Genomic DNA, 57,100 nt, shown 5'->3' on the forward strand with positions numbered 1-57,100 from the left:
GCGACGGTCACGACGACGGCGGGGTCCCGCTGCTGCGCGACCGCCCGACGGTCGACGGCCAGCCGACCGCGTACGTCTGCGAGCGGTTCAGCTGCCAGGCCCCACTGACCGATCCGGACGCGCTCCGCGCCGCCCTCGACAACGCCTGACCCCGCCCCGTCCCACACCACCGTCCCAGCGCCATGAGCCAGTTCCTCACCTTCGCCGCCCACCGCCGCCGCCGGATCGTGGTGCTCGTCGCCTGGGCGCTGTTCGTGGTCCTCGCCACCGGCCCGCTCGACCTGATGGGCAAGTTCTCCGACGCCGAGGTCAACGAGGCGTCGAGCTTCCTCCCCGGCGACGCCGAGTCGACCCGCGCGCTGGCCGTCAGCGAGCGGCTCCAGGGCGGGGAGATGGCGCCGGTGGTGATCGTCTACCACCGCGACGGAGGCCTGACGGCCGCCGACCGGGCCCAGGTCGCCGCCGACCGGCTGGAGCTGAACGCGCTGCGCCTCGGGCGGGGGCTGACCGCGGACGAGCGCAGTGGCCAACCGTCGGCCGGCCAGATCCTCCGCGAGCGCACGACCCCGTTCGGCCCGCCCGTCGTCTCCCCCAACCGGACGACCGCGATCCTGACCGCGCAGATCGACGGCAACGGCGAGAGCGAGACGATCCTCGATCCGGTCCAGGCCTGGCGCGACCGCGTCTCGACCCCGCAGGATCAGACGACCGGCCTACGGGTCCAGATCGGCGGCGCCGCCGGCAGCTCGGCCGACGCGGTCAAGGTCTTCGACTCGATCAACGGGACCCTGCTCGGGGCCGCGATGGCACTCGTGATCACGCTGCTGATCCTGATCTACCGCAGCCCGATCTTCTGGCTCGTCCCGATCGCCGCCGTGATCGGTGCCGAGGTCGCCTCGCGCTCCGCCGGCTACGGCCTCAGCGAGCTCGGCGTGACCGTCAACGGCCAGTCCTCGTCGATCCTCTCGGTGCTCGTGATCGGCGCCGGCACCGACTACGCGCTGCTGCTGGTGTCCCGCTACCGCGAGGAGCTGCACCGCTTCGACGACCGACTCGAGGCGCTGCAGCACGCGTTGCGGTCGTCGGGGCCGGCGATCGTCGCCTCGGGGGCGACGGTGGTCGCCGCCCTGCTCACGCTGACCCTGGCCAAGGTCAACGCGACCTCCGGTCTCGGGCCGATCGGGGCGATGGGCGTCTTCATCGCGATGGTCTCGATGCTGACCCTCTTGCCGGCGCTGCTCGCCGTCTGCGGCCGCCGGATCTTCTGGCCGTTCGTGCCGCGGACCGCCGCTCACCCCGTCTCCGATCTGCGGCTGTCGGAGCGTGGACAGCGGCTCGCCGACGGCTCGCGGACGCGGATCATCTGCGTCGCGATCGTGGTCGGCGTCCTGGCCCCGCTGGTCGCGATGATCGTCGCCGGGATCGTGGTCGGCTCGCTGCTGAGCGGCGTCGGCCTCGGTGGGTTCGGGGTCCTGCTCGGCGTCGTCGCCGCGATCGCGACCGTGGTCGCCGTCGTCCGGGCGCTCGCTCCGCACGTCCACAACCCGATCGAGGTGCGGCTCGCGGATCGTGCGGCCCGGACCGCGGAGACCGGCGCCTGGCACCGACTCGGCGTCCGCCTGGCCGCCAGCCCCCGCCGGATCTGGGTCGGCACGACGGCCCTGCTGCTCGTCTTCTGCCTCGGCCTGACCCAGCTCGACACGAACCTGACCCAGAACGACTCCTACCGCAACGAGGTCGAGTCCCAGGTCGCGGCCAAGCTGCTGGCCAAGGGCTTCCCGGCCGGCGGCGACGCGCCGACCGACGTGATCGTGCCCGATCCGGCGCGGGTGCCGGCGGTGATCGCCGCCGCCAAGCGAGCCCCGGGCGTCGCCAGCGTCCGGCCGGCGATCGACGACCGCGGTCGCCCCATCCGCGGCGAGGAGGGCGCGCTGCTGAGCCTGCAGCTGCGCGACAACCCCTACACGGTGGCGGCCCAGCAGCAGATCCCGGGGATCCGGAGCGCCGTGCGCGCCGCCGGCGGGCCAGACGTGCTCGTCGGCGGGCAGACCGCGATCGCCTACGACCAGAAGGACGCCGCCTCGCGCGACACGCTGGTGATCGTGCCGGTCGCGCTGGCCGTGGTGCTGCTGATCCTGATGCTGCTGCTGCGGGCGCTGGTGGCGCCGCTGCTGCTGATCGCGACCGTCGTGCTCTCGTTCGCCGCCGCGCTCGGCGTCAGCGTGCTCGTGTGGGAGCACGTCTTCGGCTTCGAGGGGACCGATCCGTCGATCCCGCTCTACGCGTTCGTCTTCCTCGTCGCCCTGGGCATCGACTACAACATCTTCCTGATGGCGCGCGTTCGCGAGGAGGCGCTCGTGCACGGCACCCGACCGGGGATGGTCCGGGGCCTGGCGGCGACCGGCGGGGTCATCACCTCGGCCGGGATCGTGCTCGCCGGCACCTTCGCGGTGCTCGGGATCCTCCCGCTCGTGTTCCTGACCGAGATCGGCTTCGCGGTCGCCTTCGGCGTGCTGCTGGACACCTTCCTCGTCCGCTCGATCCTGGTCCCGACGCTGACCCTCGACGCCGGTCGTCGGGTCTGGTGGCCGTCGGCGCTGACCCGTCGCCGGGACGAGCCCGCGGACCACCAGGAGCGTGAGCTGGGGCCGGAGCCGGTGCGGGGCGGGCTCGCCGTCGATCCGGCACCCGACGGCCGGAGCAGGGGCTAGAGTCGGTCGGGTCCGTCCGCGGGCCGCAACCCGATCCCTCGACGTTCCTCCTCCCCCCGGAGAATCCCCGATGTCCCGTCGTACGTGGGCCCTCGCCGCCCCTGCCGTCGCCCTCGCCGCGCTCACTGCCGCCGCGCCGGCGTCCGCTTCCGTCATCCACCTCGAGCGTCCGTGCGTGGCCCGCGATCCGGTCAGCGGCTACCAGCCGATCACGGGCACCATCAGCGGCGGCACGCCGGGTGGCCGCTTCCAGATCGTCGGCGTCGCCGGCAAGGCCGGCAGCTTCGACGGCAGCTTCGACGGTGAGGGCAACGCCGCGTTCGCGATCACCAGCTACGGCGTGCGCGGAACCGCCGCGAGCAGGGGCCAGATCGTCCCGCTGGTGGTCAGCGAGCTCCCCGCCGGCGCCAGCGGGCGCGTCATCACCGGCACCGGCAGGGTCAAGGTCACGACGCTGGCGTTCGACGTGGCCGACCGCCCGCTGTCGGCCTACGCCAAGCGGATCTGGCAGATCTCGGGTCTGGCCCCGGTGACGGGGGACCGAACGGTCTGGGCGTCGTGGTACCGCGGTCGGACGCTCGTCGCGCGGATCAAGCTCGGCGTCGCCAACGACTGCGGCTACCTCCGAGTCCAGCGCTCGCTCTTCCCCGCCCGCCGCTACCGCTCGCTCACGCTCCGCGTCCACAGCCAGAAGACGTGGAGCGCGAAGCTCCTGTCCCTCAACATCCCCGTCACGGTCGTCCGCCTGCCCGCCTAGCGGCCCGCCGCTACAGGACGGGGAGGTAGCGGTCCAGCTCCCACTGCGTGACCTGCACGCGGTAGTCCTCCCACTCCTCGCGCTTGATCTCCACGAAGCGATCGAGGGTGTGCTCGCCGAGCGCTCGCAGCACCAGCTCCGACTCCGCCGCCAGCTCGACGGCCTCGCCGAGCGTCTCCGGCAGATGCTCGATCCCGAGCCGCCGCCGGTCGTCCGGCGACAGGTGGTAGAGGTTGCGCTCCATCGGCTCGGGCAGCTCGTAGCCCTTCTCGATCCCGTCGAGACCGGCGTGCAGCAGCAGCGCGAAGGTCAGGTAGGGATTGCAGCCGGGGTCGGGGCAGCGCAGCTCCATCCGCGTGGCCTGCTCCTTGCCGGGGTGGTACATCGGCACCCGCACGAGCGCGGAGCGGTTGCGGCGCGACCAGGCGACGTAGACCGGCGCCTCGTAGCCCGGCGCCAGCCGCTTGTAGCTGTTGACCCACTGGGCGTAGACGGCCGACATCTCCCGCGCGTGGCGCAGCTGGCCGGCGATGAACGCCTTGCCGACGTCGGAGAGGAAGTAGCGGTCGTTGGCGTCGTAGAACGCGTTCTTGCCGTCGCGGAAGAGCGACAGGTGGGTGTGCATCCCCGAGCCGTTCTCGCCGGTCAGCGGCTTGGGCATGAAGGTCGCGTGCCAGCCGTGCTGCATCGCGATCTCCTTGACCGTCAGCCGGTAGGTCATGCAGTCGTCGGCCATCTTGAGCGCATCCGTGTAGCGGATGTCGATCTCGTGCTGCGAGGGCCCGCCCTCGTGGTGGCTGTACTCGACCTTCATGCCGAGCGCCTCGAGCGCGACCGAGGTGTCGCGGCGGACGTCGGAGCCGGCGTCGAGCGCCGTCAGGTCGAAGTAGCCGCCCTCGTCGAGGACCTCGGTCCCCTGGCTGTCCTTGAAGAGGTAGTACTCCAGCTCGGGTCCGACGTTGAAGGTGTCGAAGCCCATGTCGGTCATCCGCTTCAGCGCGCGCCGGAGGATGTACCGCGGGTCGCCCTCGTACGGGGTCTTCTCCGGCGTCTGGACGTCGCAGAAGACGCGGGCGACGCCCTCGCCCTTCGGCGTCCACGGCAGGACCGCGAACGTCGTCGGATCGGGCATCGCGATCATGTCCGACTCCTCGACGGCGTTGAAGCCGGTGATCGAGGAGCCGTCGAAGCCCATCCCGCCCTCGAAGGCGTCGTCGAGCTCGGAGGCGCTGACGGAGAACGACTTGAGCTGGCCGAGGATGTCGGTGAACCACATCCGCACGAACCGGATGTCCTGCTCGGCCACCAGGCGCTTGATGTCCTCGGGGGTGCGCGGCGTCTCGGGCACGTTCTCGTTCGCTCCTGCGGGGTCGTATACGGGGATCCCAGCGGGACCCGGCGGTCGTGCGGCGACGCACTCCCCCGTGGAGGCTAGCCGAGCGCGGCGTCATGAGCCGAAGGATCGGCTCCACGGGCGGCGGGATCAGGCCCCGGCGGTCGTCTCGGTCGTGGGCTCGAGGCCCTCGTGGGCCGGCCCGCACGGCGACGCGGCGTCGGGGTGCTCGGCGCTGCCGCTGTCGGTGGCGCACATCCAGCGTCGCCCCCAGCTCTCGAGCGCACGCACGACCGGCTCGAGGTCGTGCCCCTTGGGCGTCAGCGTGTACTCGACCCGCAGCGGCGGACCGGGGTGCACCGTCCGCACGACGACGTCCTCGGCCTCCAGCTCCCGCATGCGCTGCGAGAGCACCCGGTCGGAGAGACCGGGCACGCTCGCCCGTAGCTCACTGAAGCGGCGCGGGCTGTCGGCCAGCAGGACGGCGACGATCGCCCCCGTCCAGCGCCGACCGATCAGCTCGACCGCGACGTGGTAGTCGGGGCAGCAGCAGCGGGTGTCCGGCTCGTTGCTCACGCCGCTCGAAGCTGACGCGATTCCTCCATCGAGCCGTCGACGGGCACGTCTCCGGCGATGTTCACCAGCGCGGAGAAGACCTCGACCGACGCGTAGGCAATCGCCTCGAGCAACGCTTCCTCGCTCCAGCCGAACTCCAGCGCCTCCTCCTGGAGGGCCGCCGGCGGCTGGCTGCGCTTGCGCAGCAGGTGGCCGACGTAGCGGAGCAGGACGTCCTGCCGCTCGTCGCCGGACGCGAAGTTGCGCGCCAGCTTGACCTCGTCGATCCCGAGCCCGGCCACCCGTGCCGTGCGGGTGTGCATCTTGACCCCGGGCGTCGAGCGGAAGTGCTCGGCGACCGCCAGCGAGATCCGCTCCTTCGTCGCCGGGCCGAGCGTGCCGTGACGCAGCTCACCGGCGAAGCGGGCGTAGCCCCGCAGGGCGGCGGGCGATCCGGCCAGGACGCCGACGAGGTTCGGGAGCTGCCCAGCCGACGCCAGCGCGCCCTTCAGGACCGGCAGCGATCCCTCGGGTGCGGAGAGATCGTCGTGAATGGTGAAGCGGCTCATGGCAGTCGGCATCGCGAACCTTCCGGGGGTTTAGCTGTGCTTCAAGATCTGAAGCGACTAACGGAATGTAAGTGTACTCATCCCGGCGGCGAACGCAAGCCCCCGTCACCACTTCTTCACGAGTGGTCGCGCCCGCGCCGGAAGGCACCGGGCCGCCCCTCGGAGGCCGCGGTCGAGGCGGCCGCGAAGCGCGTGCGCGGGAACGACGAAACGACCGCGGCTGCGGTCGAGGGGCCCTTCCGGCCCGCGAACGGGCGACGATGACGAGGAGGCCGACGCCTAGGAGCCCGTCTCCTAGCGCGTCAGCGAGGCCGCGTGCTGGACGACCACGGCGGCGTCCGAGTTGGTCGCTGCGGCGAGGACCAGGAACAGGCCGAGGATGGCGACGTAGAGCAGCAGCTTCTCGGGCCGCGCGAGCACGCCGGCGCGGCGACGGCGGGCGGGGCGACCGCCGGGGCGCCGGCGGGTGGCGGGGGCACCGGAGCGCCGAGCGACGCTGGTGCCGGGCTCACGCGTGCGGTCGCGGACGCGGCGGGAGCGATCGCGCTCGGCGCCGCTGTCCTCGTCCTGACCACCGAAGGGCGACTCGTCGACCCACGGGAACTCGACTGGCTCGGGGCGACGTTGACGGGCCCGGCGCTGCTGGGCGGCCGCACGAGCGGCGGCGGCGCGGCGACGGCGCGCGGCGTTGGCCGTGAACTCGTTGTCGGACCGGGAGGAATCGACGTCGTCCAGGCTCCGGCGTCGCGTCTCGCGATGCCGGTACTCCTGAGCGTCAGCCCACCACGGTTGGTCGCGATCAGTCGCCATGCAGGTACAGGGTTCGAATGACGCTGCGAAAGCGGTAGCGAATCCCCGTCAGCGGACGCCACGGCGTGAAACCGAGCCATCCCCCTTCGTGAATCCCCGCTTCCCCGGACGCCGGCGGCATGGCGCTCTTCCCGGAAATCAGCGTTGCGGAGCAGAATAGCAGCGTTCCCGGCGGTAGCGAGGCTCACGGCAGCAGGAAGCGACTGCAAGATTCCCTGCAGATGCGGGTGATTCTTGCGCCGGTGGCGTTTTGGTGCGAAGACGCGCGCGGGTCTCGGATGACCCCTGCGGACGGCGTCCCGGACGGGGTTATGAACCCGGATCCGCCCTCATGGCGGCCGATCCCCGTCCTTCGCCGGCGGCCCCCGCCGACGCACGCCCGGGCTCCCGGCGGCCGCCGAACCCCGTTCCTCCGGCCCACCGGACCCGCGCCAGACGGGCCCGGGCAACGCGACGACGGATCCCGGCAACGAGGCCCTCATCGCCCCCGCCCCCGCCCGAAGTTCATCGCCTCGGGGGCCACCGCCCGGAACCCGCCGCCTTCGGCCGCCCCGCGGTCGCCCGCCCCGGGGCGCGTGGCCCCGCGACCACCGCCTCCTCGGGAAGGCCCTCCGCCCGTCCCGGGTCGTCCCGGTCCGTTGCCGCCTGCCCCCTGGCCGCCGCCCGTCCTCGGACCGCCCCCGCCGGGCGCCCCGCCCCCGACCGCCACCAGGCCGATCGCCGCCTGCTCCTGCCGCCACCGCTCCAGCTCCTCGGGAGCCAGTCGCTGCAACCGCCGGACCTCGGCGTGGCTCGGGCGGTCGACGTACTCGTCGAGCGGCGACAGGCGCCGCACCACCACGTTGATCTGCCCGCCCGCGGCGGCGTGCCGCTCGAGCCGCCCCTCCGCCACCACCAGCGGCTCGGTCCGCACGGCCAGGCGGTGCTGCGCGTAGACGTTCGGCGGAACGATCAGGTTGATCGTGCCGCGCTCGTCCTCCAGCAGCAGGAAGACGATCCCCTTCGCGCTGCCGGGCCGCTGCCGGGCGAGCACCATCCCGCCGACCGCGACCGTGCTGCCGTGACGCAGCCGCGGGAGGTCGTCGCTGGTCACCGCCCCCTGCGGCCGCAGCTGCGGGCGCAACAGCTCCAGGGGGTGCGGACCGGCGGTCATCGCGGTGCTGTCGTAGTCGGCGATCAGCCGCTCCCAGGGCGTCATCTCCGCCAGCGTGGGCTCGGCCCCGGCCTCCAGCCCCAGCGCCAACTGGGTCCCCGACGCCACCCGCCGGCCCGGGGAGACCGCCCCGACCCGCCACATCGCCGCCCGCCGCCGCCGGGCCTCCGGAATCTGCTCCTCCGCCGCCAACCCGTCGCAGGCCCCGGACCAGGCCAACGCCTCGAGCGACGTGAGCGAGGTGCCCAGCCGCGCCGGCAGGTCCCCCAGCGACCGCCAGCGACCGTGCTGCTCGCGCTCGGCGACCAGCGCCTCGATCTCCTCCCTGCGGATCCCCTTGACGTAGCCGAGGCCGACGAGGATCGCTCCTCCCTCGGTGATCGTGCAACGCACGTCGCTCGTCCGCACGTCCGGCGGCAGGACGACGATCTCCCGCCGTTGGGCCTCGTGGATCAGCGCGTCGGGCGGGTAGAAGCCCATCGGCTGCTCGTCGAGCAGCGAGCAGAGGAACTCCGGCCCGTAGTGGACCCGCAGCCAGGTCGACTGGTAGGCGAGCAGCCCGAAGGCGACCGCGTGAGCCTTGGGGAAGCCGAAGCCGGAGAAGCCGGAGACCATCGCCCAGATCTGCTCGGCCAGGGCTCGGTCGACCGGGTGGCGGCTGCCGGCGTGGCGAGCGATCGCGCCCGTGATGAAGTCCTCGCGGGACTGCTCCATCGCCTCGGCCGAGCGCTTGCGGCTCATCGCCCGCCGCAGGTTCTCGGCCTGCGACGGCCCGAAGCCGGCGAAGGCCTGGGAGACCTCGATCACCTGGTCCTGGAAGAGGATCGCGCCGAGTGTCGGCTTCAGCGCCTCCTCCAGCGACGGGTGCGGGTACGGAACGCGGTAGCTCGGGTTCTCGCGGAGCCGCTGACGGCGCTCGATGTAGGGGTTGACCGCGCCGCCCTGGATCGGCCCGGGGCGGACGATCGCGACCTGGATCGTGATGTCCTCCAGCGTCTCGGGCCGGGTCCGCAGCAGCGAGCCCATCTGCGCCCGGCTCTCGATCTGGAAGACGCCAGTGGTCTCGGCCCGCTGGATCGCCTCGAACGTCTTCTGGTCGTCGAGCGGGATCCGCGAGAGGTCGACCGTCTCTCCCCGCCGCTCGGAGATCAGGTCGACGGTGCGGGCGACGCAGGAGAGCATCCCCAGACCGAGCAGGTCGATCTTCGCGAAGCCGGCGTCGGAGCAGGAGTCCTTGTCCCACATCACCATCTGCCGGCCCTCCATCGCCGAGGGCACGACCGGGCAGCAGTCGATCAGCGGCCGGGTCGCGATGATCATCCCGCCGGGGTGCTGCGAGAGATGCCGGGGCAGACCGTGGGCCATCACCGACAGCCGCGCCAGCCACGCCCAGCGCCCGGGCAGGCCGGCGCCGGGGTCGTCCGGGTCGTTCTCGACCGCCCGCATCGCGGCGTCCCGCTCGGCGCGGGTGCGTTGGCCCTCGTGGCCGCCGGTGGCGTGCTCGGCGCGGATCCGGAGCGCCGAGGCGATGTCCTCGGCGACGCCCGATCCCGACCAGCCCTCCGACCCGCGCGCAACCCGCTCCAGCTCGGCGGCGGGCAGGCCGAGCGCGCCCCCCAGCTCCCGAATCGCGCCCCGCGCACGGTAGGTCGGGAAGGTCGCCACCAGCGCCGCTCGCTCGTCCCCGTACCTCTCGTGAACGCGCGGGATCAGGATCTCGCGCACGTCGCGCGGGAAGTCGAGGTCGATGTCCGGCAGGGTCGCGCTCGTGTCGATCTCCTCGTGCAGGAAGCGACCGATCGAGAGCTCGTTCGCAATCGGGTCGACGTGCGAGAGCCCGGTCAGATAGCAGACGATCGAGGAGACGGACGAGCCACGGCCGCGACCGGGCGGCATCAGCGCGCTGGCCGTCCCCCGCCCCCGGACCTCGAAGGCGACCTCGCGGGCCAGCTCGAGGATCTCGTAGTGGAGGTGGAAGAAGCCGGAGAGTCCGAGCTTGTCGATCAGGCGCAGCTCCTCGTCGAGGCGCGTCTGAGCCTCGCGCCGGAGCGTCGTTCGGCGCCCGTGGCGAACGAGCGGCGCGTCGCCGGCGTCGTCCTCGTAGCGCTCGACGAACCGCCGACGGCAGACCTCGGCCAGGATCCGCGGTGCGTCGTCGTCCTCCTGCCCCGGGTAGCTGTAGCCGAGGTCCTTGGTCAGGTCGAACCGCAGCCGGTCGGCGAGGCGGACCGACTCCGCGACCGCGTCGGGATCGTCAGCGAAGCGCGCGACCATCGCCTTCGGGGGCACCAGCACGTGACTGTGGTTGCCGCGCCGCAACGGCTCGGAGGCGTCGAGCGTGCTGTGCCGGCGGATCGCCACCAACGCGTCCTGCAGCCGCGCTCGCTCGTAGGAGTGGGCGTGGACGTTGCCGGTCGCCACCGACCGCAGCCCCAGCCGCCGGGCCAGCTCGGCGCGCCGCCGGCCCTGCTCGCGATCGCCGCGGAGGTAGCGGCGCTGCCGCTCGACGTAGAGGTCCTCGGTGCCGAAGGCCTCGCGCAGCGTCTTCAGCGTCACCTCCTCCTCGACCCCGTGGTCGGCGCAGCCGCTGAGGCAGACGAGCCCTTCGTGGAGGTCGCAGACGTCGGCGATCGTCACCCACGGTGCCGTCCGGACCCGCCGGGGATGGTCGCGGGTGTGGCGGTGGGCTCGGGTCAGCAGGCGGCAGAGGCTCCGCCAGCCGCGCGCGTCCTGCACGAGCAGGGTCAGGTGGCGGCGGGTCTCCGGATCCGGCTGGGCGTCCGCCGACGGCAGCTCCGGCCCCCGCGGATCGACCCGGACGGTGATCTCGGCGCCGTGGATCGCGCGGAAGTCCGGGACCGCCGCCGCGGCCTGGGCGAGCTCCATCGCCCCGAAGACCCCGTCGTGTTCGGTCAGCGCCAGCGCCCCGTGCCCCTGCGCGGCCGCGGCCTGCACCAGCTCCTCCGGCAGCGAGGCGCCGTCGAGGAACGAGTAGGCCGAGTGGCAGTGGAGCTCGACGTAACCGGGCACGAACGTATGTTCGCATCAGCCCCGGACGACTGCCTCCTCGGCCGCAACCGCGAGCCCGGCCCGCTGGAGCGCCCGGTCGCCGCTGACGAGGAGCAGGCCCCGCCGCTGGGCGACCGCCGCGTAGGACGCGTCGTAGACCGTCAGGCCGTGTCGCTCGGCCAGATCGGCGGCCTGCCGCCGCTCACCTCCGTCGGGCGCGATCGCCGGCGCGCTGGCCAGCGCGCGGCAGGCCTCGACCAGTCCCTCGGCATCCCCCGCCGACCGGCCCCAGCCCCGCAACACCACGTTGGCGACCTCGTAGAGCGTGAGGTCCAGCAGGTACAGGCGAAGATCATGGCGAGCCCGTCGCTCCACGAGCGCACGCGCGTGCGGATGATCAGGCTCCCCATCCGGCCGGGCCCACGCCAGCCACACCGAGCTGTCCAGCAGCAGGGCGCTCATCACCGGTCGCGATCCCGACGCACCAGCGCCGCCGCCGGAGCCGCATCGATCCCCGCGAAGCGCCCGTCGACCCAGGCCATCGCCCGTCGCACCGCCGGCTCGTCGTCACCCAGCGCGGCGGCGGCCGCCTGCTGCAGGAAGGCGCTGCGGGAGACACGACGCTCCGCCGCCGCGGCATCGATCCGCGCGAGCAGCTCGTCCGGCACCGAGATCATGACCTTCATGGACAGATTATATCCGGCAATACCCATAGCTTCCAGTCCCCTTCGCCCGCTTGCCCCTCAGCCCGCCGCGCCCCGCACCCCGCCGCGAACGCAATCACCACGGGACTCCCAGATCCCCCCGGGCGGGCGACTCCGCGCCGCGACCAGCGTCGCCCGCGACCGCTGGTCGCGGTCGTGGAAGCCCAGCCGCAACCCGAGCGCCAACTCCCCCTCTCGGCCCGTCCGCTTCGTCTCCACGCGGTACTCCCGCTCGTCGATCCAGCCCTCCGTCGCCGCCCAGCGACCGAGTCGCCCCGCCGCGCCACCGGCCGCCGCCGGATCGCCACCCCCGAGCCCCCGGAGCAGCGCCCCGACCTCGCGTCCGAGCTCGGGCCGGGTCAGGTCGAGCCGCAGCTGGACCTCGCGCTCGCGCGCCTCTCCCGCGGTCGTCACCCGTCCGAGCAGGCGCAGCTCCTCCGGCCGCAGCTCCCGGTCGAGGACCAGCGTGACCGAGGACTCGACCCGCAGGTCGCCCTCGAGCCCCAGCCCGAGCGGGCCGGCCAGCTCCCCCGCGATCGACGCCGGAACCGCCACCCCGACGGTCGTCCGTCCCGTCCGCCGGTCCCGCACCCCGGCGCCCCGCAGGCCCGCCATCGCCCGCGCCGTGCCCTCGAGCCCCAGCGGACCGGAGACCTCGCCCGAGACGCTGCCGTCGGCCCCGAAGCGGACCCGCTCGACGTCGGGCGGGCGCACCTGCCCCACGTCCCGACCGCCACCGCCGGGCAGCGCCGCCCGCCGGATCGCCACGTAGCGCCGCAGGAAGTCGTCGGCGGCCGGCTCGTCCGGGAACTCCCAACGTTGCCCCCAACCGCCCCGCAGGCGGGCCTCGACCCCGACCGAGGCCTCGAACGAGGCCCGCCCACCGCCGTCGGCCGACACCAACTCGCCGTCGCCGTCGGCAGTCCGCCCGAGCCCGAAGCTGACCCCAACGGAGAGCCCGACCCCCGACTCGAGGTCGCGGTAGGCGACGACCGCCACCGACCCGTCCGACCGTCGCTCGACCGTCAGCCCCTCGCTGCCCCCGATCCGGAAGGCGAGGAAGCTCGCCCCCGAGGACTGCTGCCGATCGTCCCGCGCGACGAGGCACGGCTGCTGCACGTGGAACGGCGCGCAACGCTCGCCCCCGGCGACGCAGATCGCGCGCCGAAGGCCGGAGTGCACGGCGTTGACGATCGACGCCCCGCCCGCGACCGCTGTCCCACCGGCCAGGACCAGGAGCACGACGAGGACGATCGCCGCGTGCTCGACGCTCGCCTGCCCCGCGCTCCCGCCGCCCCGCCGCCGACGAGCGGCATCCGGCCGAACGGGACCCGCGCTCCGCGAGCCACCACACGACCCGCGACGGGACGAAGAAGGACACATACCGGGAGCCTGACGTCGGCCCCGGTGACGAAACCAGTCCCAATCGGTGCCGACTTCGTGCCGATCCGGCGCGAATTCAGCGCCGAGATCTCGTGGACGTTCGACCCCTCGTCCGGCCCTCCCCGACGCCGCCGCCGAGACCCGCTCGAGACCCGCTCCGCGACCCCCGGGCAACGCCTCCGCGACCGCCCCCGAATCCGGCTCAGCGCGAGCGCCACCAGCCGCCGCCGACCAGGTCGCGATAGACGACCAGCGCCCGTCCGCGGACGGTGACCACCTCCCACATCCGCCGTCGCAGCGGCGTTTCCGTCCACCAGCGGTCCTCCAGCAGCCAGGTCTCCACGACCGCCTCGACCCGCTCTCCGTCGACGCTCAGCGGCCGCCCACCGCGGCCCATCCGGACCTGCGTCGGCCACGGTTCACCGAGCCGCCGGACCGTCCCGGCGACGTGGCCTCGACGACCCCCAGAGACAGACGACACGAACACATGTTCCCATGTCTTCAGGACGTCTTCCGCGTTGCGGGACGCGTGACGCGTTCACCGGCTGATTACATGGCGGTTCGCATGGCTCGCCTGACCCAGGTCTTCACCGGACGCGATACGCGCTACTTCGAGCTCTTCGAGGAATCCGCGGACAACGCCGTGCGAGCCGCCGAGCTGCTCGGCCGGTTCCTGCACGGACTCCCCGATCACCCCGAGATCGCTCGCGAGATCAACGTCGTCGAGAGCGACACCGATCGGATCACGCACGACATCATCAGCCACCTCAACCAGACGTTCGTCACGCCGATCGAGCGTGAGGACATCCTGGAGCTGGCGTCGGCCCTGGACGACGTCGTCGATCTGATCGACGAGACCGCCGACCTGATCCTGCTCTACAAGGTCGAGGCGCCGATGGAGCAGGCCCACGGCCTCTGCGACATCCTGATCGACGCCACCAAGGCGTTGGCTGCCGGGATGCCGCGCCTGCGCAACTTCGGCGACATCCGCCACTACACCGTCGAGGTCAACCGGCTCGAGAACGACGGCGACCGGCTCTCCCGGTCGGCGATCGCCGGGCTCTTCGACGGGGGCATCGACCCGATGGTCGTCATCCGCTGGAAGGACATCTTCGAGCGGCTCGAGGACGGGATCGACTCGTGCGAGCGAGTCGCGAACATCCTCGAAGGCATCGTCATCAAGAACCGCTAGCCCACCGGCGACCCCCTCTCTCCCATGGCCTCCGACCTGCTGCTGGCATTGGTCATCGGCGCTGCGCTCGCGTTCGACTTCACCAACGGCTTCCACGACACGGCAAACGTCGTCGCGACGTCGATCTCGACCCGCGCACTGCCCCCCAAGCTGGCGATCCTGATCGCCGCGATCCTCAACTTCATCGGCGCGTTCCTCTCGCTCAAGGTCGCCGCCACGATCGCCAGCGGGATCGTCGATTCCGGCTCGATCACCCTCCAGGTGGTGTTCGCCGGCCTGATCGGCGCGATCGCCTGGAACATGCTCACCTGGTGGTTCGGCCTGCCGTCGAGCTCCTCGCACGCCCTGATCGGCGGCGTCGTCGGCGCGATGCTCGTGGCCGCCGGCCCGAGCGCGATCATCGGCGAGGGCCTGCTCGGCAAGGTCGTCGTCCCCGCCCTCGTCGCGCCCGTCCTGGCCTTCGGCGTCGCCGGGGTCTCGATCCTGTTCGTCTACCGGATCGTCGGCCGCCTCCGCCCCGGACCGGTGACCCGCGGATTCCGCCTCGGCCAGATCGCCTCCGGCTCGCTGCTGGCCCTGGCCCACGGCACCAACGACGCCCAGAAGACGATGGGCATCATCACCCTCGCGCTCGTCGCCCACGGCTCGCTCGGCGCGGTCAACCCCGAGGTCCCGTTCTGGGTCGTCGTGGCGTCCGCCAGCGCGATCGCGCTCGGAACGTACTCCGGCGGCTGGCGGATCATCCGCACGATGGGCTCGAAGATCATCAAGATGGACGCCGCCCAGGGCTTCGCCGCCCAGGGGTCGGGCGCCGCGGTGATCCTCGCCGCGACCCACGTCGGCTTCCCGCTCTCGACCACCCACGTGATCTCCGGCGGCGTCGTCGGTGCCGGTGCCGCCAAGCGGCTCTCGGCCGTCAAGTGGGGCGTCGCCGGCAACATGGCCGTCGCCTGGGTCCTGACGATCCCCGCCGCCGGCCTGACCGGCGCGGCCGCCTACGGGCTCTCCGCCCTCTTCGGCGGCGGCACGATCGGCCCGATCGCCGTCTGCGTCGTGATCGCCGTCTTCACCGGATACCTGCTGCGGCGCCGCCAGACACCGCCGCCGCTGGCGGAGGAGCCTGCATGACCGTCTGGGAGGACCTGCTCGAGGTCATCATCGTCGGCGGCCTCGCCGGCGTCGGGCTGAGCATCGCCTTCGCCTTCGCGATCCGGGGTGTCGTCCACGCCGGCACGGCCCGCCGCGAGGGCCGCGCCCGCGCGACCGCGGGCTACGTCGCGCTCGCCACGGTCGCGGGCGCGGTCTGCGTCGCCGCGGTCGTGTTCGCGATCGTCACGATGATCCACAAGTAGCTCCGAACCTGCTTCGGAATCAGTGGCCGCCTGGCGCGGCCGGTCATTCCGGAACAGGTTCCTACGGCTCGAACGGGGTCAGCGCCATCTGGCGCTCCGCGACCCGCGAGCCGGGATCGATCGCCACCACCCGCAGTGCCCCGTCCGGCCCGGCGACCTCACGGACCTGCCGGACCGCCTCGCGCAGACGGGCGTGACGGATCGCCGCCGCCTCCTCCAGCAGCGGACGGTCGGCAGGTACCGGGGTGCCGAATCCGTCGACCCGCAGGGCCAGCCGCTCGGCCGGAGAGGGCAGCAGCGCCAGCCGCAGGCCGAGCGCCAGCCGGATCCGCTGGGGGTCGCTCATCGCCTCCCGCAGGACGACCCGCTCCTGCCAGGTGCCTCGCTCGACCAGCTTCGCCTGGAGCAGGAACGAGCGCAGCGGACGGTGGCGCCGCTGCGGGTGGGCCAGGATCCGGTCGATCAGCAACCCGAGCGCGTGCCCGAGCTGCTCGCCCGAGACCGCCTCCGGGAGCACCAGGTCAGCCTCGATCCTGGAGGTCGGGTCGCGCGGGCGCAACGGCTCCTCCTCCCCACGGACCAACGCGTGCGCACGGAGGCCGGGACGACCGAACCGCTCCCCGACCGTCCCCGCCGGCAGCTCCGCCAGCTCCCCGAGCGTGGCGACGCCGAGTCGCTCGAAGGCCGCGACCAGCGGGACCAGCTCGGGACGCAGGCCGAGCGCGGCGATCGGCTCGTCGCGGAGGAACCCCAGCCCGTCGGCCTCACCCAGCACGACCGGCCGTCGCGTCCGCGCTCGACCGGCCGCGACGCGGGCCAGGAAGCGCGTCGGCGCCGCCCCGATCCGGACCGGCAGCCCCAGCGCCTCGCGCACCGCCAGCACGATCCCGTCGAGCGAGCCGCCGTGGAGGCGGCGGATCCCCGTGGCCGCGAACCAGGCCGTCCCCGGCCGCCCGTCACGCCCCGCGGCACCGTCCTCGACCGCCGCCCCGATCCCTTCGAGGCGCCCGACGAGATCGTCCCAGCGCGCCTGCGCCACGACCGGATCCGGGGGCAGCAGCTGGAGCTGCGGACAGCGCGAGAGCGCCTCCCCGAGCGACAGCCCGCGGTGCACGCCGGCCGCCTCCGCGGCCGGCGAGACCTCGCCGATCAGCGCCGTCCGCCCGACCTCGGGCGCCAGCGCCACGGGCCGGGTCAACAGCTCCCGGCGCCCGTCCGCCGCCACCACCAGCGGGAACCGCGCGAGGTGGATGCAGATCACCGATGACACGAACACATGTTCGCATGCCCGCCGGCGGCCCCGGCCCGCCGGGAACAACCCCTGCAATCGGCCGCCTTCCCCGAGCACCCCCGTCGCATCCGGGCCCGATCGGCCCACGACAGCCCAAGGCACCGCACAACCCCCGTGCCGCCCCGCAACCCCCGCAACGGCACTCCGCGACCGGCGCCACCACTACCCGGCGCCCGACCCCGCGCCCGCCTCTGACCCCGCGCCCGACTCTGACCCCGCGACCGCCTCCGACCCCGCGACCGCCCCCGGCCTCACCTCCCCCCGCACCCGGCGACGAGCCTTCCGCCGCGCGGCGCTGTTCGCGGCCAGCGCCTTCCCGGACTCGACCACCAGCGTGAGCATCGCGTCGACCGCCGGCGACTGCCAGGCGTCGGCGTCGACCGCGGCCACCACGCGCCGGTACGGCGGGCGCTCGAGGTCCCGCACGACGACGTCGTTGCGCACGCTGACCAGCGCCATGTCCGGCACCAGCGCGACCCCGACGCCGGCCGCGACGAAGCCCTGGATCGCGAGGTAGTCGTCGCTCTCGAAGGCCATCTGCGGCTCGAAGCCCGCCCGCCGACAGGCCCGGTAGAAGACCACCTCGTCCGGCACGTAGTCGCGACGCCCGAGGATCCACGGGTCCTCACGCAGCTCCTCCAACCGGATCCGCCGACGTGCCGCCAGCGGATGGTCGGCCGGCAGCATCACGTTCATCCGGTCGTCGAGCAGGTGCGTGCGGGCGAACGAGTCACCGTCGGAGGGACTCCCGGCCCAGCCACCCTCCACCCCCTCCTCGGGGTCCTCGACGAGCAGGGCCAGGTCGCAGTCGCCGGCCTCGAGTGCGTCGCGACCGTCGGGCACCTCCATCGGGGCGAGCGTCAGCTCGACGTCGGGATGGAGCGCCCGGAAGCGGGCGATCGCCGGCGGCAGCAACGTCGCCCCGGCACTGGGGAAGGCGACCATCCGCAGCGGCCCGGCCTCCCCGCCCCGGAGCGCCGCGATCTCGGCCTCGGCGTCCGCGATCCGGGCCAGGATCACGTCCGCGTGCCGCAGCAGCACCTCGCCTGCCCCCGTCGGCCGGACGCCGCGGTGCCGGTCCAGCAACGGCACACCGAGCTCGCGCTCGAGCGCCGCGACCTGCTGCGAGACCGCCGACTGGGTGTAGCCGATCGCCTCCGCCGCGGCCGAGAACGAGCCGCGACGGGCGACTTCCCGCAGGACCTGGAGGCGACGGGGATCCAGCATTAGAACAACTTATCGTACCGATCTCAAGCTGTCATTTTACTAATTGACCGGCGCGCGCAACCATGAATCCGTGGTCCGTTCACGTCTTCCCCTCCCCTTCTTCAACGGCAAGCTCATCCTCGCGATCGCGCTCGTCTGGATCGTCTGGGGCTCGACCTTCCTCGGCATCCGGGTGATGGTCGAGACGATCCCGCCACTCCTCGGGACCGGCTTCCGGTTCCTGATCGGCGGACTCGCGCTGGCTGCGCTCGCGCTCCACGGCAGCGGCCGGCGCGCCTTCCGCCTGACCGCCGAGCAGTGGCGCGGCAGCGCGGCGATGGGCATGCTGCTGGTCGCCGGCGGCGTCGGCCTGTTCGCGATCGCCGAGGCCAACCACCTGCCCTCCTCGCTCGCGGCCCTGATCGCCTCGTCCGAGGCGATGCTCGTGCTCGGCCTGCGGGTGTTGGTCGGCCGCGAGCGGATCTCCCGCGCGGTCGCCGTCAGCGTCGCGATCGGCGCGCTCGGGCTCGTCCTGCTGCTGCTCCCCGGCAGCCGCCCCGCCGGCATCCCGATCTGGGCGATGGTGCTGGGCGTCGCCGGCGCGATCACCTGGGCCACGGGCACCTACGTCGGCTCCCGGATCACGACCGCCCCGAGCCTGCTCGCCAACGTCTCGATCCAGATGCTGACCGGTGGCACGGCCCTGACCGCGGTCGGGATCGTCGCCGGCGAGAGCGTCGACCTGGCCGCCGTCTCGACCGCCTCCGCGCTCGCCCTGGTCGGCCTGGTGCTCGCCTCGACCACCGTCTACGTCGCCTACGGCTGGCTGCTGCGGAACGTGTCGCTGTCGCTGGTGACGACCCAGTCCTACGTCAACCCGGTCGTCGCCGTCGCGCTCGGCGTGCTCGTCGCCGGCGAGACCTTCGGCGGCTTGGCCGCCGTCGGGATGGGGATCACGCTGCTGGCGGTCTTCCTCGTCCTGCGGGCCGAGCGGCGGATGCCCCCGCCCGAGCTGCCCACCCCGAGCACGACGGCGCCGTCTCCCGAGTCGGTCGTCGAGCGCCGTTCGACCGGGTCCCAGCCGGCCGTCCCGCCGGCCCAGGTCGCCTAGGCGCCTGCCGAAGAGCCCGGCGGCCCGCCTACGGGCCGCTCGCGGCTCCGGATCTCCGCCCGAAATAGGAGAGCCCCGCCGAAGCGGGGCTCTCCCTTAGCAGGCCGGTAAGCCGGATTCTGTCGTGCGCAGCCATCCATCTCGTGCGACCTACCTGGACCTTGACGGGCCGCCTACGAACGGTCCTGCTCGGTCTTGCACCGGGTGGGGTTTACCTGGCCGCCGCGTCGCCGCGACGCCGGTGCGCTCTTACCGCACCTTTTCAACCTTGCCTGTGCGGCCGGATCGAGACCCGTCCGCCATCGGCGGTGTATTTCTGTGGCACTTTCCCGCGGGTTTCCCCGGGTCGGCTCCCCGACCACCCTGCCCTACGGTGTCCGGACTTTCCTCGAACGGGTCAAGCCCGTCCGCGGCTGCGTAGCCTGCCGCACCAACGATAGTCGACCGCCCCCGTCCGAGGACGGTGCCTCGGCCCCGACGAACCGCCGATCGCGAGCGCCACGGACGACGGACCACGGCAGCGCCCTCCCGACGCTGCCGAGCCCCTACGCCCCGCCGGGCGCGACGTGCGCCCGGGGCGAGCATCCCCACCCGGCGTCCGCGCCCACGAAGGTCGCGTCGTCCGGGCGGGGAACCTCAACCAACCTTCCGCAACACCCCCACGACCTTGCCGAGTACGCGCGCCTCCCGCGAGCGAATCGGCTCCATGTCGGGGTTCTCCGGCTGCAGCCGGATGTGGTCGCTTTCGCGGAAGTATCGCTTGACCGTGGCGTCCTCGCCGACCAGGGCGACGACGATCTCACCGTCCCGGGCGGTCTCCTGGCGGCGGACGACGACCAGGTCGCCCTCGAGGATGCCGGCGCCGATCATCGACTCGCCACGGATCCGCAGCAGGTACTCGCCCTCCTCGCCGCCGGCCAGGTCGGGCACGGGCACGTGCTCCTCGACCTGCTCCTCGGCCAGGATCGGAGCACCGGCCGCGACCATGCCGACGAGCGGCAGGCGGTGCGACTGGCCGACCGCGCTGCGGACGCCCTCGACGGCCTGCTCGACCCCGCGACCGAGCAGCTCGATCGCGCGCGGCTTCGACGGGTCGCGTCGCAGCAGGCCGAGCTTCTCCAGGTTCGCGAGGTGCGCGTGGACGGTCGACGAGCTCGCGAGGCCGACGGCCTTGCCGATGTCGCGTACGGTCGGTGGATAGCCGTTGCTCGTGGTGTATCGACGGATGAAGTCGAAGATCTCTTGCTGGCGCTTCGTCAGGTCCATGGTGCCCCGGGTGGATCGAACGTGTGTTCGCGACACTATCGGGCCGTCCGGCGGCAAGCAACCCGGGCGCCCCGCGCCGCACCCCGATCGACGGTCGCCCCGCACCCCGAGCACCCCGATCGACAGTCACCCACGCCCCGATCGCCCGCCACCCGCGACCCGATCGACGGTCACCCGCCCGCGCTCCAGCCGATGCGCCAGGCCCTCCCCGACCCCCGAACGACCCCCGAAGGACCCCCGAGCGACGCCGAATACCGCTTGCCCAGGGGTGATCCGACCCCTTTGGAGACCGCGCGGCATTTCTCGAACGACCTGTCTAAACTCCTCCGTCCTGCGCCAATGGCGGAATTGGTAGACGCGCAAGGTTGAGGGCCTTGTGGGGGATAACCCCGTGGAGGTTCGAGTCCTCTTTGGCGCACCTCGCAGGACAGAAGAGCCCCGGGTCCACGGACCCGGGGCTCTTCTGCTTTCTGGGCGGCTTCGCGGCCGGTCCGGGCTCGACCCGACCCGAGATCTGCCGTCCCCGACGGCACCCGGTCGGCCGAGCGTCGCTCCGTCGCCCTCCTCCTCGCCGCCCCTCCGCGCTGCCGCGGCGACGTGGCCGCGGCGGTCAGGCAGCAGCGGCGACCACCGGCCGCAGCCGCCCGTCGATGATCTCGACGACGCGATCGGCCCGTTCGAGCTGGTCGCGATCGTGGGTGACGAGCACGGTCGCCGTCCCCCGCCGGACCGTCAGGTCGGCCAGCAGCTCGACGATCGCCGCCCCACGCTCGCGATCGAGCGCGCTCGTCGGCTCGTCGACCAGCAGCACCGCGGGATCGTTCATCAGCGCACGCGCGATGTTCACCCGCTGCCGCTGGCCACCCGAGAGCTGGTGCGGCCGCCGTCCGGCCTGATCCGCGATCCCGACCGCCTCCAACAGCCCGATTGCGCGCTCGCGGGCCGCCCGCGGCGAACGACCAGCGAGGTGCGCCATCACCTGCAGCTGCTCGACCGCGGTCAGCGAGGCGATCAGGTTCGGCTGCTGGAAGACCATCCCGATCGCCTCGCGCCGGACCGTCGTCCGCCGACCGCGGCTCAGGCCGGTCGTCGTCACGCCGTCGATCACGACCCGCCCCCGATCGGGAGCGACCAGCGTCGCGGCGACCGCGAGCAGGCTCGACTTGCCCGACCCCGACGGGCCGATCACCGCCGTCATGCTGCCGGCGGGCACGGTCAGGTCGACCGCGTCGAGCGCGGTCAGGCGGTGCGCGCCGTCGGGATAGGTCAGCGTGACGCCGTCCAGGATCAAGCTCATCGTGCGTTCCCCAGCGCGACCAGCGGATCGACCGCGGTGATCCGCCGGATCGCGAGACCCGCGCCGACCGCGCCGAGCACGGTCAGCACCACCGCCGGCACCAGCACGGTCGTCGCGTCGAGCACGAACGGCACCGCCCCGGACGCGGCCGCACCGACCAGCGTGGCGATCGCGCCCCCGAGCGCGGTACCGCCGACCAGCAGCACGACGGCCTGACCGAGCGCGTCCCGCAACAGGTAGCTCGTCGAGGCCCCCAGCGCCTTGAGGACCGCGACGTCGCCGCTGCGCTGGATCGTCCAGACGCTGAAGAACGCCCCGACGACCAGGGCCGAGATCGCGAACAGGAGCCCGCGCATCAGCTGCAGCGAGCGGTGCTCCGCGGCGTACGACCCGATCGCCGAGAGCGCGTCGGCGCGGGTGACCGTGCGTGTTCCCAGCCGACCGTCGGCCGCGGCCAACCCCGCGCTGGAGTCGGTCGTCAGCGCGATCGCCGTCGCCCGGTCGCCCGCCCCACCCGGCGTCAGCTGCCGCCAGTCGGCGAGGCTCATCCAGACCACCGGCGTGTGGCTGTAGGAGGCGTCGCCGGCGATCGCGGCGACCGTCAGCCGGCGACCGGCGATCGTCAGCGGAGCCCCGACCCGTACGTCGAGCGCGTCCGCCGCCCCCTGCGCGAGCACCACCCGACCGGGCTCGATCCGCCCGCCCTCGGGGGCCAACCCCGCCCCGGCCCCGACCCCGAACGCCGAGAGCGCCGCGGTCCGCGCCCCGGACTCCGCCCTCGTGGTCGCGACCCCGAGCAGCTCGGCGCCGGTGACCCCGGGAACCGCCCGCCACCGTCGCCGCAGGCGCTCGTCGACGGTCGACTCCGTGAACGAGACCGGCTGCCCGTCGGCGGGCGCGGAGAAGGCCAGGTGGTCGGCGGGCAGGTCGGCGATCGCCGAGGTGCTCTCCCGCCCGAGGCCGGCGGTCAGCCCCGAGAGCAGGACCACGAGCAGCGTCAGCAGCACGATCACCGAGCCCATCAGGGCGAACCTCCCCCGGGCGAACCGCAGGTCCCTTCCCGCTACGAACATCGGCGCTCCGCGTCCTTCCTCGATGGCCACCGTGGTGGTGGCCGGAGTTCGCGACCGAGTCTGCCCGCGCGGGCGCCGGGGCACATCGCGCGGCCGCACGCTCCTCGCGAACCAAAGGAGGGAGCCGCAGCTCCACCTTTCGGACGATGCGCGGCGACCGCTCCAGCCGTAGCGTGTAGCTGTCGTGAACGCTTCCGCAGGGACCCCGACGCTGCGCGCCCTGCGCCTCGGCCTGCACCTGCTGGTGGCGGCGTTGCTGCTGCTGGTCGCGGGCCGCGCCGTCGCCGACGACGCCGCGAACGCGTCGGCGATCGTCGCCACCACGGCGGTGCTGGCCGCCGTCTACGCCGGCGGAACGGGACTCGCCCGCGTGCGCCGCTCCCCGACCGCCCGGCTCGCCTGGTTGGCCCTCCTCTGCGGTGTCTGGCTGGTACTCGTGGCCCTCACCCCCGACGGCACCTGGCTCGCCTTCCCCCTGTTCCTGGTCCAGCTGCACCTGCTTCCGGCGCGCGCGGGCGTCGCCGCCGTGCTCGCGACCACGGTCGTCGCGGTCGCGGCCTTCGCGGCCCACCGCGACGCGTTCACGGCCGCAGCGGTGATCGGCCCGACCATCGGGGCGGCGGTCGCGATCGCCGCCGTGCTCGGGTACCAGGCGCTCTATCGCGAGAGCGAGCAGCGACGTCGGCTGATCGAGCAGCTCGACGCGACCCGTGGCGAGCTGGCCGTGACCGAGCACCGGGCCGGGGTCGCCGCTGAGCGCGAGCGGCTCGCGCGCGAGATCCACGACACCCTCGCCCAGGGCCTGACCAGCATCCAGCTGCTGCTGCGGGCGGCCGAGCGGGCGTTGCCCGGGACGCCCGAGGCCGCCGCCGGCCACGTCCGACTCGCCCGCGAGGCCGCCCAGGAGAACCTCGCCGAGGCCCGCCGCTTCGTCCACGCGCTGACCCCGCCCGACCTCGAGCGCGGCTCGTTGCCCGCCGCCCTCGAACGACTCTGCGCCACGACCGCCGACCGCTCCGGACTGATCGTCGAGCTCCACCTCAGCGGCGACCCGTTCCCGGTCGCCACCCCGTACGAGGCCGCGCTGCTGCGGATCGCCCAATCGGCCCTGGCCAACGGCGTCCAGCACGCCCGCGCCGAGCGGGTGACGGTCACGCTCAGCTACATGGACGAGGACGTCGCGCTCGACGTGATCGACGACGGCATCGGCTTCGACCCCGACCACGTCGCCCCGGTCGACCGCGACGGTGGCTTCGGGCTCGGCACGATCCGCGCTCGGGTCCGGGCCCTTGGCGGCACGTTCAGCGTCGAGTCCGCTCCGGGGCAGGGAACCGCGGTCGCGGTCCTCCTCCCCCGCGCCCGCGACGATGCCGACGAGCTCGGGCTCGACCAGCCCGGCGACGGCCGCGCTCTCCGGGACGACGCCAACGAGCCCGGACCCACACCCGCATGAGCGACGACCCGATCCGCCTGCTGCTCGCCGACGACCACACCGTCGTCCGGGCCGGCTTGCGCGCCGTGCTCGAGACCGAGCCGGACCTGCGCGTGGTCGCCGAAGCGGCGACCGCCGAGGAGGCGATCTCGCGGGCCGCCGAGGGCGGGATCGACGTCGTGCTGATGGACCTGCAGTTCCGCGGCGGGATGCACGGAGCGGAGGCCACCGCCGCGATCACCGCGAACCCGGACGGACCGCGGGTACTGGTCCTGACCACCTACGACACCGACGTCGACATCCTCGCCGCGATCGAGGCCGGCGCCAGCGGCTACCTGCTGAAGGACACCGCCCCCGACGAGCTCGCCCAGGCGATCCGCACGGCCGCCGCCGGCCAGTCCGCGCTGGCGCCGGCCGTCGCCCATCGGCTGATGGGCCGGCTCCGCGATCGCGGCAGCGCGCTCAGCCCGCGAGAGACCGAGGTCCTGCAGCTCGTGGCCGACGGACTCTCGAACCAGCAGATCAGCAAGCGGCTGTTCCTCAGCCAGGCCACGGTCAAGTCCCACCTCGTCCACGTCTACGCCAAGCTCCGGGTCGACTCCCGGACCGCCGCCGTCGCCACGGCTGCGGCCCAGGGCCTGATCCGACGCTGAGCTCGGCTGAGGCGGACTACGCCGCGACCGTCTGCGACTTGACGGACGGGCCGTCGCCGCCCGGACCCCACATCGCGACCGCCACCTCCGGCAGGTCCTCGTAGCCCTCGTCACGGTCGAGGCTGCGCTGCACCAGCGCGCACATCTCGCCGACGAAGACCTCGAAGTAGACCCCCGGCGCCGGCGCGGAGCAGCACCGGTCCCACTGCTCGCGCATCAGCGCGAGGACCCGCTCGCGCGCCCGCTCACGTCCCTCGCGCAGGGCCGGCGAACGCTCGCCGGCGACGGTCGCGCCGAGCAGCGGGCACCGCCGCACCGCGTCGGGGTCCGTCCGCGCGACATCGGCCATCGCGGCCATCCCGTCGCGGAGCGATGTCCGCCAGGTCTCGCCGCCGACGAACGCCGCCGCCCACACATCGAGCGGCCCGTCGAGGCCGGCGGCGATCCGGTCATGGTGCTGCTTCATGGCTCACTGTCCCTCCCCTGGTTACGCTGGCCCGGGCGCCAGCGCGCTTGCTTCCTACTTCGCGTAGGTATACACCCAACGAATACGACGTAGGCCATTTGTCGTCCAGAGCCACGAGTCCGCCGCGAGGACGGTCGTTCGACACGGTGTCAGCCACGACGCCGGCACGGGCCGGGCACCGCCGCCGAGGCCGGATGGACAGCCGGCCGAGTCGGTACTATCGACAGTCGTGAGCAACAGTCCTGGCCACGGGCGCCGCGCAGACCAGCTCCCGGCGGGTCGGCACGGAATTCCCCGGGAGGCGGTCGTTCGGAATCAGCACGACCGGATCTTCCGGGCCGTGATCGACATCAGCAGCATCGCCGGCTACGGCCCGATGTCGGTCGAGGACATCATCAGCACCGCGGGGATCTCCCGGCGCACGTTCTACGACTACTTCCCCAACAAGGAGACGGTCTTCCTCGAGTGCTTCGACCGGGTCACCGAGCAGCTGCGGGAGACGGTCCAGGCCGCCTACGACAGCGCCGCCGATCCGACCGATCGGGCGGTCGCCTGCGCGACCGCGCTGGTCGAGTTCGTCGCCGAGGATCCGGCCCGGGCCGAGATGGGCCTGGTCGAGGTGCTGGCGGCCGGCCCGGAGGCGATCGCCCGGCGCAACCAGACGATGGCCTTCCTCGCCGACCTGCTGCGCCAGGCCATCGAAGAGCTCCCGGGCGTGACCAACATCGCCCCGCTGACCGCGGAGACGATCATCGGCGGCCTCTACGAGGTCCTCTACACCCGGGTCGTCCGCGGCGAGACCGCCACCCTCGTGGCGCTGGTCCCCGACCTGGTCCATGCGCTGGCGTTGCCGTACATCGGGTACGACACCGCCAACCAGATGCGCGACCAGATCCAGCGGCGCAGGCCCGAGCGCGACCCGCTCGACACGCCCCACCCGGCGTAGGACGGCGAGCGCGGGACGCACGACCGGCCGGTTGAGGTTGCGTGCGTTGCACGCACGCCAACCTCAACCGATCGCCCTACGGTCCGCTCAGCGGGACCGCTTCGCTCGCTTGGCCGGCTTCGCCGTGACCGTCTTGCGCAGCCTGACCGTCTTCTGCCCGGCCGCCTGCGGTACGTAGGTCACCGTCAGGCCGATCTTGACCGCCTTGCCGCGCGACAACGCACGACGGGCCGCCGCGCTCAGCCGTGGCTTGAGCGTCGCCGCGTCCGACTGGCTGATCCGACGCGAGGCGGCCCGCAGGCCGCCGCCCTTGACGCTCAGCTTGCCGCCGCCGATGCCGCTGACCCGCACCGTCACCGCCGTCGGCCCGACCTTGGCCTCGGCGATCGCCGGACGGCAGTCGGGGGCCGCGACGTGCAACGTCCGGGTCCGCCGCGCGCCGTTCTGCCCGTCGTAGGTGACCCGGGTCCCCTTCGACGACGCGCAGACGTCGGTGTTCGACCGCAGGATCCCGCGGCTCCCGCCGTCGATCTTCAGGTGCATCCGTCGGATCGGCGCGTCGGGGACCGCGTTGAACGTCGTCGTCAGCTGCCCAGCCGAGTCGGCGAACGAGGTGTCGCCGTACAGGTCGAGCGGAACGCCCTCGCCGTCGAGCTTCATGTAGAGCTTGGGCAGCACGGTCAGGACCCGACCGTCGGGCAGCGTGCGGGTGCTCTTGACGATGTAGATCGTCCCCTTGAGCGGTTGGTGGAGCGCGACCGTCTCCGCCTCGACCTCACCGACGATCGCCGACGCCGGGCAGGCCCGAGCAGCAGCCTGTTCCGGCATGCAGATCCGGTCGTCCTTGGTGTGGCGGATGTCGAGCCCGACCCCCGCCGGCAGCGTCACCCGAACGGTCTTCAGGCCGCTCTGGCCCGGGGTCTGACTCATCTCCGCCTCGAGCCCGGGATTCCTCAGCTTCTGCAGTTCGGCCCGGCCGCCCGTGAACCGCATCGCCAGCTTCGGGTCGAGCGGCAGGTTCGCGCAGCCGCTGGCCTGATAGGGGACGCTGGCGTGGGCGGTCGCCCCCGCGAGGCTGGTGAACCGCGCCGTCACCGCCCGCGGGGTGCAGTCGGTCGCGTTGAACGTGAAGCCCGGTCGGTCGAGCGTGATGCTGACCGCCCGGACGTTGAGCGGCACGCCGCCGAGGATCGTCGGCAGCGGATCGGCCGGCGCACTCGCCTTGGCGTTGCCCGCGTCGACGGTCAGCGGCGAGCGGACGACGACCTTGCCCAGGTCGAACGGCCCCGCCTTGGCGTCGACCACGATCGAGAGCGAGAACGGCGCGCCCTTGTAGGGCCCGCCGAGCGAGACGTCGCCGCCGAGCGAGAACGGATGCGCTCCCGCTCCGGCCGAGATCGTCGTGCGCCCGACGTGCGACTCCGCGCCGCAGGTGCCGGCGGCCGCCTGGGCCTCGGGGCACAACGGCACGCTGCCGAGCGCGGCCAGCAGACCGGAGGGCAGGTCGACCGCGATCCCGGCCAGCGGCTGGTCGTTCGCGTCGCGGCGGACGGTGAACGTGAACGGCGAGAAGCTGCCCGCCGCCGGGTTCAAGGTTCCGGCCTCGAAGCGCGGCGCGAAGCGGCCGGTCGAGCAGTCCCGATCGGTGGTGAAGCTGTCGCTCCCCTCGACCGTCTTGCCCGACCACGAGCTGATCGTGTACTTGGTGGTGTGCTCGCCACAGGTCGGCGGGTTGGTCAGCGGGGCGCGGTCGCCGCCCATGAACCGCAGCTGCATCCGGTCGAACGGCAGCTCGGGGTTGTCCTCGAAGGTGGTCGTCAGCTGCCCCGTCTTCGGATCGGCCTTGATCGACCCGTGGAGCTTGACCCGGACGCCGGAGCCCTCGGCGACGAGCAGCAGCCGGTACATCTCGCCGGACTGCGGGTCGCCGGACCGTTGCTCGCCGATGTAGAGCGCGCCGGTCAGCGGCTCGTCGACGACCGGGCTGTTGACGCTGACGGTGCCGACCTTGGCGCTGTCCGGGCAGGCCGGCGCGTTGCGGGTCCCGAACCCGAGTTGCTCGTCGGAGCAGGCCGTCAGGCCGTCGGCCGCGGACGGCGAGATCGCCACCCCCTCGGGCAGCGTCACCGACGCGGTCCGCATCGCCGACGCCGAACGGCCGTCGGGGTCCTCGTCGCCCTCGCGCGGGATCCGGAGGTCGACGTCGAACCCGGCCGGCGAACCGGCCGCCGCCGAATCGGGCCGGACCGACAGCGACGGATCGAACGGGACCGCGTCGCAGCCCTCGAACGTCATCGGCTCCGAGAGGGCGGTCGAGAAGACGCCCGGGTCCTGCCAGGCATCGACCCGTGCCGTGATCGGTTGCGCGACGCCACACCGCGTCGGATTGGTCAGGAACGGACGTCGCGGCTGCGTGCTGGGGCAGAGCTCGCCCGTCGGCCCGTCGAGTCCGATGCAGCGGTAGGTGTAGACGTCGTCGCCCTCGCTGACCCGCTGGTTGTCGTGCGACGGATCCGCCGGCACGCCCCACAGCTTCGCCTGGACGTTCACGATCGGGAGCGCCGACGGCATGTTGGCGAGCACCGCCGTGATCCCGTAGTCCCCGTCCTCCCGCACTTCGAAGTCGATCGTCGGGGTGCTGTTTCCTTGAGCGGAGAAGGCGAGGCGTGCGATCGTTCCCGGGCGACGTTCGACGTTGTAGATCGGGCCGGAGTACGGGAGCGTGAAGACCCAATACGCGATGTCGAACCGCACCACGCCGACCTGGGTCGACTCGGGGCAGACGTTCTGCCGTAGGCGCGGCAACGAGCAGACGGGCAGCTGAGGATTCCCGACCATGCCCGGAGGCAGCTCGAGGTCGACCGTCCGCATCATGCCCCTCGGCTCCTGCCCGCCCTCGTCCCGAGCGGGATCGAGGTTCAGCGCCAGATCGCCGTGGGCGCCGGCCAGGAGCGACTGCGGCGTCGCGGAGAAGCCCCCGATCAGTCCCTCGGCCGAGGCCGGACCGGCGGAGAGGGCCAACGTGGCGACGGCAGCCAGCAGGGTCGGCAGCAGCCGCCGAACGGAGTTGCGGTTCACGACCAGCGCCCTTCTCGTCTTGGGAGTACGACCGGCGGGGCGCATCAGCGTCGCCCCCCGACCAGGACCAACGTCAGCCGCTGGGTTCGCGCCCCGGCCAACGACACGGAGACGCGGATCGAGAGTCGTTTCCGCGACCGCAGCTCGCGGCGTGCGCCGCTCGTCAGCCGCAGCAGCGGTCGGATCTTCGATTCCGTGCCAACGGCGGTCGCGCTGCCTTGCAGCGCCGTCCGCGTCTTGCCCCCGACTCGGGCCGTGCCCCGGACCGTCACGGGCCCGCCCCCCTGCACGGCGACGCTCAGCCGCAGCCGTCCGCTGCGCGCGAGCGTGCGCCGCTGCGCCGCCGACGGCTTCGTCACGCGGAGCGTCGGCTGGGCCGGCGTCACCGACGGGATCGCGTTACCAAGGGCGGCCGGACCCGAGCTCCCGACGAGCGGATCGCCGGGAGGCGGCATGCCCGGACCGCGACAGCCCTCTCCCTCACACGGCGTGGGAGGCGGATCGATCGTGAACCCACCCCCGATCCGTGCCGCGAACCACTGGCGCTCGCTGACGCCGAACGAATCGGAAGCCAGCGGGTCGTCCGAGGTCAGGAAGATCGTCTTCCCGGACGGACTCACCAGCACCGGTGTGTTGTGCGAGGTCGCTCCGGAGACCACCAGCGCGAGGCCGGCACCGTCGCGCCAGCGGTACGCGTTCGCGCGGTTCGTGGTGTAGCCCTCGACCGCATCCTCCGTGAGCTTGTTCTGCGTGGAGAAGGCGACGGTCCGGCCGTCCTCCGAGATCGAACCGCGGCGTCCCGCGAGGCCGTACGCGTTCCGCGCCACCTCGGCGCCGCTGGCTCCCAAGCTGCTCAAGGTCGCGTAGGTGATCAGGCCCGCACCGCTCCCGCAGGAGACGCACTGCGGGGCCATCGGCGCCGCGTTGTCGGCCGTCCTCGCCACGTGCAGCTGCATGATCGCCGCGGCCGCCGAGCTCGGGGCCCGACTGTAGACGACCGCCGTTCCGTCCAATGTCATCTGGAACTGCGCGTTTTTTGCGAGCCCGATCACGCCCGGAACGTCCGGGTCCACCGGCTCGATCGTCTGGCCGTCGTAGACGTACAGTCCGTGGGCGATTCCGCTGTCCATCATCAGGTAGACGTGATCGGCCAGCGGTGACACCGCGATCGACTGATTCGCCGCGGCCTGCGGCGTGTAGAGGGTCATGCTGCTCCCGCAGGTCACGCACGCGAGGCTGGTGCGGCTCTCCGTGCCGATTCCCGCGCGATAGAGGTCCGGCGTGGTGTCGAGATCGTCGGACGTCAGCGCACCGTCGGTCACCAGGTAGGCCGTGTTCCCGTCGGCGGATGCCCCCACGAAGGAGACCGGCCGATCGGGCTCGGCCACGCCGTCGGCGGGAGCCGATACGCGAATCGTCTCTATCCCGCGGCGGGCGTAGACCTGCGACGGCTCGGGGCAACTCGCCCCGACCGGCGGGCTCTGTACGAACGCCGTCGCACCGTCGGCCGAGAGGCTGTTCGGGTTGACCGAGACGATCGGCAACGCCTCACCGCTGCTCCTCGCCAGAGCCGCGCCGCAGGCGCTCAGCGGCTGCCCGTCCTCGGTCACTCCAACCGGTGTCACCGCCCCGCTCTGCTTCCACCGGTACACCTGCGGGTACCCGACCGGCTCGCCGTCGGGCCCTACGGTGCTGCGGTAGACGATCGTCCCGCCGTCGGCGCTCATCGCCCCGTACTCGAGCGACTCGCCGTTGCCGTTGTCGTACTGCGCCCCCGTGATTCCCGCGACGCGCCCGATCTCGCCGGAGGGTGCACGCCTCAGCAGCTGGAATCCCGGGTTGTAGGCACTCGGCCCGAAGGCCGTGCCTGGCTGCACCTCCATCACCGTCGTCTGCGCGTCGCTTGTCGCATCGATGGCGACCTCGACGCCGCCGTTCTTGCCGGGCGCGCTGGGGCTGTGCAGCGGCGAGGACCGCCAGCCGCCAGCCGTGCGCTCGCTCAAGAACCAGCGTCCGGCACCCGTACGGCCATCTCCCAGTCCTTCGGCGTAGCTGCCCCAGAGGAACCGCTCGTCGTCGATGGCGACCGGCGCCTGAGGGAAGACGCCATCGACGGCACGCCCGTTGGTCGCCCCGCGACTGACCAACTCGAACGCTCTCCCGTCGGGTGGACCGGCGGCCTCGGCCTGCCCGGGCGCCAACGCCACGAGCAGGGTCACGCTACACAACGCCATGCGACGCATCACGCCTCAACTCCCCTTCGACGACTCGTTCGCGACCGCCGTGCGGGCGCCATCTCCACATTCGCCATGCTGTCCGACCCTGGAGTAGCACCGAGGCCACGAACACCGATCGGCTGACACGCTCGACGAGACACCTACGACGCCCAGAAGTTCGTCGCGGCCGTCACCGCAAGGCCATCGACCTTGGTGATCTGCGCGTCTGCCGTGAGGGCCACGACGGCCGGGAGAGCGCAGCCCCCGAGGGACTTGTTGAACGGTCCCGCCAACACCGCCTTGACCTGGGAGCCTCCCGAGACGTTCTTCACGAAGAACCCGGACGGCGAGCTCGGTGCCTGGTAGCCCGTCGCGCACCCGAGGGCAGAGGTCACCGCCACCCCGGCCGTCGACCAGTTCACCATATGCGCCGGGAAGCCACTCGGAGCGGCTGGACTGGTCGCCCCGAAACGCCACGGCAAGCCACCGACGACGAGCGAGAACGGGCCGATGAGCAGCGCTCGGCAGCCGGTGAACGTCACGCTCGTCACCTTGAGCTCGGGCCCGGCCGACCGTACGACCTCACCCGTAGCCGTCGCCGCCGTACAGGTCGCGAACCTGGCGCCTCCCGCGCTTTCGACGATCGTGACGTTAGGCGCGGTGGCCTCGAAGGTCGTCCCCGCGGGCACCGGAGCGCCACTCACCTCGAACGAGATCTCGGCCGGTGTTGCCGACGCCGATGCCACCCCGAGACCAAGCATCGATGCCACGCCACCCGCAACAACACCCATCTGTATACGCATATTCCTCTCTCCTCCGGCAAATCAGGCGGCCAACCGGCAGCCATCCCACAAACACCGCGTGTGGGCGCCCAGCGGGCGCCCACACTTCAATCACGACTCGATCACGAGCGATCGACGCGCACCACGGGTTCCACCTACGAGGCCCAGAAGTTGGTCGCCGTCGTGACGGCGGCGCCGTTGACCTTAGTAATCGTGATGTCACCCGAAATGCCAGCAACGGCCGGGAGCGCGCAGCCGCCGGCCGCCTTGTTCAGGGGGCCCGCCTTGATGCCCTTGACCACGGAACCCTTGGCCGGGACCGGGGGCGCTGCCGGCGTTGCCGCCGTGTTGTTCACGAAGAAACCGGTCGGCGAGCTCGGCACGGAGTAGCTCGTCGTGCACCCGAGCGACGAGGTGATCGAGGCCCCCGCCGTCGACCAGTTAGTCATGGACGCCGGGAAGCCGTTGGCGCCAGCAGGCTTAGTAGCGCTGAAGTACCACGGCAGACCCGAGGTGGCGACCGAGAACGGGCCGATGATCGGCGAGCTGCAGCCGACGAACGAGAGGGCGTTCACCCGCAGCTCGTCGACGCCGCTGAGCCGCGTGACGATGCCCGTAGCGGTCACGGTCGTGCAGGTCGCGGCCGTGTTGCCCGTCGTGTAGTCCACCAGCTTGCCGTTCGTGGCCGTGGCCTCGAACGTCGTGCCCTCCGGCACCGACGTCCCGGGGCTTCCCTCCCAAGTAATCTGCACCGGGGTCGCCGACGCGGACGCGGCGCTGATGCCCATGACCAACGCCGCGCTACCCGCGACGAGGATTGACTTCTTGATACGCATCTATCTACTCCTCTTTTTTTGAATTGCACTTCGTTCCCACCCGGAGCCCCGCTCCGATCTGATAGAGCGGGGCAACAACCGGTGGGAAAGGGGTCTACTACTCGCTCGCGGTGACGGCAGCGGCCGTCGCGACGCGGGCGGAGCCGTCCATCCGAGCCGAGCTCACGCCCGGGTTCGCCGACAGGCCGATCATCGCGTTCACGATCGGCGTGATGATCAGCTGGCTGACGATGCCGCCACAGTTGTGGGCCACCGGCGCGCGGAAGGTGTTGTCGACGAACGACACGCCGGAGACGAGGAAGAGGTTGCCGTCCGGGTCCTCCGACGTGACCGTGCCCTGCGTGCCGGTCATCGGCGGGACACCAGCCGGCGGCGACGTCGTACCGGACGTCACGTTGAGGGTCAGCGGATCACCGGCCCCGCCGATGTAGCAGCTGCCCCCCAGGAACGGGTTGCTCAACTTGATCCGCAGCGGCAGCTGCATGACCATGCCGTTCGAGCCCGTGAAGAAGTTGACGAAGTCGAACTTCACCGGCCCGACCAGCTCCGGCGTCGCAGTCACGTCGTTGGCCGTGTCGATCGCGAGCTGCGCCAGGTGACGGAACGGCCACGGCACCAGGTTCGGCGGGGTGATCCCGAGCAGGCCGCCCGGAACCTCGAGCGACACCCGCTCGAGCGTCTCCCCGTTGATGGCCGGGTAGAAGGTCGTCTGCCCGGTGCTGAAGTCCACGGTGTAGCCACCCTGCACGCGGATCCGCTTGTCGATCGGAACCGACTTGTTGCCCAGCTTGAAGCTGCCGCTGACCGTGTCGCTCAGCAGACACGACGCGACCGCCGGATTCGCCCGCGGACACTGCTTGAAGTCGGTGAAGAGCCCGGTTGGGGTCCCGGCCAGTGCCGGAGCGGCAGAAGCCAGGGCGAGCGCGGCACCGGCGCCGGCGGTGATCGCGAGTCGCCGGGTGCGGCGGGTGAATCGGGTGGTCATGCGGATCTCCTGTTCCTTGTGGGTCGAGACGCAGCGACGGGGACCTCAAGGGAAGTCACTTCTGACCGTCCACACGCCCGTGAGTGCAACTCAACCACACAGGCTTGTGTGCGTCAAGTCACGCTCGCCTCGCACTCCGTTTCTACGCCATACGTCGAGCAAATCGCGCTTGAATGCTGACGATCTGGCTCACATTCGCGCCTGTGTGCAGGCGAGCTATACGCTGTCACACACCCTTCCAGGCCCGCGGCAAGGGGTGCCCCGGCACCCGGTCGGGCGGCGCCCACGATCACCGCGTCCCCGCCCGCTCCAGCACGACCGGCGGGTCGGCCGTCAGCCGGCTGTAGGCCGGGCCCCCGTCCGGCGGCGTCTGGGCCTTGCAGGCCGGGCGGGCCACGTCGCGCCCGCCGGTCCGGAAGGCGTAGGCCTGGATCAGGCCCGCGATGCCCTCCGGGCTCGACGACGTCGGCGGCCCCGGGTCGCCGTTGCCGCAGCCGTCGGTGGTGAACGCCTCCAGCCCCGAGGCCAGCAGCCCCATCCCCCCGGGCTTGACGTACGGGTTGCGGCGGGTCTGCCCGGCCGGACGCTTCGGGAAGGCCAGGCCCTCGGGCGAGAGCAGCGTCGAGATCCGCACCAGGTTGACGTCGCTGCCCCCGCGCTCGATGTTCTTGACCCGGTACTGGGACGCCGCGGTCACGTTGGCGAGGAACGAGGCGACCTCCCGGCGCGAGCGGCCGAGGTACCGCAGCGCCGGATCGAGCGTCCGCAGGAACGGCTGGAGATCGTCGAGCGCCGGCGGGAGGTCGTCGAGCACCGAGGAGAGCGCCGGCAGGCCGCGCTCGGAGGCGCTCACGACCGGACCGACCCGCTCCATCAGGCGCCGCAGGTCGGGGCTCAGGGCGCGCAGGCTCGCCAGCGTCGGCGTGAGCGCGTCGGCGGCGGGCGCCAACCGCTCCAGCGTCGGCGCCGCCCGCTCCGCGAGGGCGGTCAGCGGGGGCAGGGTCGCGCTGACCTCGCGCTCGAAGCGCGGCAGCCGACGGAAGACGTCGGCGAGCTCGCCGTCCCGCTCCGCCAGCGTTCCGAAGGTCCGCTCGCCGCTCGTGACCAGGCCGCGGAGGTCGCCGTCGCGGGCGCTGATCGCGTCGAAGACCCGGCCCGTCCCCGCCATCGCCCGGCGGACCGCCGCCTGCTGCGCGTCGAGGGTGCCCGCGAGCTGGTCCATCTCGTCGACGAAGCCCGGCAGCTCCCCCAGCGCCACGCTGAGGTCGGCCGCCCGGCCCCGCAGGCCCTGTGCGCCCGCCTGGAGGTAGCGCTGGAGGTTGCGTCGGGTCCGCGGATCGAGCGCGCGCAGGATCTCGTCGAGCTCGACGGTCGGCGCGACGGCCGAGGCCGGCAGCTCCCCGTCCTCGGGCAGGTTCGGCCCGGCCACGTCGCGGCCCGGGGCCAGCTCGACGTAGGTCTCCCCCAGCAGCGTCTTCGAGCGCAGGATCGCCCGCGTCCGGCGCGGGATCGGGGCGTACTCCGGATCGACCTCGATCGTCGCCCGGGTCCGATTGCCGGCCGGGCTCAGGACCACCACCCGGCCGACGTCGACCCCCGAGATCCGGACGTCGGCGTTGGTCGCCAGCTGGGCGGCCTCCGGGATCAGCACGTCGAACTGGTAGCCCTTCGCCTTGAGCGGGACGGGGCCGCCGAACGACGTCCAGAGGAACAGCAGCGCGGTGAAGCTGCTGGCGGCGAAGAGCACCATCACCAGCAGCTGCCAGATCGTGGGACGGGTCTTGATCACCGGGTCGCCCCCGCCCCGCACTGGTCCGGCGCCGGCAGGTTGAGCAGCCCGACCAGCGCGCCGACCGTCGGGTTGTACTTCGGCACGATCTTCGTCAGCAGGTTGAGCGACGGGCACGGCAGGTACAGCAGGGCCCGCCGGCTGGCCCCGACGCCGTCCTGGGTCGAGAGCATCGAGTTGGTGTTGTGGCTCGCCCAGGCGAGGTGGAAGAGGTAGCTCTGGTCGTCGGGCCCGTTCCCGGGCGGGTCGTAGCCGAGCGCGTTGGTCAGGGCGTTGAGGACCGAGAGCGCCTTGCGCAGATCCGGCGCGGCCGCCGCGAGCGAGTCCGCGACCGGGGCCAGCGCCCGGACCGTCGGCAGCGCCTCCCGCGAGAACGGACGCAGCTGGTTCCGCAGGACGGGTTCGGTCCGGTCGAGGAACGGCCGCAACGTCCGCAGCGCCTCCGGCAGCGCCTGCGCCCCGGGACGCAGCCGCGGGACCGCCGTGTCGAGCGTCCGCGAGAGCCGGCCGAGCTTGCCGATCGCCTCGTCGCTGGCGTCCAGCGCCCCCGGCAGCCGTTCCAGCGACGCCCCGAGGTTCTGGTTCTGCGCGGCCAGGCGCCGGAAGACGTCGGCGTTGGCGCGCACGAACCGGGCGACCTGCTGGTCGCGGCCCCCGAGCTCCTCGGCGATCCGCGAGAGGTTGCCGACGAGCCGCCGCAGCTGCTCGGGACGGCGGGCCACGTAGCGGGTCGCCTCGGCCGTGTGCCGGGCGAGCGGATCGAACCGCCGCAGGTCCTGCGCCAGCGCCCGTCCGCCCGCGCCCCGCAGCGCCGTGCCACCCTCGCCGGCGACGGTCGCCAGCGCCTGACGCGTGTCGCTGTCGAGCATCGCCAGGACCTCGTCGAGGTTGACGTCGGGCTTGGTCGCCTCGGTCCCGAGCGTCGCCCCGTCCGGCAACGGGGGACCGGAGGCGCGGGTGCCGGGGTCGAGCTCGACGACCATGTCCTTGAGGCCGGTCTTCGGCCGCAGCAGCATCGTCGCGTCCGGGTGGATCCGGCGGGCGAAGCGCGGCTGGATCCGCAGCCGCACGAGCGCGGTGCCCCCGTCGAGCTCGACCCCGGCGACCTCGCCGACCCGGATCCCGGAGATCGTCACCGCCTGGCCCTGACCGGCCTCGACCCCGGCCGCCGACGCGAACCGCGCGTTGAGCGCGAACCGCTCCTGCCCGACCAGCGGCACCCAGCCCGGCGGGGTCAGTCGCTGCTGCCCGAGGATGTAGGCCCCGACGACCACGCCGAGCGCGATCGCGATCGCGACCATCGCGGCCTGGAGGCCGTAGAAGCGGAGCGCGCGCTTCACGGACGGAACCCCTCCGGGGGCGTGGCCGACAGCTTCGGCGGGGCCGGCGGCGCTCCGTCGGGCCGCGAGCCGTCGGCCGGGCCGCGCGAGGCCGGGCCGTTGAGGTCCGGGCGCGGGTTGTCGGCGCAGGCGACGTCACGGCGAACCGGCGGCGGCACAGCGGTGAAGGCCGGCGCGGTCCGCTGCGGGTCGACGGCGGAGGACGAGACCATCGAGCGGCCGGAGTAGTTGGTCTTGCCGCTGCGCAGCGTGCGGACGCCACCGATCGCCTGGAGCCGGAGGAACGAGCCGTTGCCGTCGAAGCCCTGCCCCTCGGACGCCTGGCCGACCATCGCGTGCCACAGCTCCTTGTAGTTCTCGATCCCGGTCGAGAGCGGGCCGTCGTCGAGCTTCGCCTGCGACGCCGGGATCAGCAGCTCGGTACCGCAGCGCGACAGCGCCTCGACCTGCGGGAGCAGCCGCCGACTCTCGCCGGTCAGTCCAGCCACGCTCGTGGTCGCCGGGGCCAGCGCCTGCGCCAGGCCGCCGAGCTCGCGATCGCCGAGCAGCGGCAGCGCCTGGTCCAGCCACGGCCCCGAGGCCCGGATCGTCGCCGGCAGCTCGTCGAGGCCGACCGCCAGCTCGCGGGCGAGCCGCTGGGTCGGCGGGAGCACGTCGCGCAGGGCGATCAGCGACGCGCGTCCGCGGGTCGCGACGCCGGACGCGGCGCGGACCGTCTGGCGCAGGGACGCGGCGTGCAGCGCGGTCGTCCCGAAGGTCGTGTCGAGGTCCCGGACGAGGCCGGTCAGCCGCGACTCCTCGCTCGCCAGCCCGTCCATCGTCCGCGCGAGCCCCCCGAGCATCCGCGTCAGGTCGCCGGGCCGCTCGCCCCGCAGCGCCTCGGCCACGATCGCCCCGTCGCGCAGCGCCTGCGGGCTCGACCCGAGCGTCCGGTTGAGCGCCTGCCCGCCGCTGATGCCCTGGTCGCCCGGGTCGAGGGTCGTGTCCTCCTCCGCCGTCGGCCGCGAGCCGACGGCGTCGCCGAGCCCCTGGACGAGCCCCTGGAGGTCCTTGCGGACGCCGGCCCGCAGCGGGCTCACCGCCTGGTCGAGCTGGACCGGGACCGCCGTGTGCGCCAGCGGGATCACGCCGCGGTCGGGCAGCTCGGGCGTGCCCGGCGTCCCCGGCTGGAGGTCGACGTAGAACGCGCCCTCGAGGAACAGCTTCGGCCGGACCTTGAGCTGGGCGTCGCGCCGGATCGGCCGGCCGCGCTCGTCGATCTGCATCGTGACCTCGGCGAGGTCGCTCGTCCCGTAGCGATCGATCCAGACGACCTTGCCGATCCGGACCCCGGCGATCCGGACCGGTGCTCCCGGAACCAGCAGGTTCGACGACTGCATCACGGCCCGGACCCGGTAGTCCTGCTGGAACGGGACCGCCTTGGTGAAGGCGAAGAAGACCACGACCAGCACGACCACGATCAGCAGCGCTCCGGCGACGCGCGCGTCGATCCGCTCGATCCCGGTGCCGTTCGGCGTCTGCGCCATCAGCGGCCGTCCTTCGCGGGGGTGAAGCGCCCGGTCGGCTCGGCCCGGCGGCCCTGATCGCCGGGGACGTTGCCGATCAGCGTCGAGCCCTTGCGGTAGCCCTCGTTGCCCGCCTCGCATTCGGGCTCCTGGCCCGACGCGGCGGTGTTGGGGTATGGGTTGCTGTGGAGGAAGTTGTCGGCCGGCGCACCGGTCGTGACCGGCGGCTGTGGGCCGTTGGAAGGCGTCGCCGCGGGGCCGGCCTCGCTCCCCGCCACCTGCGACGGCAGCACGACCGAGAAGCGCATCATCGAGCCGATCGCGTCCGCCTCGGAGAAGCTGCTCGCGAGGTTGCGCAGCAGCAGCCCGCCGTAGTTGCAGACCGTCTGGGCCGGCGTCAGGAACGACGTCAGCGGCCGCAGGCCGGTCATCGAGCCGGCGAGGGTCTGCAGGCCGGCGTGGACGCGATCGTCGCGATCGAAGCGGTCGAGGTCGGTGAACGTCCCCTCCAGCCGCTGGTTGAGCGCGGGCAGCCGGCGCAGCGCCGGGGTCCCGGACCGCAGCGCGGCGTCGAGGTCGGGAGCGGTGGCGCTGAGCATCGTCACGCCCGGCCGCAGACGCCGGGAGAGGTCGGTCGCCGCCCGCATGAACCGGGCCTGCCGCGGCAGCTGCTCGGTACCGACCTCCAGCATCCGCGGCGCGGCCGAGATGCTGTCCATCAGCTCGGTCCGTACCCGGCTGAGCGCGCCGAAGGTGCCGGCCAGCGCGGTGAACATCCGCGCCTGGGGCTCCGCCACCGGGCGCAGCTGACCGGCGGTCCGGCCGAGCGCCGGCAGCAGCTGCCCCAGGCCGGTCCGCGGATCGGCCAGGTTGCGGGCGGCGGGCTCGAGGTGGGTGACCAGCGGCAACAGCCCCTTGATCGCCCGGTTGAGGCCCTCGCCGCGCCCGGCGATCGCGGTCCCGATCGCCTCGGTCGCCTCCGGCGCCGCGGCGCGGGTCGGGGCGTCGAAGGTCTCGAACAGGTCATCGAACTCGACCGGGATCGGCGCCGCGTTGCGGAGCGCGATCGTGCTTCCGCTGTCCAGCGTCCGCCGCGAGCGACCGCGCGTCAGCTCGATGTAGCGGAGGCCGAGCGGCGAGCGCGGCCGGACCGCGAGCCGGGTGTCCTCCGGCAACGGCCCGGCCGAGCGGTCGAGCTTCAGCACCAGCACCGCGCCGTAGCCGCCGTCGCGGGACCGGAACGGCTCGATCGCGCCGAGCTGGCCGATCCGGGCGCCGCCCTCGCGGACGTCGTTGCCGGCGACGAGCCCCGCGGCGTCCGGGACCTCGACCCGCACGTCGTAGGTCTCGACGAACGGCAGGCCGCTGTTGGCGTTGTAGGAGAGCACGATCGAGACCAGCGCGATCAGGACGCTGACCGCGCCGATCAGGACCGGGCTGGCGGCAATCGAGGACCGGCCCCGCCGGGGCATCCGCTCGCTCATCGCCGGGCTCCCGGTCCGAGCAGGGCGTCGAGCCGGCGGCCGAGGGCGGCCGCCTCCGCCTGCGAGCCGCGGGGGGACACCGACGACGACGCCCTCGTCGCCGCGGCGACCGGCGACGAGGCGGCGAGCTGCCGGACGAGCTTGCCACGGGTCTCAGCGGCCGTGTCGACCTCGCCCCCGGACCCCATGTCCGACCGGCACGAGCCGTTCTGGGTCGACGTGCGGTCGATGCAGACGTTGGCCTGGAGTGCCGCCCGCAGGTAGTGGCTGACGCCGTCGGCGCCGTTGATCGACCCCGAGTAGAAGTAGAGCGTCCGCATCAGCGACTCGATCCCGCCCGCGCGCTCGAGGCTGGTCAGCAGCCCCGCCAGCTCGCCCGCGACCGGCTGGAGCGGCGTCCCGACGCTCGCCAGCCGATCGACCAGCGACTGGATCCGCGGCACCGTCGTGCGTCCGCGCGTCGAGAGCCGGCCGAGGCTGGCGAAGGCCGGGGTCGCCTCCCGCGCGAACGGCGCCGTCGAGCGGATCGCGCTGCTGAGGGCCGGCGCGTTGACCGAGAGCCCGGCGACCATCGGCCCGGACTGGTCCGCGAGGTCGCCGATCCGCCGTGCCGCCGGCTCGAGCTCCCGCAGGAACCCGGGCAGCCGTTCGACGCTGCGCTCGAGGTCGGCCCCGCGCTCGGCGGCGGCCCCGGCGACGTCGGCGATCCGCTCGACCGACGCGCCGAGGTCCGCCCGGCGCTCGGCCAACGGCCCCAGCAACGCGTCGGTGTCGCTCACCAGACGGTCGATCGTGCGGCTCTGCTCGGCGAGGATCGAGACCACGCGGTCGGCCTGCTGGAGAGCCGGGTTGGCGCGGACGATCGCCGCCCGCAACGTCTCGCCGTTGGCCGTCACGCCGGCCCCGAGCTCGGCGATCAGCAGCCGCAGGCGCTCGCGCGCGGGCTGCCGCAACGTGTTGGTCACGAGGTCGATCCCGACCGGGCTGCTGGTCCGGGTGACCGGCAGCAGGTGCTGCCCCTGCCCCGGACCGCTCCGGATCAGCGGCAGCTCCGGCGGTACCGGACTGCCCTCGGCCCGTCCCTGCGTCGGCTTGCAGTCCACGAACTGCTCCCCGATCAGGGTCTGCAGGCCGATCGAGCAGGTCGCGTCGGTCCGGAACGGCCGGAACGCGGGGTCGGTGATCCGGATGATCGCGACCGCCTTGTTGTCGGCGTCGAGGTCGAGCGCCTCGATCGTGCCCGCGTCCGTCCCCGCGACCTTCACCTGCTCGCCGGGGATCAGGAAGCTGGCGCTGTCGAAGACCACCCGCACCCGGTACGCGCCGTCGTCCCCGTCCGCGGCGCGTCCGCCGACCGCGGCCAGCAGCACGCCGAGCCCGAAGAGCGCGAGCAGCGCCGCGATCCGCACGACGAGCCGGCGGCGAGCGGAGACGACGGGCGAGTCGACGCTGCTCATCCGCCGGCTCCGATCCGCTGGGACGGGTCGCAGTCGGCGTTGGCCAGCGGGCCCTGGTCGACGAACGGCGTCGACCCGTCGGCCGGCGCCGCCCCGGCCGTCCCCGGGCAGCGCCGGAGGTTGCCGTAGCTCAGCGCGTCGCTGCGTCCGCGCTCGCCCGGCGGCTTCGGCAACAGCGTGCCCCCGGCCGGGTCGTCGCGCAGCTCGAACGCGTCGACGATCGGCATCGAGCGGGCGTAGTGCCCGTTGGCGTCGTAGGTCGCCGTCGCGCCGCCGAAGCTCCGCATCCAGCCGACGAGCTCGGGCACGTAGGGGCGGATGAACGACAGCATCGGCGTCGACTGGCGCAGCGCCTCACGCGCTCGCGGGACGCTGCTGTCGGTGGCGGCCGCCAACGCCGGCAGGTCGCGGAGCGCGTCGAACAGGTCGTTCTCCGGCCCGGCCCGCTCGATCGTCCGGCGCAGCTGGCCGGTGACCGGCGCGGCCCGCTCGAGGACCGGCTCCAGCTGCCGCAGGAACGGCGCCAGGTCGCGGCTGGAGCGCTCCGCGGCGTCGGTCAGGCGCTGGAGGTCGGGCAGCGCGCCCCGGACCGCGGCCAGTCCCTCGCTGCCCGCCGACAGGGTTCCCGGCAGGGCGCTGACGGTGGTCCGCAGCGCGTCGGCCTCGCCCGCCAGCGCGTCGAGCGTCTCACGCGTGCCGGAGATCGCCCCGGTCAGGCGCTCGGGCTCCCGGCCGAGCGCGTCCATCGCCTGGCCGGTGCCGACCATCAGACGCTGGAAGTCGGCGCTCTGGGCGTTGACGTCCGCCGCCAGGCCACGCAGGGCCGCCAGCGCGCGCGGCAGCTGACGGGTCGACTCGTTGGCCTCGGCGGCGCGACCGTCGAGCGATGCCGCGAGACCGGCGACGGCGCGCTGGAGGCCCTTCCGCGTCGGTGGATCGAGCGTGTTGAAGACCTGGTCGACCTCGACCACCGAGGTCGTCCGATCGACCGGGATCCGGGCCCCCTCGCGCAGCGCCGGCCGGTAGCTCGGAGCCGGGGAGAGATCGACGTAGCGGGCCGCGACGCTGCCGATGCCGCTGACGCGGATCGTCGCGGTGGTGCCGGCCCGCAGCGGTGCGTAGCGCTCGTCGACCGCGATCCGCAGCTCGGCCAGGTGATCGCGGGTCAACGAGATCCGGCGGACGGTCCCGGCTTGGACCCCGCCTATCCGGACCGTCCCGCCCTTGACGATCTGACTCGCGTTGTCGAACACGAGCCGGTACTCGCGTTGCTCGCTCCCGCGGGTGAGCAGCAGGACGACGACCGCGCCGGCGACCACGAACGCAGCCACCAGCAGCAACCGGCGGGAGCTTGGGCGTCGGGCGCGACGTAGTTGGGGAGACGGCGGCATGAGCTCGTTCCGCGGCCCGCATCGACGACCACGCACGACGACCATACACGCGACTCGATCTCGCACGCATCAATGTGTGCTCAGCGACGAAACGCGGCCGACACAAGAAGACGTTCGTCATAAGGCCCCGTCACCAGGGACGACACCCCTCGGGAGACGGTCGCCTTGCGCAAACCCGCGCATCAACAGCTACGACCATGTACGGTCGGCGTACACGCCCCGAGAACGCTGTCCACTGACGGCGGCGGCGCACCGGGCGTCCTGCTCCACCACACACCAGACGAGGGAGAACCATGCGCAACCGCAAGCTCGTGCTTTCCGGAGCCGCGCTCCTGGCGACCGGGGCCATCGTGGTCCCGGCGATCGCCCAGAGCGGCTCGACGACGATCGAGATCACCAAGGTCCAGGTGTCGCCGAACAAGGCCGGCACGGTCAAGAAGCCGCAGGCGGTCCGGCTGAGCGTCGCCGGCAAGCTCACCACACCAGCCTCCGAGCCCCGGCCGATCGTCTACCACGCCCGTCTGCTGTTCCCCAAGGGGTCGCTCTGGAACGGCGCCAAGCACCCGTCCTGCACGCTCACCAAGCTCCAGAACGGCGAGATCCCCGCCGACTGCAAGAAGGCGATCGCCGGCACCGGCAGCGCCAAGGGCTACGCCGACACCGAGCCGACGACGGCCAAGATCACGCTCCTCAACGGCGGCGCGAAGACCGCGTTCGCGTTCATCGAGATGAACATCCCCGCGGTCGTGCGCGAGCCCGCCGTGGCCAAGATCAAGAAGGTCTCCGGCAAGTGGGCCTACCAGGTCGACATCGACATCCCGGAGACGGTCCAGGTCGTCGCCAGCACGCCGATCGCGATCACCGAGCTGGCGCTCAGCGGCGGCAAGGGCGACCTGCTCGCCACCACCTCGTGCCCGAAGACCAAGAAGTGGCCGTTCGTGATCGAGGTCGACTACAAGGATCCGATCACGCGGCAGCCGAAGGGCACCGCCAAGATCGAGAGCTCGACCCCCTGCCGCTGAGCCCGGCTAGCCGTCCTCGAGCGGCTTCTGGCGGTGCAGCTGGCTGACCGTTCCGAGCGAACGGATCCGCCCGTCGTCGCCGGACGCGAAGACCCGCGATCCGGCGATGGCGAGCCCGTAGCGGCAGCGTGCCGGCAGCACCTGCGGCTCGCTGCCGGCGACCTCGCCGCGGACATCGGTCCGATCGACCCGTCCGGAGAGGTAGCCGCAGACCAGCAGCGTGTGGCCGCCCGGGCTGACGCCAAGGGCGATCGGCGCCCGCCGGACCCCGCTGCGGACCGCGCCAGCCCGCGGGCGGTCGGCGCGACCGGTCCGCTCGGCGTCCGGGCCCCCCGCACGATCGGCGACCCAGATCTGGGCGCCGCGGCCGCGGGCGATCGCCGTCGGGTCGTGCCACCCGCGGGAGCGGCGTCGCGGCGTCTGCCGCGGCCCGCCGTCGGGATCGAGCGTCGCCACCCGCCCCCGGATGCTGCGCGAGTCGACGGGCGGCAGCGCCAGGCCCTGGTCGCCGACGCCGACGGCCAGCCGTCCACCGGTCAGCATCACCAGTCCACCACCGACCCTCCGGCGACCGGCGCGGGGACCGATCCAGACGGTTCGCGGCACGGTCGCGGTGATCTGCGCCACGACCAGCCGCCCGTCACCGGCGCGAACGTAGGAGGCGTAGACCCGCCCGTCGTCACCGACGGCGAGCCCCCGGATCCCGGCAGCGGCGCCGCGACGCACGGGGAGCCGGGCGATCACCAGTCCGGGACCGACCTGGTCGCCCTGGATCGTCGCCCGCCGGACCGTCCCCGTCCCCCGCTCCGCCCACACCAGCTCACGGCCGCCGGGGACGGTCGTCAGCACGCTGGGCGGCGCCTTCGGACGCTCCGCCGCGGCCGGCAGCGGCAGGCTGCCGGGCGCGAGCGGCAGCTCGGCGACGGCCGTCGGGGCCGGCGGCGACGGCGCGGGCGGCTCGGGCTCGCTGGCGGACAGGAGCACGGCTCCGGCCGCCGCGACGGCGGCAGCGATCCAGGCCGCGGTGACGCGACGGGTCATGAGCCGCGGGCCGGACGCCATCGCCTCCTAGGGTACGGCGCCGCGCGGGCGGACCACCGCCCGCCGACCCGCCGCGGCCCGGCAAACACCGTCGGCAACGACATCCGCGGGCGGGACGACTAGCGTACGGGGCCTGCACCGGCTCGCCGTCCCGCCGGTCCGACCCGTCCGAGGTTCCCGCATGAGCACACCGACGCCCACCGAACTCGCCGCCCGCGCGATCACCGCCCTCGACGGCGACGGCTGGGCCTCGGTCGTCCACGACCGGTCCGCGCTCGTCGCCCTCCCCCGCGGCGGGCAACTGCGCACGCGGACGGTCGACCGAGCCGAGGTGACCCTGAGCGCGTGGCGCGACGGTCACGTCGGCCACGCGACGACGACCGCGACCGACGCCGCGGGGCTGGCCGCCGCCGCCCGCCGGGCCGTCGAGACCGCCGAGCGGACCGCCCGCGACGCCGACGGCCCCGGGGACGCGACCCCACCGCCGGAGCCGGCCGCGGCGTTCGTCCACGACGGCTTCGATCCCGCCACCGCCGAGGCCGACCCAGGCGTCGGCCTCGACGCGGTCCGTGCCGCGGTCGCCGCCTCCGACGGCCTGACGCCGATCGCGGCGACCTGGCACGCCGGCAGCGTCGTCCACGCCCTCGCGGCCTCGACCGGGCTGCTGCTGGAGGACCGCACGACCGACGCGCACCTGCGGGTCCGCGCCGGCGCCGGTGGCGTCCGGGCCGGGGTCTCCGCCGAGAGCGCCCGCGCCGCCGGCCAGCTCGACGGTGCGGCGGTCGCCCGTCGCGCGATCGCCCGGATCCCCGGCGGCGACTGGCGCGATCCGACCCCCGGTGAGCAGACGATCGTGCTCACGCCCGAGGCGGTCGCCTCGATCCTCCAGGTCGCCGCGAGCCTCGTCTTCGACGGCTTCGCTGCGGCCGACGGGCGGACCCGCTCGGACAGCCGCCTCGGCAGCCAGGTCGCGGCCGCCGCGATCGGCCTCGTCGACACTCCGGAGCTCGGCCTGACCCTGCCCCACGCGTTCGACGCCTCGGGCACCCCGAAGCGCCCGATCGAGCTGATCGAGGCCGGGGTCCTCCGACGACTCGTCCACGACGGCCGTTCCCAGGCCTCGACCGGCCACGCGACCGAGGCCGGCGGCGGGGCGCTGGGACCCCGCCCGACCAATCTCGTCCTGGCCGGCGGCGATGCCGCCGACATCGAGGAGCTGGTCGCCGGGGTCGAGGTCGGCCTGCTGATCACCTCGATCCAGGACCTCCACCCGATCAACGCCGAGCTGGGGCTCGCCTACGGCATCGCTCCCGACGGCGCGGCCCGGATCACGGACGGCAAGGTCGTCGGCGCCGCCGGATCGGTCCCGCTGCTCGTCTCGCCGCTGGAGGTCCTCGGCGGCGCCGACGCGCTGACCCGCGACCCGCGTCTGGTCGGCCGGCCCACGTTCGACGGGCGCCGCTACGGCCACGGCGTCGTCGCGCCCGGGCTGCGGACGCACGGTGGGATCGTCGTAACGGACTAGACGGGTGGCGCGAGGCGTCCGTGGACGCTTCGCATCCCGGCACGCGTGGACCTCGGCAGTGCGGGTGCACAGCTCTCGGGTGGGCGGGGCCGATCTCGACCGACCTGCTCGGTCCCCGAACACCGCACATCCACCGGGACCGGTTGGGCTGAGACTCGGAGATACCGGCGGCCAGCTCTCGCACCACGCGAACCGACCTGCTTGGCCTACGACCACCTCGGACGCAACCGGACGGACGGGTGAGGATCTCAGCCCGCGCACGGCCTGCTCGGTCCCCGAGCACCACATCCACCCGGACCGGTTGGGCTGAGGCGGCCGCCGGGTCACGTTCGCCCGGAGCGCGAGGCGGAGTATTTCCTGGGCGGTATGGGCGGGGCCCATCAACGGTGAGATCCGCACATATCGGCCAGGAAGAAGGCCGCCTCCATATCGCCACGGACAGGGAGACATGGACGCCGTGGCGTGCGGAAGTCGGCCCCTCCCCGCGCGGCGGAGACCTGGGCCGTGTTCAGTCCGACCCGAGACGCCGCGCCGCAAGGCGAATCACGACCACGCGCGGGTGCGTGTGAGGTGTTCGTGGACCGAGCAGGTCGGTGCGCGCGATGCGAGAGGTGTGCGCCAGCGCTGCCGAGCGTCGCGCGTGCCGAGATGCGAAGCGTCCACGGACGCCTCACACCACCACCGCCGCGGTTGCGTCTGAGGTGGTCGTAGGCCGAGCAGGTCGCCGCCGGGAAGCGAGAGCTGTGCGCCAGCACTGCCGAGCGAACCAGGTGGCGAGATGCGACGGCATACGGCCGCCTCAGGCGTGACCGCCTAGATCTTGATGAGGATGATGGTGTTCACGACGAACACGATCCCGAAGAAGATCGTCCAGCGGTTCAGGTTGCGCTCGATGTTCGAGCCACCGCCAAGCGGTCCCGCACCGGTGCCGACGCCAAAGGCGCCGGAAAGGCCCGCGTCGCGGCCGGAGTGCATGAGGATCAGCGCGATCAACAGCACAGACACAGCTACTTGCAGGACCGAGAGAACGACCGTCATCGTCCCGACAGCCTAGCGTTCGGATCGGCGTCGGGTCCAGTGCCCGCCGCGACCGGCTCGCCGAGCGACTCGAGCTCGTCGAGGATCGCGACCGCCTCGGCCCGCAGGCGACGGTCGATCGGGCGCCAGTCCGCGTCCGACAGCTTGCCGGTCTGGTGGTCCAGCTCGCTGTCGCGGATCTCCCGGTACTTGGCGACCTTGGCCGCCTCGAGGTCCGCCCGGCGGAGCTCGTCGGCGTGCTCGATCCGCTCCTCGTGCCCCGGCCAGAACGGCTGCGACAGCAGGAACAGCGCGAACGCGAGGATCGCGAGGACGATCAGCGGTGCGGCGATCTCCACGGTCAGTCCCCCGTCGCTCGGCCGAGTTCCTGGGCCACCCGCACGGCCTGCCGGGCCTTGGCGCGGCGGCTCTGGAGATCGGCCGTCGGCCAGATCGCCAGCAGCGCGCCGAGCGCCATCATCAGTGCGCCGAGCCAGATCCACGTCACCATCGGCGAGACGATCACCTGGAAGGTCACCGGCGACGGCCGCTCGCGGTAGAGCTGCGCCAGCCGGATCGCGAGCACCGGTCCCTCGGCGTACGGTGCCTTGGCACCCTTCAGCTGCTTGTCGAGCGCATCGATCACCGAGGCCAGCGCATCACCGTCCGGCTGCATCGCCACCCAGAGGTCGCGCTTGAGCCCGGCGTCGAGCGAGACCTCGGTCGCCGCCTCCCCGAGGAAGAAGCGGCTGACCGGCCCGAGCGAGAGGTCGTTGGTCGGGAAGTACTCGCGGGTCGGGTGGATCGTCTGGATCCGCTTGCCGTCGCGGAAGACGCCGACCTTCGCCCCGAGGATGATCTTCTGCAGCCGGTCGTTCTTGATCGCCCAGTCGCCGATCGCGCCCTCGTAGCGCATCTCGTAGCCGCCGGTCTGGAAGCGGTCGCCGACCTTGGCGTGGATCCGGTGGGTGTCCTTGAACGCCGAGCTGGCGGCGACGGCGATGACCACCGTCGCGAACCCGACGTGCACGAAGTAGCCGCCGTAGCGCCGGCGGTTGCGGCCGACCAGCCGCGGCAGCGCGACGCCCAGCGACTCGCCGTGGGCGGTCCGGCGGGCGCGAACGCCGCGGACCAGCTCCTGCCCGACGGCACCGAAGACGAAGCCGCCGAGGAAGACCGCGAGCGTCACGTCGATCCGGCGCCCGACCCCGAGCACCAGCCCGATCGCGAGCAGGACCACGGCCACCCCGAGCGGAGCCCGGACCTGGCGCCAGGCGTGGCTGGCGGTGGTCCGGCGCCAGGCGGCGAGCGGCCCGAGCGCCATCAGCGCCACGAGCACCATCGCCAGCGGGCCGACCCAGAGGCCCCAGCGCGAGGCTTCGATCGGGCGCTGCTTGCCGGTCAGCAGCTCGCCGATCAGCGGGAAGAAGGTGCCCCAGAGGATGATCAGGACGAGCAGCACCAGGACGACGTTGCCGGCCAGGAAGATCGCCTCGCGCGAGAGCAGCGAGTCGATCCGGTGCTCCGACCGCAGCATCCCGCGACGCCACGTGACGAGCCCGATCGAACCGCCGATCATCAGCGCGAGCAGCAGCAGGAACTGGGTCCCGACCGTGCTGTCGCCGAAGGCGTGGATCGAGGAGAGCACGCCCGAGCGGACGATGAAGGTGCCGAGGATGCAGAGGATCCCGACCCCGAGGATCAGCGAGACGTTCCAGGTGCGCAGCATCCCGCGCTTCTCCTGGATCATCACCGAGTGGATGAACGCGGTGCCGAGGACCCACGGCATCAGCGAGGCGTTCTCGACCGCGTCCCACCCCCAGTAGCCGCCCCAGCCGAGCTCGGCGTAGCTCCAGCGCGAGCCGAGCACGATCCCGATCCCGAGCAGCAGCCACGCGCCGAGCGCGTAGCGGCGGGTGTGGCGGATCCAGTCGCTGCCGACGTGCCCGGCGATCAGCGCGCCGATCGCGAACGCGAACGGGATCGCGAACAGCGTGTACCCGCTGTAGAGCATCGGCGGGTGGATCATCATGCTCGGGTACTGGAGCAGCGGGCTGAGCCCGTCGCCCTCGACCGGTGCCGGCGACGAGACCGCGAACGGCGAGACGTAGAACGCCACCAGCATCAGGAAGAACGCCGCCAGCGCGAGCAGCACCGCCTGCGCCCACGGGACGACGTCGGCCATCCGCCGGCCGATCCGCCAGACGACCAGCGAGCTCCACAGCGAGAGCAGCCAGACCCACAGCAGCAGCGAACCCTCCTGCGAGCTCCAGGGCGCGGCGATCCGGTAGCCCAGCGGGGTCGTCACCGACGAGTGGCTGGCGACGACGTCGAACCGCAGGTCGGTCCGGATGAACGCGACCTCGAGCAGCGCGAACGCGAACGTGGTCAGGGCCGCGACGAGGTAGATCGCGCGGCGACCGGAGGTCACCCAGGCGCCACCGCCCACGGCGACGACGTCGGATTCGGTGTCGGTGATCCGTCGGGCCCGACGGGCTCCGATGATGCTCGCGACCACGCCGTAGACGGCGATCGCGAGCGCGAGGACGATCAGCCCGCGGCCGAGCAGGGCCATCGGGAAGCTACTTCCCGTCGACGACGCGGTCGCTGCCGTCGCGCCATTCCATCGTCTGACCCTTGCCGGACTTGCCGTCGTCGAACTTCGACGGGCACTTGGTGATCAGCGAGTCGGGCTTGCCGGTGAAGGTGTCGCCGGTCTTGCGGACGGTCACGATCACCTCGCGGCCCTCGCGGAACGGGTCCGGCACCTGGCCCGAGTAGATGACCGGAACGCTCGCCTTGCCCTTGCGGTCCTGGACGCGGAACGTGATCTTCTCGCCCTCGCGCTTGAACGAGCCCTTGGCGACGACGCCCGTCAGGCGGTAGTCGGTACCGGCCTCGGCCGAGGCCAGCTGACTTGGCTGGCGGGCCTCGGCCGATCCCGAGAAGCTCGTGTACAGCAGCGCGCCGGCAAGAGCCACGGCGGCGACGAGCGCGAAGGTCAGGCGCAACGTACGCGTCATTGCCAAGCAGTATTGCGCGCTTGTCCGGTATCCCGCTCCGCCGCCCGGAAATGCAGACGCCATCCACTCCCATGTTTCGCGCGACCCTGGGTAGGATGCCGGGCGATGAACGGCCTACGCAAGCTCGCCGCAGGGCTGCTCCTCGTCTTGATGTTCCTCGGCGGCATCTTCATGTGGGCCGGCAATCCGTACCTCTGGATCCGGCTCACCGCGGCCCAGGCCGACACCCAGAACCTCTCGATGGCCCAGGCGTTCTTCATCCTGGTCGCGATCGGGGTCACCGGCTTCGTGATGGTCAAGGTCCTCGCCTGGCTCAACGGGCTCTACACCGACGCCCGCGGCGGGACCAACGAGGTCCGGATCCAGATGCCGTGGAACACGTCGATGCGGGACGGGCGCGAGCCGGTCCGCACCACCACCGCGCTCGACATCGTGATGGTCGTCTCGGTCGGCATCGCGCTGGTCTCCGCGACGATCTGGTTCTTCTTCTTCGCCTCGTACGGCTAGGGACCTCGCGGCGCAGTGGCCGCGCCGCGAGATCCTGGAATCAACCGTCCGACGCCGCGCGGCGGGATCGAACCTCGATCCCGCCGCGGCCGGCCACGCTACGGCAGGCTCTTCGTCGCCTGGTCCCGCCAGAGCGGGTTGGCGACGATCTCCGGCGGAGCGCCAACGAACGCGGACCGCGCGACCGTGTCGCCCCGCAGCCGATAGTTCAGCCACGCGGTGATGTAGCCCAGCGTGCCGCCGCCGGTCTGCTGGATCGTGTTGTGATCCGCGCCGCCCAGGATCGCCAGCGCCGCGGGCCCACCGGACTGGTCGTAGTACTGGCGGAGCGAGAGCGGCGGAGCGATCAGCAGGTCCCACTGGCCGCCGAGGAACAGCGACGGCTGGGTGAGCTGCCCGACCTCGAACTTATCCTTCGCCTGGACCCACAGCGGCGCCGGCAGCGCCCAGGTGACCGTGGTCGTGATCAGGCCCGCCGAGTGGGTGGTCGCGTTGACCGCGCCGCCCGCGCCCTGCGAGTGCCCGACCGCGGCGATCTTCGCCGTGTCGATCTTGCCGGCGAAGACGCTGCCGGCCGTGGTGTCCTGCGCGACCATGTACTGGGCACCGGCGAGGATCTCCGCGCCGGTTCCAGTGTTGCTGCTCGTCGACGCCACGACCACGTAGCCCCACGACGCCAGGTGGTTCAGCAGCCCCGGGTAGTCAGCCGGGGTCGCGATGCTGCCGTTGCCCCAGGTGACGACCGGTCGCCGGGTCGCCGTCGTGGCGATGTCGGCCGGGTAGTACAGCTTGTAGAGCGGTGCCCCTCCGGGGCCGTTGACGGTGCTGGTCTGGACCGCGGACGGTCCGGCGGCGGCGAAGGCCGCCTCGATCGGCGCCGCGCCGGCGGTCGCGGGGGCCGAGGCCACCCCGATCGCGAGCACGACGAGGGCCACGAAGGCGCGCAGCCGGCGCATCACGCTAGGCACAGCCCGGCGTCCCCGACGCGCGCTGCGAGCGCATGAACGTCACGTCGCCGGCCACCTGGGCCTGCGTCATCTGGCTCATCCCCCGCACGACCTCGGTGAAGGCCAGCGTCTGCCGGCGCATCAGGTCGAAGTCGATCCCCTCGACCCCGAAGTTCGGTGAGAACAGCGTCCGCGGCGCGGCGATCGCCGCGATGGTCGGCAGCAGGTGGTGGTTGTAGGGCGTGCCCTCACCGCCGAAGCTGCACTGGTGCGGGACCTTGCCCAGGTCGGGCGCGTCGAGGCCCTTGAGGACCGCGGTCGGCCGCAGGTCGTGGCTCTCGACCTCGTTCTTGACCAGGTTGCGCAGGGCGAGGCTCTCGGAGACCGGCACCAGCAGCAGGTCGCGCTTGCCGTTCTGCTGGAGCTGGACGCCGGGGAGGCCACCCGGCCGCGCGACCGGCGCGTACTGCTTGGCCCCGAAGTGCTCGAGCACGACGACGCCCTTGACCAGGCCCTGGTCGTACTCGGCGTCGAGCGCCTTGGCCAGCTGACCGGCGCCGCCGTCACGCTCGCCGTCGTCGATCAGGCGCTGCTTGAGGTGCCCGGTGACGAACGCGAACTGGATCGTCTCGGGTCGGCAGGCGACCGGCAGCCCGGCGAAGTAGCGGGCCATCGCGATCATCGCGACCGGGCCGTTGTCCCAGATCGCGCTCATCCCGTCGGTGTGGCTCTCGACCACGATCTTCTTGGCGCTGCCGCCCGGCAGCGTGGCCAGCAGCGTCCGGGTCGTCTTCGGCGTCGACGCGGTCTCCTGGGTCAGGGTCGCCTGGACGTTGGGGTTGGCGGTCAGCGCGTCCTTGACCTGCTTGCCCGCGTCCGCGGCCAGGTAGGCCCCGGGCAGCGCGATCGGCAGGCCCTCGTAGGGGGCGTAGCTGCCCTTGAACTGGTCGTGCGGCAGCTGACTGATCGACAGCACGCCCTTGGCGCCGGCGGCGTTGGCCGCCTGCAGGTCGACCGCCGACTGGGCGATCCCCTCGTTCTGCGTCGAGCCGAGCATCCCGACGCTCAGCGCCGGGTCGTACATCGAGAACCCGAACATGATCGGGTAGAAGACGAGGTTCGGGACCGACACCGTCGGCAGGTCGCGGACGACGATCTTGCCCGCCGAGTTCGCGGCCGTGATCGCCGTGCTGGCCGGCAGGTAGACGAGCGGCGCCGTGACGCCCCCGCTCCCGGTCGTCGCGGTGTACGGGACCGAGCCCGACAGCTGGACGCTGGCGCCGCCGACCTGGAGGGTCCCGGGCTGGGCGTCCCAGCGGTCGACGTCGTAGTTCAGCGACGAGGTCGTGATCCCGGGGATCGCCTGCATCTGCCCTTCGAGCCAGTCGATGAACTGGGTCTGGCTGGTGCTGGCGGTCGGGCGCGCCCCGTAGGACGCCTCGATCTCGTTGAGGCTCTTGAGGGCGGCCTCGCTAGTGAACGTCGACGCGTCGACGCGCGTCGGACAGGGGTCGGCCGCGTTGGCGATCGCGGGCGCTGCGGACAGCGCTCCGACCGTCAGGGCCAGGAGCGCAACCGCGCGCCCCTTGTTGCGCAGGCGGCGTCCAACGCCGCTGCTCGAGCTTCGTTCCATGTTCTCTCTCCCCTTCGGTGACTCCGACGTCGCGCACCGGGCCGTACCGCTCGGTTCGAGCGGGGCGGCGTTATAACTGACGAACAGTTAGATATAGTGCGCGGCGCTGACCCGGGACAGCCGGGTAATCGGCGATGCTGTCCTCTTCGATGCCGCCCGCCCGCAGACCCCGATCCCCGCGCGCGACCGACGCGACCGCCCCCGGCCCGCGGAAGCGGATGTCGCGGGCCGACCGCGAGTCGCGGATGCTCGACGCCGCCGAGCACGTCTTCGCCCGGCACAGCTTCACGTCGGCCTCGATGGAGGAGATCGCGGAGCGCAGCGGGATCACGAAGGCGCTGCTGTACCAGTACTTCGGGTCGAAGGACGGGCTCTACGAGGCGACCATCGAGCGCGGCCGGGCGCAGCTCTTCGAGGCCCTCCACGGAGCGGTCGAGGACGAGCCGCCCGGCGCCGGCCGGCTGCTCGCCTTCACCCGCGGCTACTTCGACTACGTCGCCGCCAACCGCAGCCACTGGTGGCTGCTCTACGGCCAGGCGTCGAGCGCCGCGGTCAACGCGATGCGGGAGCGCAACGCGGAGATGATCGCCGAGCTGCTGGCCGACGGCCGCGACGGCGCCGATCCCGACCGGCTGTCGCTGCTCGCCCACGCCCTGGTCGGCGCCGGCGAGCAGGTCGGCCGCTGGTGGGCCGCCCGCCCCGAGGTGCCCCAGGACGTGGTCGTCGAGCGGTTCGTGGTCCTGACCGCCGGCGCGATCCAGGCGCTGGTCGGCGCGAGCGATCCCGCGGCGACCGACGCCGCCGGCGACCGCGGCTGAGCCGCCGGGGGACGCGCCTCCACCGGCCGCTCCCCCGGCCCCCCGGCCGCCTCCGGCGACGAGCCCGTGGCTAGCCGAGCGCAAGGTTCCGCCCGTCCGCCGGATCGAACAGGTGCAGGCGGTCGACGTCGAGCAGCAGCTCCAGCGGCTCCCCGACCCGGGCGCGGCTCTCGATGTCGACCCGGGCCACGATCCGCCGGCCGAGCTGCCCGCCGCCCGCCAGCTCGGCCGCGCCCGAGTCCTGCGCCAGCTCGGCCAGCTGCGCGCTCTCGATCGCCGGCCCGGCCAGGCCGACGTGGACGTGCAGCTCCGAGCCGAGCGACTCGACGACCTCGGGCCGGACGCCGAAGCGCAGGCCCTGGCGACCGCGGGCGACCGCGGCGTCGGCGAGGTGCTCGGGACGGATCCCGACGATGACGTCGCGGGCCGCCTCGCTCGGTCCCTGCCGCTCGAGGACCGCCTGCGGCAACGGCACGTCGCCGAACGGCAGCTTGACGACGTCGCCCTCCCAGCGACCCGGCAGCAGGTTCATCGCCGGCGAGCCGATGAAGCCCGCCACGAACAGGTTGACCGGGCGCTCGTAGAGGGCGGTCGGGGTGTCGAGCTGCTGGATCACGCCGCCCCGCATCACCGCGACCCGGTCGCCGAGCGTCATCGCCTCGGTCTGGTCGTGGGTCACGTAGACGGTGGTCGTCCCGACCCGGCTCTGGATCCGCGCCACCTCGGCGCGCATCTGGACCCGCAGCTTCGCGTCGAGGTTCGACAGCGGCTCGTCCATCAGGAACGCCTTCGGCGAGCGCACGATCGCGCGTCCCATCGCGACCCGCTGGCGCTGCCCGCCGGAGAGCTGCCCCGGCTTGCGGTCGAGGTGGGCGTCGAGGTCGAGGTTGCGGGCGGCCTCCTCGACCCGCTCGGCGATCTCGCGCTTGGGGACCTTCGCCTGCTGCAGCGCGAAGGCCATGTTCTGCCGGACCGTCATGTGCGGGTAGAGGGCGTAGTTCTGGAAGACCATCGCGATGTTGCGGTCCTTCGGCGCGCGGTCGTTGACCACGTCGCCGTCGATCCGCAGCTCGCCGCCGGAGATCCGCTCGAGGCCGGCGATCATCCGCAGCACCGTCGACTTGCCGCAGCCGGACGGTCCGACGAGGATCAGGAACTCGCCGTCGCGGACCTCGAGGTCGAGGCCGCTGACCGCCTCCGTCCCGTCGGCGTAGCGCTTGGTCACGTCCTGCAGCTCAATCGTCGCCACGGGGGTCCTCCAGGGTCGTTGGCGCCGCCACGCCGATCGGGGTGCGCTCACGGGCCTGCGGCGGTCCAGCCGGCCAGGGAGCGGAGAAGCGGTACTGCCCGGCGCCGATCGCGACGACGGTACGGCCGTCGCGGACGCCGGTCACGGTCACGCCCGGCACCGCGGCGGCCGGCATCCCGCCTTCGAGCAGCAGCGCGGGGTCGTCGAGCGGGACGAGCACGGTCGCGGTGCTGCTGGGCGGCACGCTGACCTCGATCGTCAACCGGTCGCGCTCGTGTCGCCAGCCCGCCGCGGCCGGACCGCGAACGCCGTCGTAGGTCGCGCTCGCCCAGCTCAGCCGCTCGTCGACGTGGGGCCGGATCAGCAGCCGGGCGTGGCCGGCGACGTCGGGATCGACGTCGAGCCCGGCGACGTGCCGGTGCAGCCACTCCCCCACCGCGCCGAACGCGTAGTGGTTGAACGAGTTCATGTTCGGCGACTGGAAGCCGTGCTCGGCGGTCCAGCCGTCCCAGCGCTCCCACATCGTGGTCGCGCCGTGGCGGATCGTGTACCCCCACGAGGGGTACTGCTCCTGGAGCGCCAGGTCGTAGGCCAGCTCGGCGTGGCCGTGCTCGGTCAGGACCGGGCAGAGCAGGCCGACGCCGAGGAAGCCCGTCGTCAGCCGCCCGCCGTGCTCGGCGATGTCGGCGACCAGCCGCTCGACGGCCGCCGGGCGCAGCGCCTCGGGCACCAGGTCGGCGTGGAGCGCCAGCAGGTAGCCGGTCTGGGTCGGCGTCCGCAGGCTCCCGTCCGGCCGCACGAAGCGGTCGGCGAAGGCCACGGCGATCCGCTCGCCCACGGCCCGGTAGCGCGCCGCGTCCGCGTCCCGCCCGAGCACGTCGGCGATCCGTGCCGCCAACCCGACGTCGAGCGCCCAGTAGGCGGTCGCGAGCAGGTCGCGCGGCGTGTCGGCCCCGACGTTCAGCCAGTCGCCGTAGTCGTTGTGGCGGGCCGCTTCGCGGACGTACGCCGGGTTCTCCCGCTCCAGGTGCGCGAGCCAGGCGTCGATCGAGGCGAACGAGCGCTCGAGCACCCGCTCGTCGCCGTAGGCCGACCAGACCAGCCACGGCACGATCACGCCCGCGTCGGCCCAGCCGGGAGCCCCGTGCGAGAGCGAGTCCTGGCGCGGCGGCAGCGGCGCGACGTC

Annotated in this window: 49 protein-coding genes, 1 tRNA gene and 1 other RNA gene (2 of these 51 only partly in view); 15 read left to right on the forward strand and 36 right to left on the reverse strand. The window is 72.9% G+C overall.

The genetic code is table 11. The features are described from left to right. The 3 genes from ACVUH9_RS16285 to ACVUH9_RS16295 form a co-directional block, all read left to right on the forward strand. Positions 1 to 149: the 3' end of a thioredoxin domain-containing protein gene (locus tag ACVUH9_RS16285; protein WP_475758760.1), read on the forward strand. Its footprint begins 1,921 nt before the window's first position; only the last 149 of its 2,070 coding nucleotides appear in the window; its start codon lies beyond the left edge, outside the window; its stop codon occupies positions 147 to 149. A gap of 33 nt (positions 150 to 182) precedes the next feature. After that, on the forward strand, positions 183 to 2,711 hold the full coding sequence (locus ACVUH9_RS16290) for an MMPL family transporter (RefSeq protein WP_475758762.1): 2,529 nt from the start codon (positions 183 to 185) through the stop codon (positions 2,709 to 2,711). A 70-nt stretch (positions 2,712 to 2,781) separates the two neighbouring features. Continuing rightward, positions 2,782 to 3,468 carry a hypothetical protein gene (locus ACVUH9_RS16295; RefSeq protein ID WP_475758764.1) on the forward strand — a complete coding sequence of 229 codons (687 nt, stop codon included), beginning with the start codon at positions 2,782 to 2,784 and terminating at the stop codon, positions 3,466 to 3,468. A 10-nt stretch (positions 3,469 to 3,478) separates the two neighbouring features. On the opposite strand, the gene ACVUH9_RS16300 is transcribed toward ACVUH9_RS16295, so the two are convergent. The 9 genes from ACVUH9_RS16300 to ACVUH9_RS16340 all read right to left on the reverse strand — a co-directional run bounded on the left by ACVUH9_RS16300 (position 3,479) and on the right by ACVUH9_RS16340 (position 13,465). Beyond that, complete coding sequence (locus tag ACVUH9_RS16300) at positions 3,479 to 4,816, reverse strand: glutamine synthetase family protein (RefSeq protein ID WP_475758766.1); 1,338 nt, start codon at positions 4,814 to 4,816, stop codon at positions 3,479 to 3,481. A 135-nt stretch (positions 4,817 to 4,951) separates the two neighbouring features. Beyond that, positions 4,952 to 5,377 carry a winged helix-turn-helix transcriptional regulator gene (locus ACVUH9_RS16305; protein WP_475758768.1) on the reverse strand — a complete coding sequence of 142 codons (426 nt, stop codon included), beginning with the start codon at positions 5,375 to 5,377 and terminating at the stop codon, positions 4,952 to 4,954. Continuing rightward, positions 5,374 to 5,937: a carboxymuconolactone decarboxylase family protein gene (locus ACVUH9_RS16310; RefSeq protein ID WP_475758770.1), complete on the reverse strand. Its 564-nt coding sequence runs from the start codon at positions 5,935 to 5,937 to the stop codon at positions 5,374 to 5,376. Before ACVUH9_RS16310 ends, ACVUH9_RS16305 begins: the two co-directional genes overlap by 4 nt. A 282-nt stretch (positions 5,938 to 6,219) precedes the next feature. Further along, complete coding sequence (locus ACVUH9_RS16315) at positions 6,220 to 6,735, reverse strand: hypothetical protein (protein ID WP_475758772.1); 516 nt, start codon at positions 6,733 to 6,735, stop codon at positions 6,220 to 6,222. A gap of 478 nt (positions 6,736 to 7,213) precedes the next feature. Then, complete coding sequence (locus ACVUH9_RS16320) at positions 7,214 to 10,918, reverse strand: DNA polymerase III subunit alpha (RefSeq protein ID WP_475758775.1); 3,705 nt, start codon at positions 10,916 to 10,918, stop codon at positions 7,214 to 7,216. A 15-nt stretch (positions 10,919 to 10,933) separates the two neighbouring features. Beyond that, a complete protein-coding gene (locus ACVUH9_RS16325; protein WP_475758776.1) occupies positions 10,934 to 11,359 on the reverse strand; it encodes a type II toxin-antitoxin system VapC family toxin in 426 nt (141 codons plus the stop codon). Beyond that, positions 11,359 to 11,583 carry a ribbon-helix-helix protein, CopG family gene (locus tag ACVUH9_RS16330; protein ID WP_475758778.1) on the reverse strand — a complete coding sequence of 75 codons (225 nt, stop codon included), beginning with the start codon at positions 11,581 to 11,583 and terminating at the stop codon, positions 11,359 to 11,361. The genes ACVUH9_RS16325 and ACVUH9_RS16330 overlap by 1 nt, the downstream gene beginning before the upstream one ends. 57 nt (positions 11,584 to 11,640) lie before the next feature. After that, positions 11,641 to 12,843 carry a hypothetical protein gene (locus ACVUH9_RS16335; protein WP_475758780.1) on the reverse strand — a complete coding sequence of 401 codons (1,203 nt, stop codon included), beginning with the start codon at positions 12,841 to 12,843 and terminating at the stop codon, positions 11,641 to 11,643. Between the two features lie 343 nt (positions 12,844 to 13,186). Next, entirely contained in the window at positions 13,187 to 13,465 is a 279-nt protein-coding gene (locus tag ACVUH9_RS16340; RefSeq protein ID WP_475758782.1) for a hypothetical protein, read from the reverse strand. Positions 13,466 to 13,549: 84 nt separating this feature from the next. Between ACVUH9_RS16340 and ACVUH9_RS16345 the strand changes: the two genes are divergently transcribed. The 3 genes from ACVUH9_RS16345 to ACVUH9_RS16355 are packed head-to-tail and all read left to right on the forward strand — an operon-like array spanning position 13,550 to position 15,528. Next, entirely contained in the window at positions 13,550 to 14,176 is a 627-nt protein-coding gene (locus ACVUH9_RS16345) for a DUF47 domain-containing protein (RefSeq protein ID WP_475758784.1), read from the forward strand. 24 nt (positions 14,177 to 14,200) lie between these two features. Further along, positions 14,201 to 15,304, forward strand: a complete 1,104-nt coding sequence (locus ACVUH9_RS16350) for an inorganic phosphate transporter (RefSeq protein WP_475758786.1) — start codon at positions 14,201 to 14,203, stop codon at positions 15,302 to 15,304. After that, a complete protein-coding gene (locus tag ACVUH9_RS16355) occupies positions 15,301 to 15,528 on the forward strand; it encodes a hypothetical protein (protein WP_475758787.1) in 228 nt (75 codons plus the stop codon). The genes ACVUH9_RS16350 and ACVUH9_RS16355 overlap by 4 nt, the downstream gene beginning before the upstream one ends. A gap of 61 nt (positions 15,529 to 15,589) precedes the next feature. Here the strand turns inward: ACVUH9_RS16355 and ACVUH9_RS16360 are convergent, their stop codons facing one another. After that, the gene (locus tag ACVUH9_RS16360) at positions 15,590 to 16,798 is read right to left on the reverse strand and encodes a DNA polymerase Y family protein (RefSeq protein WP_475758789.1); all 1,209 of its coding nucleotides are present in this window, start codon (positions 16,796 to 16,798) and stop codon (positions 15,590 to 15,592) included. 183 nt (positions 16,799 to 16,981) lie between these two features. Continuing rightward, on the reverse strand, positions 16,982 to 18,046 hold the full coding sequence (locus ACVUH9_RS16365; protein ID WP_475758791.1) for a LysR family transcriptional regulator: 1,065 nt from the start codon (positions 18,044 to 18,046) through the stop codon (positions 16,982 to 16,984). A 70-nt stretch (positions 18,047 to 18,116) separates the two neighbouring features. Between ACVUH9_RS16365 and ACVUH9_RS16370 the strand changes: the two genes are divergently transcribed. Then, positions 18,117 to 19,136 (forward strand): EamA family transporter, encoded by a 1,020-nt coding sequence (locus ACVUH9_RS16370; RefSeq protein WP_475758793.1) that lies wholly within the window; start codon positions 18,117 to 18,119, stop codon positions 19,134 to 19,136. A gap of 92 nt (positions 19,137 to 19,228) precedes the next feature. Here ACVUH9_RS16370 and rnpB read toward each other — a convergent pair. Then, positions 19,229 to 19,565: RNase P RNA component class A (rnpB, locus tag ACVUH9_RS16375), an RNA gene on the reverse strand. 207 nt (positions 19,566 to 19,772) lie between these two features. Continuing rightward, complete coding sequence (lexA, locus tag ACVUH9_RS16380) at positions 19,773 to 20,402, reverse strand: transcriptional repressor LexA (protein ID WP_475758795.1); 630 nt, start codon at positions 20,400 to 20,402, stop codon at positions 19,773 to 19,775. Positions 20,403 to 20,735: 333 nt separating this feature from the next. Between lexA and ACVUH9_RS16385 the strand changes: the two genes are divergently transcribed. Then, positions 20,736 to 20,820 (forward strand) — tRNA-Leu (locus ACVUH9_RS16385). 192 nt (positions 20,821 to 21,012) lie between these two features. Here ACVUH9_RS16385 and ACVUH9_RS16390 read toward each other — a convergent pair. Then, complete coding sequence (locus ACVUH9_RS16390; protein ID WP_475758796.1) at positions 21,013 to 21,699, reverse strand: ABC transporter ATP-binding protein; 687 nt, start codon at positions 21,697 to 21,699, stop codon at positions 21,013 to 21,015. Then, positions 21,696 to 22,772 (reverse strand): ABC transporter permease, encoded by a 1,077-nt coding sequence (locus tag ACVUH9_RS16395; RefSeq protein WP_475758798.1) that lies wholly within the window; start codon positions 22,770 to 22,772, stop codon positions 21,696 to 21,698. The genes ACVUH9_RS16390 and ACVUH9_RS16395 overlap by 4 nt, the downstream gene beginning before the upstream one ends. A gap of 184 nt (positions 22,773 to 22,956) precedes the next feature. On the opposite strand from ACVUH9_RS16395, the gene ACVUH9_RS16400 reads away from it, so the two are divergent. Next, positions 22,957 to 24,225, forward strand: a complete 1,269-nt coding sequence (locus tag ACVUH9_RS16400; protein ID WP_475758800.1) for a sensor histidine kinase — start codon at positions 22,957 to 22,959, stop codon at positions 24,223 to 24,225. Then, positions 24,222 to 24,857, forward strand: a complete 636-nt coding sequence (locus ACVUH9_RS16405; protein ID WP_475758802.1) for a response regulator — start codon at positions 24,222 to 24,224, stop codon at positions 24,855 to 24,857. The genes ACVUH9_RS16400 and ACVUH9_RS16405 overlap by 4 nt, the downstream gene beginning before the upstream one ends. A 16-nt stretch (positions 24,858 to 24,873) precedes the next feature. Here ACVUH9_RS16405 and ACVUH9_RS16410 read toward each other — a convergent pair whose 3' ends face one another. Continuing rightward, on the reverse strand, positions 24,874 to 25,323 hold the full coding sequence (locus ACVUH9_RS16410) for a hypothetical protein (RefSeq protein ID WP_475758804.1): 450 nt from the start codon (positions 25,321 to 25,323) through the stop codon (positions 24,874 to 24,876). 229 nt (positions 25,324 to 25,552) lie between these two features. On the opposite strand from ACVUH9_RS16410, the gene ACVUH9_RS16415 reads away from it, so the two are divergent. Beyond that, complete coding sequence (locus ACVUH9_RS16415; protein ID WP_475758805.1) at positions 25,553 to 26,269, forward strand: TetR/AcrR family transcriptional regulator; 717 nt, start codon at positions 25,553 to 25,555, stop codon at positions 26,267 to 26,269. An 87-nt stretch (positions 26,270 to 26,356) separates the two neighbouring features. Here ACVUH9_RS16415 and ACVUH9_RS16420 read toward each other — a convergent pair whose 3' ends face one another. From ACVUH9_RS16420 to ACVUH9_RS16470, 11 genes are all read right to left on the reverse strand, one after another. Continuing rightward, complete coding sequence (locus ACVUH9_RS16420) at positions 26,357 to 29,347, reverse strand: hypothetical protein (protein WP_475758807.1); 2,991 nt, start codon at positions 29,345 to 29,347, stop codon at positions 26,357 to 26,359. A gap of 44 nt (positions 29,348 to 29,391) precedes the next feature. Further along, on the reverse strand, positions 29,392 to 31,566 hold the full coding sequence (locus tag ACVUH9_RS16425; protein ID WP_475758809.1) for a hypothetical protein: 2,175 nt from the start codon (positions 31,564 to 31,566) through the stop codon (positions 29,392 to 29,394). A gap of 158 nt (positions 31,567 to 31,724) precedes the next feature. After that, the gene (locus ACVUH9_RS16430; RefSeq protein WP_475758810.1) at positions 31,725 to 32,366 is read right to left on the reverse strand and encodes a hypothetical protein; all 642 of its coding nucleotides are present in this window, start codon (positions 32,364 to 32,366) and stop codon (positions 31,725 to 31,727) included. Positions 32,367 to 32,500: 134 nt separating this feature from the next. After that, positions 32,501 to 33,181: a hypothetical protein gene (locus ACVUH9_RS16435; protein WP_475758812.1), complete on the reverse strand. Its 681-nt coding sequence runs from the start codon at positions 33,179 to 33,181 to the stop codon at positions 32,501 to 32,503. A 97-nt stretch (positions 33,182 to 33,278) separates the two neighbouring features. Beyond that, a complete protein-coding gene (locus ACVUH9_RS16440) occupies positions 33,279 to 34,166 on the reverse strand; it encodes a hypothetical protein (protein WP_475758813.1) in 888 nt (295 codons plus the stop codon). A 289-nt stretch (positions 34,167 to 34,455) separates the two neighbouring features. Then, complete coding sequence (locus ACVUH9_RS16445; RefSeq protein WP_475758815.1) at positions 34,456 to 35,955, reverse strand: MlaD family protein; 1,500 nt, start codon at positions 35,953 to 35,955, stop codon at positions 34,456 to 34,458. After that, positions 35,952 to 37,295 carry an MlaD family protein gene (locus ACVUH9_RS16450; protein ID WP_475758817.1) on the reverse strand — a complete coding sequence of 448 codons (1,344 nt, stop codon included), beginning with the start codon at positions 37,293 to 37,295 and terminating at the stop codon, positions 35,952 to 35,954. Before ACVUH9_RS16450 ends, ACVUH9_RS16445 begins: the two co-directional genes overlap by 4 nt. Further along, positions 37,292 to 38,821 carry an MlaD family protein gene (locus tag ACVUH9_RS16455; protein ID WP_475758819.1) on the reverse strand — a complete coding sequence of 510 codons (1,530 nt, stop codon included), beginning with the start codon at positions 38,819 to 38,821 and terminating at the stop codon, positions 37,292 to 37,294. The genes ACVUH9_RS16450 and ACVUH9_RS16455 overlap by 4 nt, the downstream gene beginning before the upstream one ends. Next, on the reverse strand, positions 38,821 to 40,284 hold the full coding sequence (locus ACVUH9_RS16460; protein ID WP_475758821.1) for an MlaD family protein: 1,464 nt from the start codon (positions 40,282 to 40,284) through the stop codon (positions 38,821 to 38,823). The genes ACVUH9_RS16455 and ACVUH9_RS16460 overlap by 1 nt, the downstream gene beginning before the upstream one ends. Then, positions 40,281 to 41,741: an MlaD family protein gene (locus ACVUH9_RS16465; protein ID WP_475758824.1), complete on the reverse strand. Its 1,461-nt coding sequence runs from the start codon at positions 41,739 to 41,741 to the stop codon at positions 40,281 to 40,283. Before ACVUH9_RS16465 ends, ACVUH9_RS16460 begins: the two co-directional genes overlap by 4 nt. Continuing rightward, positions 41,738 to 43,072 (reverse strand): MlaD family protein, encoded by a 1,335-nt coding sequence (locus tag ACVUH9_RS16470; RefSeq protein WP_475758876.1) that lies wholly within the window; start codon positions 43,070 to 43,072, stop codon positions 41,738 to 41,740. The genes ACVUH9_RS16465 and ACVUH9_RS16470 overlap by 4 nt, the downstream gene beginning before the upstream one ends. Before the next feature lie 353 nt (positions 43,073 to 43,425). Here ACVUH9_RS16470 and ACVUH9_RS16475 point away from each other — a divergent pair, with 353 nt between their 5' ends. Continuing rightward, positions 43,426 to 44,154, forward strand: a complete 729-nt coding sequence (locus ACVUH9_RS16475) for a hypothetical protein (RefSeq protein WP_475758826.1) — start codon at positions 43,426 to 43,428, stop codon at positions 44,152 to 44,154. 6 nt (positions 44,155 to 44,160) lie between these two features. Here ACVUH9_RS16475 and ACVUH9_RS16480 read toward each other — a convergent pair whose 3' ends face one another. Further along, complete coding sequence (locus ACVUH9_RS16480) at positions 44,161 to 45,216, reverse strand: hypothetical protein (RefSeq protein WP_475758828.1); 1,056 nt, start codon at positions 45,214 to 45,216, stop codon at positions 44,161 to 44,163. Positions 45,217 to 45,376: 160 nt separating this feature from the next. On the opposite strand from ACVUH9_RS16480, the gene ACVUH9_RS16485 reads away from it, so the two are divergent. Further along, positions 45,377 to 46,720, forward strand: a complete 1,344-nt coding sequence (locus ACVUH9_RS16485; RefSeq protein WP_475758830.1) for a metallopeptidase TldD-related protein — start codon at positions 45,377 to 45,379, stop codon at positions 46,718 to 46,720. Between the two features lie 813 nt (positions 46,721 to 47,533). Here ACVUH9_RS16485 and secG read toward each other — a convergent pair. The 4 genes from secG to ACVUH9_RS16505 are packed head-to-tail and all read right to left on the reverse strand — an operon-like array spanning position 47,534 to position 50,760. After that, a complete protein-coding gene (gene secG, locus ACVUH9_RS16490) occupies positions 47,534 to 47,758 on the reverse strand; it encodes a preprotein translocase subunit SecG (protein ID WP_475758832.1) in 225 nt (74 codons plus the stop codon). Beyond that, a complete protein-coding gene (locus tag ACVUH9_RS16495) occupies positions 47,755 to 48,096 on the reverse strand; it encodes a hypothetical protein (protein ID WP_475758834.1) in 342 nt (113 codons plus the stop codon). Before ACVUH9_RS16495 ends, secG begins: the two co-directional genes overlap by 4 nt. 2 nt (positions 48,097 to 48,098) lie before the next feature. Then, on the reverse strand, positions 48,099 to 50,312 hold the full coding sequence (locus tag ACVUH9_RS16500) for a heme lyase CcmF/NrfE family subunit (RefSeq protein ID WP_475758836.1): 2,214 nt from the start codon (positions 50,310 to 50,312) through the stop codon (positions 48,099 to 48,101). Positions 50,313 to 50,319: 7 nt separating this feature from the next. After that, complete coding sequence (locus ACVUH9_RS16505) at positions 50,320 to 50,760, reverse strand: cytochrome c maturation protein CcmE domain-containing protein (protein WP_475758838.1); 441 nt, start codon at positions 50,758 to 50,760, stop codon at positions 50,320 to 50,322. A gap of 105 nt (positions 50,761 to 50,865) precedes the next feature. On the opposite strand from ACVUH9_RS16505, the gene ACVUH9_RS16510 reads away from it, so the two are divergent. After that, positions 50,866 to 51,267 (forward strand): hypothetical protein, encoded by a 402-nt coding sequence (locus tag ACVUH9_RS16510; protein WP_475758840.1) that lies wholly within the window; start codon positions 50,866 to 50,868, stop codon positions 51,265 to 51,267. 98 nt (positions 51,268 to 51,365) lie between these two features. Here the strand turns inward: ACVUH9_RS16510 and ACVUH9_RS16515 are convergent, their stop codons facing one another. Beyond that, complete coding sequence (locus tag ACVUH9_RS16515) at positions 51,366 to 52,223, reverse strand: poly(ethylene terephthalate) hydrolase family protein (RefSeq protein ID WP_475758842.1); 858 nt, start codon at positions 52,221 to 52,223, stop codon at positions 51,366 to 51,368. 4 nt (positions 52,224 to 52,227) lie between these two features. Next, the gene (locus ACVUH9_RS16520; RefSeq protein WP_475758844.1) at positions 52,228 to 53,847 is read right to left on the reverse strand and encodes a hypothetical protein; all 1,620 of its coding nucleotides are present in this window, start codon (positions 53,845 to 53,847) and stop codon (positions 52,228 to 52,230) included. Positions 53,848 to 54,065: 218 nt separating this feature from the next. Here ACVUH9_RS16520 and ACVUH9_RS16525 point away from each other — a divergent pair, with 218 nt between their 5' ends. Further along, a complete protein-coding gene (locus ACVUH9_RS16525) occupies positions 54,066 to 54,665 on the forward strand; it encodes a TetR/AcrR family transcriptional regulator (RefSeq protein WP_475758846.1) in 600 nt (199 codons plus the stop codon). 70 nt (positions 54,666 to 54,735) lie between these two features. Here ACVUH9_RS16525 and ACVUH9_RS16530 read toward each other — a convergent pair whose 3' ends face one another. Together ACVUH9_RS16530 and ACVUH9_RS16535 are read right to left on the reverse strand one after the other, a co-directional pair. Beyond that, on the reverse strand, positions 54,736 to 55,914 hold the full coding sequence (locus ACVUH9_RS16530) for an ABC transporter ATP-binding protein (protein ID WP_475758848.1): 1,179 nt from the start codon (positions 55,912 to 55,914) through the stop codon (positions 54,736 to 54,738). Beyond that, positions 55,901 to 57,100, reverse strand: partial view of a family 78 glycoside hydrolase catalytic domain gene (locus ACVUH9_RS16535; RefSeq protein WP_475758850.1) — the 3' portion only. Its footprint extends 1,605 nt past the window's final position; 1,200 of the gene's 2,805 nt are visible here — the last part of the coding sequence; its start codon lies off the right edge, out of view; it ends in the stop codon at positions 55,901 to 55,903. The genes ACVUH9_RS16530 and ACVUH9_RS16535 overlap by 14 nt, the downstream gene beginning before the upstream one ends.

The organism is Patulibacter ginsengiterrae (genome assembly GCF_056269115.1).

Coding starts and splice junctions, on each gene's coding strand:
- ACVUH9_RS16485 (WP_475758830.1), top strand. CDS start 45,377: ATGAGCACACCGACGCCCACCGAACTCGCCGCCCGCGCGATCACCGCC.
- ACVUH9_RS16330 (WP_475758778.1), bottom strand. CDS start 11,583: ATGAAGGTCATGATCTCGGTGCCGGACGAGCTGCTCGCGCGGATCGAT.
- ACVUH9_RS16325 (WP_475758776.1), bottom strand. CDS start 11,359: ATGAGCGCCCTGCTGCTGGACAGCTCGGTGTGGCTGGCGTGGGCCCGG.
- ACVUH9_RS16520 (WP_475758844.1), bottom strand. CDS start 53,847: ATGGAACGAAGCTCGAGCAGCGGCGTTGGACGCCGCCTGCGCAACAAG.
- ACVUH9_RS16350 (WP_475758786.1), top strand. CDS start 14,201: ATGGCCTCCGACCTGCTGCTGGCATTGGTCATCGGCGCTGCGCTCGCG.
- ACVUH9_RS16355 (WP_475758787.1), top strand. CDS start 15,301: ATGACCGTCTGGGAGGACCTGCTCGAGGTCATCATCGTCGGCGGCCTC.
- ACVUH9_RS16440 (WP_475758813.1), bottom strand. CDS start 34,166: ATGACCACCCGATTCACCCGCCGCACCCGGCGACTCGCGATCACCGCC.
- ACVUH9_RS16505 (WP_475758838.1), bottom strand. CDS start 50,760: ATGACGCGTACGTTGCGCCTGACCTTCGCGCTCGTCGCCGCCGTGGCT.
- ACVUH9_RS16435 (WP_475758812.1), bottom strand. CDS start 33,181: ATGCGTATCAAGAAGTCAATCCTCGTCGCGGGTAGCGCGGCGTTGGTC.
- ACVUH9_RS16475 (WP_475758826.1), top strand. CDS start 43,426: ATGCGCAACCGCAAGCTCGTGCTTTCCGGAGCCGCGCTCCTGGCGACC.
- ACVUH9_RS16405 (WP_475758802.1), top strand. CDS start 24,222: ATGAGCGACGACCCGATCCGCCTGCTGCTCGCCGACGACCACACCGTC.
- ACVUH9_RS16395 (WP_475758798.1), bottom strand. CDS start 22,772: ATGTTCGTAGCGGGAAGGGACCTGCGGTTCGCCCGGGGGAGGTTCGCC.
- ACVUH9_RS16290 (WP_475758762.1), top strand. CDS start 183: ATGAGCCAGTTCCTCACCTTCGCCGCCCACCGCCGCCGCCGGATCGTG.
- ACVUH9_RS16410 (WP_475758804.1), bottom strand. CDS start 25,323: ATGAAGCAGCACCATGACCGGATCGCCGCCGGCCTCGACGGGCCGCTC.
- ACVUH9_RS16295 (WP_475758764.1), top strand. CDS start 2,782: ATGTCCCGTCGTACGTGGGCCCTCGCCGCCCCTGCCGTCGCCCTCGCC.
- ACVUH9_RS16515 (WP_475758842.1), bottom strand. CDS start 52,223: ATGCGCCGGCTGCGCGCCTTCGTGGCCCTCGTCGTGCTCGCGATCGGG.
- ACVUH9_RS16465 (WP_475758824.1), bottom strand. CDS start 41,741: ATGAGCAGCGTCGACTCGCCCGTCGTCTCCGCTCGCCGCCGGCTCGTC.
- ACVUH9_RS16390 (WP_475758796.1), bottom strand. CDS start 21,699: ATGAGCTTGATCCTGGACGGCGTCACGCTGACCTATCCCGACGGCGCG.
- ACVUH9_RS16480 (WP_475758828.1), bottom strand. CDS start 45,216: ATGGCGTCCGGCCCGCGGCTCATGACCCGTCGCGTCACCGCGGCCTGG.
- secG (WP_475758832.1), bottom strand. CDS start 47,758: ATGACGGTCGTTCTCTCGGTCCTGCAAGTAGCTGTGTCTGTGCTGTTG.
- ACVUH9_RS16345 (WP_475758784.1), top strand. CDS start 13,550: ATGGCTCGCCTGACCCAGGTCTTCACCGGACGCGATACGCGCTACTTC.
- ACVUH9_RS16500 (WP_475758836.1), bottom strand. CDS start 50,312: ATGGCCCTGCTCGGCCGCGGGCTGATCGTCCTCGCGCTCGCGATCGCC.
- ACVUH9_RS16430 (WP_475758810.1), bottom strand. CDS start 32,366: ATGCGTATACAGATGGGTGTTGTTGCGGGTGGCGTGGCATCGATGCTT.
- ACVUH9_RS16315 (WP_475758772.1), bottom strand. CDS start 6,735: ATGGCGACTGATCGCGACCAACCGTGGTGGGCTGACGCTCAGGAGTAC.
- ACVUH9_RS16310 (WP_475758770.1), bottom strand. CDS start 5,937: ATGCCGACTGCCATGAGCCGCTTCACCATTCACGACGATCTCTCCGCA.
- ACVUH9_RS16510 (WP_475758840.1), top strand. CDS start 50,866: ATGAACGGCCTACGCAAGCTCGCCGCAGGGCTGCTCCTCGTCTTGATG.
- ACVUH9_RS16455 (WP_475758819.1), bottom strand. CDS start 38,821: ATGGCGCAGACGCCGAACGGCACCGGGATCGAGCGGATCGACGCGCGC.
- lexA (WP_475758795.1), bottom strand. CDS start 20,402: ATGGACCTGACGAAGCGCCAGCAAGAGATCTTCGACTTCATCCGTCGA.
- ACVUH9_RS16525 (WP_475758846.1), top strand. CDS start 54,066: ATGTCGCGGGCCGACCGCGAGTCGCGGATGCTCGACGCCGCCGAGCAC.
- ACVUH9_RS16460 (WP_475758821.1), bottom strand. CDS start 40,284: ATGAGCGAGCGGATGCCCCGGCGGGGCCGGTCCTCGATTGCCGCCAGC.
- ACVUH9_RS16365 (WP_475758791.1), bottom strand. CDS start 18,046: ATGCTGGATCCCCGTCGCCTCCAGGTCCTGCGGGAAGTCGCCCGTCGC.